Genomic DNA, 56937 nt, shown 5'->3' on the forward strand with positions numbered 1-56937 from the left:
ATGCAGAGAAAACGATTATGGGAGACATGGGTGTGGTACCATTATTCCAAAAATCAGAAGCGCATTTACGTGCTGAAAAAGTCAAAGATGTCGCAGTTCATCCTGCTGGCGCAACGTATGACTACAAATGGGCATACATTTCAGAATAACCTGACAAAAGATCGATAGCAAACAAAAAAGGACCTTTGCCATGGAATAAAAGGCAACGGTCCTCTTGCTATCTTGTCTTAGACCAAGTAAAATAGTAGAAAGCCTAAAGACAGAATCAGTAAGATGCCCCCAGTTTTTAGCCAGAAAGAGCGATGTGCATCGCCAATGACTGAAAGCGGGATAAACTCTTTCGGTTCATTTTTCTTTTTAAAACGAAACGCGTTTTTCATTGAGCGCTGAAAGTTATCGAAAAAGCCAGAGGACATAATCCATAAAGCAATGCCGATAATTAAAAAGAAAAGCGAAACGATAAAGAAGGTATCTGATAATGAGGAGGTAGTGATAGGTTCTTTACTTATTAATAAGTAAAGAAAAATGCCGATACTGGAAATAACGGCTGTAATAATTGGCCATTTAAAAGTTTTCATGTGTTCACCCTATCTATTATTGTGGTCTATCTAGTCATTACTTTAACGAAAATAACTGAGGAAGTCAAAAAAATCTCGGAGGTGTCATTATTGAATAGTTTTGGAAAATATTTTCTTAAACGGATCTTTTTCATGATTATCACTTTGTGGTTAATCGCAACGATTACGTTTTTCTTAATGCAATTATTACCAGGTACGCCTTATACCAACCAAGAAAAACTTAGTCCAGAAACAATCGCTATGTTGAATAAACAATCTGGCTTAGATAAACCAGTGATTGTTCAATACGGAATTTACTTAAAGAACCTGGTAACGGGAGACTTTGGTATTTCATTCCAATTTAAAAACCAACCTGTTGCTAAGTTATTAGCTGGTCGAATTGGGCCGTCCCTTCAACTGGGAGGACAAGCGATTATCTTTGGTACGTTAGTCGGTATTTTATTGGGGATTATCGCAGCGATGCGTCAAAATACTTGGGTAGATACGTTGGCAACATTGTTAGCCATTTTAGGTCGTTCTATTCCAAACTTTGTTTTCGCGGTATTATTACAATACATTTTTGCAATGAAATTAAGAATCTTACCAATTGCTATGTGGAATGGTTTTGCCTACACAATTTTACCAACTATTGCCTTGGCAATGAGTCCAATGGCCGATTCGGCTAGGTTTATTCGAACCGAGATGGTAGAGGTCTTGCATAGTGATTATGTCGAATTAGCCAAAGCAAAAGGCTTGAGTCGCTGGCAAGTTGCATTCCGCCACGGGTTAAGAAACAGTTTAATTCCATTGATTACCTTATTAGGACCTTTAGCCGTTGGTTTAATGACAGGTTCTTTAGTAGTAGAAAATATTTTTGCCATCCCTGGAATTGGGGAACAGTTTGTAAAATCAATTATGACAAACGACTATCCAACAATTATGGCAGTAACTATTTTGTATTCAACAATGTTAGTTGTTGTAATTCTGATTGTTGACTTACTTTATGGTTTAATTGATCCAAGAATTCGCGTATCAGGAGGTGCAAAAGGCTAATGGAAACAGTCAATAAAAATAATCTACCACAAGCGATTAAAGATATTCCGGCAGATGAGTTTCAGCCTCTAAACACTTCAACTCTAAAAGAAAGAGAGCGTATTGCCACACCGTCTTTAAGTTTCTTACAAGACTCATGGCGTCGTTTGAAAAAGAATAAAGCTGCAGTTATCTCAATGAGTTTCTTAGCAGTTATTATCTTTATCTCTATTATTACCATTTGGGTTTCACCACATAACCCAACGAAACAAAATGTTTCTTACATTAACTTACCACCACGAATTCCTGGCTTGGAAAGCGTGAATGGTTTAAATGGTAAAACAACAGTTGCTGGTCAATTAGTTGATAAATATGCACAAGCAAACGTTCCAGATAACGTAAACTTTTATCTAGGAACAGATGGTTTAGGTCGTGATGTCCTAAGTCGTTTATTTATGGGAACACGTATTTCCTTATTAATTGCGTTTATCGCGGCAATTCTAGATATTACGATTGGGGTAACGTATGGACTGATTTCCGGGTTAGTCGGCGGTCGTGTCGATACAGTAATGCAACGTATTTTAGAAGTTCTTTCTGGTATTCCTAACTTAGTTGTTATGATCTTGATGCTAACAGTCTTTGATCCAGGGATTGTTTCGATTGTTTTGGCCATGGTTATTACAAACTGGATATCAATGGCCAGGATTGTGCGAGCCCAGACCATGAAACTAAAAGACCAAGAGTTTGTCATGGCAGCAGAAACATTGGGCGAATCTCGTTGGAAAATTGCTATTAAACATATTTTACCGAATATCTCAAGTGTCATTATTGTCCAAATGATGTTCAGTATCCCATCGGCAATTTTCTTTGAAGCGTTCCTAAGTTTTATTGGGTTAGGCTTACGTCCACCAACCGCATCTTTAGGAACCTTGTTAAACGAAGGATACAAAACTTTCCGTTTCCTTCCATATTTAATGTGGATTCCAGCGGCAACACTTTCAGTTATCATGATTTGTTTCAACTTGTTAGCTGATGGTTTACGTGACGCATTTGATCCTAAGATGAAAGAGTAAGAGTGGTGAATGACTATGGAAAAAGTATTAGAAGTTAAAGACTTAAGAATCTCCTTTGATACATTTGCAGGTAAAGTCAACGCCATTCGTGGTGTGAGTTTTGATCTTTATAAAGGTGAAACGTTAGCCATCGTAGGTGAATCAGGGAGTGGTAAATCTGTTACAACCCGCAGTATTATGCGTTTGTTGAGCAGTAATGCCAATATTGATAACGGGGAAATTTTGTTTAAAGGACAAGATATTGTTCATAAAACAGAAAAACAAATGCAAGCCATTCGTGGTAAAGAAATCGCAATGATTTTCCAAGATCCGATGACTTCATTAGACCCAACGATGCCAATTGGCAAACAAGTGGCGGAATCATTAATCAAACATAATAAAGTCTCAAAAAAAGAAGGCTTAGCGCAAGCATTAGAATTACTAAAATTAGTGGGCATTCCTAATGCTGAAAAACGTTTGAAAAACTATCCGCACCAATTTTCTGGTGGACAACGTCAACGGATTGTCATTGCAATTGCTTTAATTTGTTATCCAGAAGTTCTAATTGCAGATGAACCAACTACAGCGTTGGATGTAACCATCCAAGCACAAATTTTAGAGTTATTAAAAGATTTACAAGAAAAAATTAGCACTTCGATTATTTTCATTACCCATGATTTAGGGGTAGTAGCAAACGTGGCTGACCGTGTCGCTGTCATGTACGGTGGACGTCTGGTTGAAGTGGGAACAGCAGAAGAAATTTTCTATAATCCACAACATCCATATACTTGGGGACTTTTAGGGTCAATGCCAACGATGGAAGGAACAGAAGACAAACTTTATGCGATTCCAGGTTCACCTCCAGATTTATTAGATCCACCAACTGGAGATGCCTTCTATCCACGGAATGAGTTTGCTTTAAAAATTGATACAGAAAAAGAACCACCTTATTTTGAAGTATCACCAACCCACAAAGCAGCAACGTGGTTATTAGCACCACAAGCACCAAAAGTTACGCCTCCAGCAGAGATTGTTCGTCGTTGGGCAATTTATGCAGAGCGTCAAAAAAATCCAGGAGGTAGTAATTAATGGCAGAAGAGAAAAAAGTCCTATTAGAAGTCACTGGTTTGAAACAGTATTTCAATGTTGGTCGTAAAGACGAAGTAAAAGCCATTGATGACATTAGTTTTCATATTTATGAAGGCGAAACCTTTGGATTAGTTGGCGAATCAGGAAGTGGAAAATCAACAACTGGTCGCAGTGTCATTCGTTTATATGATCCAACTGCTGGTGAAATTCTTTTCGATGGAAAAGACATTAGCAAAATTAAATCAAAAGCGGACATGCAAGCATTCCGTCGCGATGTTCAAATGATCTTCCAAGATCCATATGCTTCATTGAATCCAAGAATGAAAGTCAATGATATTATTGCTGAAGGAATCGATGTCAATGGATTAGCTAAAACACCAAAAGAGCGGGAAGAAAAAGTCAATGAACTTTTAAAAACGGTGGGATTAAATCCAAGTCACAGTACGCGTTATCCTCATGAGTTTTCTGGTGGGCAACGTCAACGGATCGGGATTGCTCGTGCTTTAGCGGTTAATCCACGTTTCATTATCTGTGATGAGCCAATTTCGGCTTTGGATGTGTCGATTCAAGCCCAAGTAGTAAACTTATTACAAGATTTACAAAAAGAACAAGGCTTAACTTACTTGTTTATCGCACATGACTTATCGATGGTAAAACATATCAGTGACCGAATTGGCGTAATGCACAGTGGGAAATTATTGGAAATGGGCACAAGTGATGATGTCTATAATTTCGGCGTTCATCCTTATACAGAAAGTTTGCTTTCTGCGATTCCATTACCAGATCCAGACTATGAACGCACACGTAAACGGATCGTTTACCAGCCTGCAGCGGCAGATGGGAAAGATCGTGAGCTCCGTGAAATTCTCAATGGACACTATGTTTATTGTGCTGAAGACGAAGTTGCAATGTACCGTGAAAAAATTGAAGAGAAGAAAAGAAAAGCTGGTTTATAACCAGCTTCTTTTCTAACTATCTTGGTAGGGTGGTTATGAGATGAAGGCTCTGAAAGCTTATAAATACAGACTTTATCCAACCTCAAAACAAGAAGAGTTTATTCAAAAAACATTTTCTTGTGTTCGCTTGGTGTATAATTTAATGTTACAAGACCGGATTGATATCTACAAAGAGATGCGAAAAAATCCTCAACAAACGTTTAAAATGCCAACGCCAGCTAAATATAAGAAACAATACCCTGTCCTCAGAGAAGTTGATAGTTTAGCCTTGGCAAATGCACAAGTTTATTTGGATCGAGCCTTTAAAAATTTTTATCGGGAAAAAGGGATGGGCTTTCCAAAAAAGAAAAAGAAAGAAACGGTGCATTCCTACACTACGAACAATCAACATGGCACGGTCAAAATTTTGGATAATCGTTATTTGAAAGTACCTAAATTGAAATCTTTAATTAAAATGAAGGTACACCGCCAACCGCTGGGGGAGATAAAATCTGTAACTATTTCTATGAGTGCGAGTCACAATTATTATGTTTCCATTTTGTGTGAAGCGCCGATTGAAACGAAAACAAAGCAACAAAAAATGGTGGGAATTTGTAGCAGTAGGGAAAAATTTGCGCTGCTTTCGAATGGTGAAAGCTTCGAAAAAAGCTATTGTTCAAAGCATTTAAAGCAAAAACTACGTCAAGAAGAACGAAAATTAAACAAGCGTAAAATGATTGCTTTGGAAAAAGGTGTCGATCTTTCACAAGCAAAAAATTATCAAAAACAAAAAATAAAAGTCGCAAAAATTCGCGAAAAAATAGCCAACCAACGAACGGATATTTTAAACAAAATTACAACGGAATTGGTTTCAAGTTACGATGTTATTTGTATTGAAAAAGCCCATCACAGTAATGAGCGGCCGCCAAAACATGATCGTTCTGAACTGGCTTGGTCTTTATTTTTAGCTAAACTGTTGTATAAAGCACAATGGTATGGCAAAGAACTCATTTGTATTGAGTCAGAGGAGATAGAAACAGAGTTGTCTTTTTCTGAAAGTACAGAAAATTCAGAGTATCTTAGAAGCCAAAAAATCTTAGAACGTGGCTTGTCTAAACGAGAAACCTTATAAATAGAAGAACTGTAGGGACTACAGGGATCGCCTAGGGGATAGAAAATGTACACCATGTGTTGAACCATTTGTTTCTAGGAAGTCACATTGGGACAGTCCACTAATTATTAATGATCAAAATACGAATTCAAACGAATCTAGTGCTAGATTCGTTTTTTTTGAGGAAATATATTGACAACTAGGATAAACTAAGGTAAACTAGTGAAGTTGAGAAATGAAAGCAGAAGCACCCGCTTCTCGCCTTAGTTGAGTATATCGCTGGGCTAGATAAAGTATTCCTTATTTTTTAAGTAAGGCAGACTGTTGGCGGGTTCTGGATAGGAACCTGTTTTTTTATTGCATTTAGCAAACAAAGCAGACTTCCGTTAGGATTTTCTCTTAAAAATTTTGGAGGTGAATGACCATAGCAAAGGATATGATGGTTAACGACGGCATTCGTGCACGCGAGTTACGTTTGATCGGACAAGATGGTGAACAATTAGGTGTAAAAACCAAAGCAGAAGCATTACAAATCGCTGAATCTGCAAACTTGGATTTAGTACTTGTAGCGCCAGGAGCGAAACCACCAGTTGCGCGAATTATGGATTATGGAAAATTCCGTTTCGAACAACAAAAGAAAGAGCGTGAAGCTCGCAAGAAACAAAAAGTGATCAACGTCAAAGAAGTTCGTTTAAGTCCAACAATTGACGTAAATGACTTCAATACAAAACTTCGTAATGCGCGTAAGTTCTTAGAAAAAGGAGACAAAGTGAAAGCTTCTATCCGTTTCAAAGGCCGTGCCATTACCCATAAAGAGATTGGTCAGAAAGTTCTTGATCGCTTAGCTGAAGAAACTGCGGACATCGCCACAGTGGAACAAAAAGCGAAAATGGACGGACGCAGCATGTTTCTAACGCTGGCACCGAAAAACGACAAGTAAACGAAGAGACCGAGCATTCGGACTTTTGGTAATTTCTACAAGAAGGATATTCGACAGTTGTGACTGTTAGAGTCTTTCACTTGAAGCAAAGATTTTGAGGAGGAAAATTAGTCATGCCAAAACAAAAAACACACCGCGGATTAGCAAAACGTGTAAAACGTACTGGTGGAGGCGGCTTAAAACGTGGCCGTGCCTTTACATCTCACCGTTTCCACGGTAAAACTAAAAAACAACGCCGTCAATTGCGTAAAGCAAGCATGGTTGCAAAAGGCGATTACAAACGTATCCGCCAACAATTAGCAAGAATGAAATAAAACAACTCGGTGACTTTTAGATTACCGTCAAGAGAAACAAGATATTAGGAGGAATTCAACATGGCACGTGTTAAAGGTGGAACAGTAACCCGTAAACGTCGTAAAAAAGTCCTTAAGTTAGCGAAAGGCTACTACGGATCAAAACATACTTTATTTAAATCAGCAAAAGAACAAGTAATGAACTCTTATTACTATGCATTCAGAGACCGTCGTCAAAAGAAACGTGACTTCCGTAAATTATGGATTGCACGTATCAACGCGGCAGCTCGCATGAATGGCTTAAGCTATTCTAAATTAATGCACGGTTTGAAATTGGCAGAGATTGATATCAACCGCAAAATGTTAGCTGACTTAGCCGTTAACGATGCAGCAGCATTTACAGCGTTAGCTGAACAAGCAAAAGACGCTTTAAGCAAATAAGCTTAAATAATCTTTCACACCCTACTCAATGAGTAGGGTGTTTTTTTTAATAACTCCGTTGGTAACTTTCATCTATAAATGAAAAAACTTGTGAGAGCGGAATTTCTTCAGAAAGACTTAACCAATGCTCTTTATTCATATGATAGGCAGGAAAATAGCCAGGTTGGTTCTTTAATAAGGCAATCAATTCAGGCGCAAGTTTAACGGTTAAAATAGTGAGCTGCTTATTCTCGGTAGCGCCGAGCAGTTGTGCATCCAGTGGCATAATTAAAGCAAACCATTTTGCATTTCTAGGATGACGAAAGACGAGATAGTCTGGATGTTTTTTAAAAGGAAAATCGGGCGTTATCTGATAACGTTCTTGGATATAGGCGCTAATAGTTTCTTGAAAAGTCATAGGTTTCTTCCTTTCGTTAAGGCTAGGCATATCTATTTACATCATAGCAAAAATTACATAAAATTACTTCGTTCAAAGGAATGGGAGGAGGGAGCAGATGACATTAATTTCAACAATTTTAGTAACCTTGGTGGCTGTAGAATTTTTCTACATTATGTATTTAGAAACGATTGTACCAACATCTGAGACAACAAGCCGTGTTTTTAAAATGGATAGGCAAGAGTTACAAAGAAAATCAGTGACTACATTGTTTAAAAATCAAGGAATCTATAATGGACTAATCGGTGCAGGACTTATTTATAGTGTCTATTTTGCGCAAGCAACGATGGAGATGACAAAATTTTTATTGATTTATATTATTTTAGTGGCGGCGTACGGTAGCTTAACTAGTGATAAAAAAATCATTTTAACACAAGGCGGTTTAGCTATCGTGGCTTTGATTAGTTTACTTGTTTAGCCATCAGAGTTAATAGAGAGAGACAGTCAAATCGACAGAAAAAACACGGTTGATTTGACTATTTTTTATGGAATTGAGAGAGACAAAATGTGGTATACTTTGTTTATTAGATAGGGAGGAATTAAAAATGCTGAACCAAAAAGAAGTAAAAAAAACCGATTATCCTCAATTAATTTCTCTATGGCGTTCTTCAGTAGAAGCTACCCATTTGTTTTTGAGTCAGGCAGATATTGATAAAATCGAAGTGGTTTTACCTGATTATTTTCAACAAGTTCAATTAAGTATGTGGTTAAATGAAGAACAGAAATGTGTGGGCTTTAGTGGAACAAATCAACAAACGTTGGAAATGTTATTTATTGACCCAGTCTATTTTCGTAAAGGCTATGGTGGAGAAATTATCAAAAAGTTAATAGAGCAAGAATCAATTATCTTTGTTGATGCTAATAAACAAAATGAAGGGGCTGTGAAGTTCTATCAATCTCAAGGGTTTCAAGTAATTGGTGAATCAAAGGAAGATCCTCAAGGAAATCCGTTTCCTATTTTACATATGAAACGGATATAGAAAAGAAGGGAGAAGCCATGCGAGTAATCGTTACAGAATACCAACCAGCCTGGGTGGAACAGTTTGAAGAAGAAGCCAAAGCGTTGAAACAGATTCTAAAGGAAAATTGTCTTAAAATTGAACATATCGGTAGTACCTCTGTGCCTAATTTAGCAGCCAAACCAATTATTGATTTTTTGGTCATTGTTGAAGAAATTGAAAAAGTAGACCTGTTACAAGGGGAATTTGAAAGAATCGGTTATGAATATATGGGGGAATTTGGACTATCAGGACGTCGTTATTTACGAAAAGGCCCGATAAAAAGAACACATCATGTGCATATTTATCAGTTTGACAATACGCAAGAAATTTTGCGCCATCTTGCTTTTCGAAATTATTTACGAGAAAATCCGGCAATTGCTACAACCTATGGTACATTAAAAAAGCAATTGGCCCAAGCACACCCCGATAGCATTGATAAATATATGGATGGCAAAGATGCGTTCATTAAGAAAATAGAAAAAGAAGCGTTGAAGAAATATTGGGAAAAATAAAAAAAGTTGCTAAAGCTAGCAACTTTTTTTTGGTTCTTTTTTGAAAAAATGATAAAGAAGACCACTTAAAAGAACACCTAGAATAATTCCAATCGCTAAATTATGCGTATAGACGATCACACCCACTGTCACGAGTAAAATAACAATTTCAGTAATTTCAAAAGTTCGGAAAAGCTGCAAACTTTCCCAATCAAAGGTGTCGACTGCCACTGTCATCATGATCCCAATCAATGCAGCTGTAGGAATGGCTACCATCACGGATTTAAAAACAAAAATGAATAGAAGGAGGGTAATACCTGAAATCAAAGTAGAAAGCCGTTTTCGTCCTCCAGATTTAACATTAATGACCGCTTGCCCGATCATCGCACAGCCAGCTTGGCCACCAAAAAAGCCGGTAATTATATTAGCGAATCCTTGCGCCTTAACTTCTCGTTGGCTATCACTTTGGCTCGCTGTCATTTTGTCCACAATGGGGATCGTCAATAAAGATTCAATTAACCCGACCATTGCTAAGGCAACAGAGCTAGGTAAAATAATCCACAACGTTTCTAAGTTGACGGGTACATTAGGCCAACGGATCGCTGGATGAAACTGACTCATTTCACCAAGATCACCTACCGTTTGCAAATGACCTTTTAAAAAATAGGACAGGATAGTCATGAATAAAATAACAATTAAAGCAGGAGGCACAATTGTAATAAACTTAGGTAATAGATAAATAAGTAAGATACTACAGATAATCATACCGTAGGACCACAGTGTTTGATGAGGCAATTGTTGTACTTGCGCCATGAAAATTAAAATGGCTAACGCATTGACGAATCCGTACATCACTGTCTTGGGAATAAAGCGCATTAATTTATGGATACCTAAATAACCTAAAATAAATTGTAGAAAGCCTGTTAAAATAGTCGCAGCAAGCATGTATGACAAACCGTGTGCTTGAATTAAGCCTGCAAGGACTAAGGCCATTGAACCAGCAGACGCCGAGACCATTGCCGGACGGCCGCCCGTAAAAGTAATCACAAGTAAAGTAACAGCTGAAGCAAACACTGCAGAAAGCGGGTGAACACCAGCAATAATCGCAAACCCGATTACTTCTGGTAAAATGGCGACAGAAGAAACGAGACCCGCAAATAGATCATTTCGTTCATTGCCTAACCATTCGCTTTTTTTAATACTAAATAACATCGAAAAACTCCTTTAAGTTAATAAAACCTTATTCATAATAGCATGAATAAGCTGAAATGAGCGTGGGACAAAAATCACTTTGGATTTTTGCTCCACGCTCAAAAACTGATAAACGGCGGGAACAAAAGCAACTCCTTCGGAAATAAGCCGGAATTCTCCAAAAATTACAGAACAATTTTCGGAAATTCCTTCTTATTTCTCGGAGTTAAACGCTTCTGTCCCGACCTCATTAGAACTGTAACAGTGCCAACAACAAAATGGCTAGGACGACTTGAACAGTTCCTACTGATAAACCATAGATTAAGAAACGTTTGCCTTCTTGGAAAAACTTTTTAAAATCGAGTCGTAACCCGATTGCTGCCAAGGCAGTAATTTCAAACCAAGAACTAAAGAAATGAGCAGTCTCACTGATCACGACGGGGAAATGAATCAAACTATTAAAGACACAGGCAATGAAAAAGCCAACTACATACCAAGGTAGGGCGCTGCTTTTTTTGGTGACTTTTACCAACTCAGCTTCTGATTCTGCCGTCTTACTTTGCTTGAAACGTCCAAATAAATAGACAACTGCTACGAGTAGGACAATTCGCATAATTTTAAAGAGCATCGCAAGTTGAACTGCGTTCTCATTGACCATATTGGCACTGGCGACAACCTGACCAACTGATTGTAAAGTCCCTCCGATTAGTGCGCTACGAGCCAACAAATTGGTACCATAGAGAATCCCACTTAAAATGGGTAAGGTCAACATTAAAACGGTTCCTAATAAGTTTACTAAAGTAATGATTTGGCCTTTTTCTTCCTCATCTGCTTGAATTGCTGGAGCAATCGAAGCAATAGCAGAAGACCCACAAACGGCATTACCACCAGCCATCAATAAAGACATATTATCAGAAAAAGCCAGTTTTTTACCGATCAAATAGGCAAAAATAATGGTCAGCGACATTTGAATGAGAATAAATGCGACACCTTGTAAGCCAATTTGGGCAATCGTTTGAAAGGTCACGGTGGTTCCCAATAAAACAACAGAAAATTCTAGTAATTTACTTTCGGCTACTTTGGTTCCGCGATTTAAATTGGCACCGCGAACAAAGGTATTTCCCAAAAAGATTCCTAGTAAAATAGCTATCGTTGCGGCGCCTAAGCTAGGTAACCAGATGGCAAGAAACTTGCTAAGGCAGGCGACAAGGAAAGCTGTTAGCAAGCCGGGAAGAATTTGGAATAAAGATTGGATATAATCATTTTCTGAATTTTTCATTGAAAAAATCTCTCTTTCTTGTTCATTACTTCCAGTATAACGAAATTTTTTACATTTGAGAAATAAATAGTTAAAATAATATTTATAATAGAAAGTTATCGAAAGGATACTTATGTTTAAATTATTAAAGACTTTTCAAATTGTGTATGAGCAAATGAACTTTTCCAAAGCAGCTACCTGCCTATATATCTCACAACCAGCCGTTTCTAATCAAATCAAACAATTAGAAGAAGAATTAGGCTGTTCATTGTTTTTAAGAAATGGTCGACAAGATGTAGTCCCTACTAGGCAAGCGGAAGTCTTGTATAATCGTTTGCTAAATTTAGCTGATGATTGGCAAGAAACATTAACAGCTCTTCATCAGGCGAGATTACCTAAAGAAACTTGCCGAATTGCTGCGTCTAATACTTTTGCAGTTTATTATTTGCCGCAACTGATGCAGCATTTACAGACACAGTATGCAACGATCAATTTTGTTTTAGAAATGAACAATTCAGAAGAAGTAGTGGAAAAAGTTGAGAAACATCAAGTTGATTTTGGCTTTATCGAAAAACCATTAATTACGAAAGGCGCCTCTCGTGAAGAAATTATTCAGGATCAATTGGTTTTAGCTGGGGACCCTGCCAATCAGAATTGGTTGGTACGTGAAAAGGATTCTGGGGTCTTTCATTATACCCAACAGTATTTAGAAGAAAGTAATCAAAGCCCAACCCTCATGACGGTTAAAAATAATGAAATGATTGTTAAAATGTTGGAATTGGGCATGGGGCAATCGTTGCTTTCAAGAAAGGCGATTACTGAAAAAATTCCTTTCCAAACGTTAGGTGAAAAGTATTGGCGTTCCTTTTATTTTTTGACACGGGGACATTTAAAATCCTCCTTGCTTCAAGAAGTAAAACAAGCAATTTATCGATTCTATCAGACGGAAATGAATAAATACTAAAACGTTCTCTTTGTTTATTTATCAATCTTTGACTACACTAAAGAAAACGAAGGAGGGAACCACAATGCCTAAATTTTCACCTTGTTTATGGTTTGACACACAAGCGGAAGAAGCTGCTAACTTCTATACAACAATCTTTGAAAAAGGTGCGATTCTAAGTAAAACGAACTACGTTAATGAGGAGCACCAACCTCAAGGAACATCATTAATGACCATTGAATTTACCTTGGCGAACCAAACAATCATTGGTTTAAATGGCGGACCAGAATTTTCCTTTACGCCAGCTAGTTCATTTTTTGTTGAATGTAAAACATTATCACAAACAGAAACGTTGTGGAAAAATTTAACAGCAGATGGACAGATATTGATGCCTTTTGGGGAATATCCTTTTAGTCCTTTATATGGTTGGGTAGTGGACAAATTTGGTGTCTCTTGGCAAGTGTCTTTTTCAGGAAAAGAACAAACAATTGTACCAACCTTTATGTTTGCTAATGAAAAATATGGCGAAGCAGCCAAAGCTCTATCAGAATGGTTGGCGATTTTCGGTCCAGGCGAAATAATTGAAAAAGTTGAATATGAAGATGGGAACATTGCGCAAGCACTTTTCACATTACAGGAGCAACCGTTTCGAGTAATGGATGCACGAGATAAACATGATTTTGATTTTACCATGGCCTTCTCCATTTATATTGATTGTGAAAATCAGGAGGAAATAGATCGGCTATGGCAACAAGTGACTGCTAAAGGGAAAGAATGGCCGTGTGGCTGGATGGAAGATCAATTTGGGGTCAGTTGGCAAACAGGCAATCCTGAACTGAAACGTTATTTATCTGACTCAAATCCAGCTAGAGCAAATGAAGTGACCAAAAAATTGTACCAAATGAAAAAAATAGATTTAAACCAGTTAAAAGAAGTGTATGACAAATATAATCATTAGAAAAACTGAGGTTGTCTGATCGACTACACTTCGTTACGTTGGTATCAATTCCAATACATGGAACATACTAGAGTTGAAGGGCTTGTCTTTTAAGGATTGAGACCTTCAACTCTTAAAAAAGGCTCGATTCTTGCGAATTCCAAAGAGGCTACTTCTATTTTGTTGTTTATCTTAAGGGTTAGGACTCTGCCGATTTTTTTATAAGATTATGCTATAATTAAGAGTAGTAAATTATTGAAGGAAAAATGAAAAGTCCAAAATAGGAAGTGGTAAAATGATTGAGTTAATTGTGTTGTTAACAGTTTTTACTTATGGAACGAACTTTGTTTTATATCTTATTTTGAAAAATAAAAAGTCCATGCCAATTGTCGAAAAAGCTTCTATTGTATTAGGAATTAATATGTCTGTGTTATTATTAGATGGTATTTTTGCTTTCGTTGGCAAATTCATCATGTTATCAGAATGGGAATTATTAGCGCCTATTTTTGAAATAGTGTAAAAATCATCATAAAGTCCTATATCCAAAAAGAATGAAGTTTGTTAGGATAAGAAAGATGAAAATTTAGAAATAAAAGAGGTGGGATTGCATGGCTAAAATCATGATTGTCGAAGATGAAACAACCATTCGAGAATTAATTAGCGAGGAATTACAAAAATGGCAATTTGAAACGATTGGAACAACCGATTTTAATGATGTATTGGATGATTTTCAAGAGGAGAATCCTCAATTAGTCTTGATGGATATTAATTTACCTGTGTACGACGGGTACTATTGGTGTCAAAAAATTCGTGAAGTTTCTAAAGTACCAATTATTTTTATTTCGAGTCGTAGTACCAATATGGATATGATTATGGCGATGAACATGGGCGCGGATGATTTTGTTACAAAACCGTTCCAGATAGATGTTTTAATTGCTAAAATCAATGCTTTGTTGCGCCGCTCTTATAACTATTCCGATACGGATAGTGAAGTGCTTTCACATAATGGCATTACTTTAAATGTGGACAATGGACGAATGGAAATCAAAGGCGAAATGATCGATTTAAGTAAAAATGAATACCGATTACTGTATCTTTTAATGAAAAAGCACGGAAAAATTTTAACACGTGAAAAACTATTGCGCGCTTTATGGGACGATGAACGTTTTGTGGATGACAATACGTTGACGGTAAATATCAATCGTTTACGAAAAAAAATTGAGCAAGCAGGGATTGCTGGCTATATTGAAACCAAAGTGGGCGTCGGTTATATGGTGCCCTAGATAGGAGTAGACAATGACCATTCTAAAGTATTTAAAAGATCGCTGGTTATTACTAATTGGTTGGTTATTTTTTCTGTTCTTAACTTGTTTTATTTTATGGTTGGCTCCTAATGTCCGCTTAGATTGGACAGTGGTTGGCTATATCTTTTTACTGCAAAGTGTTTTTTTATCGCTATTTTTAACAATTGATTATTATTTAAAACGTAAGTGGTGGCTTTCGTTGGCAACGGAAAAAGAGCCGCCTTCTTTACAAGAATATTTGAATACAGCAGAAAAAGAAGAAGAACTACTTGTCCAAACGTATATTAACGGTTTATTGCAAGAGCACCAACAAACCATGCAGCAAGCAATTAACAACCAACAGGACCAAAAAGATTACATTGACTCTTGGGTTCATGAAATCAAAGTCCCCCTAGCGGCTATCACGTTACTGGTACAATCTGTCGAAGATGATATTCCAGAGAAAAAATATTATCTATTGGAAAATGAGTTAGGTAAAATTGATGAATATGTCGAGCAAGTCCTATATTATGCTAGACTGGACAGCTTTTCTCGAGATTATTTACTCCAAGAATATTCTTTAAAAGAAATTGTGCAATCTGTTGTTCGTACGCAAGCAAATTATTTTATCCAAAAAAGATTGCAATTCTCAATTGAAGGGGAAGATGAAGCGGTTTTAACCGACCGAAAATGGGTCATTTTTATTTTCCGCCAATTATTAAGTAATGCAGTCAAGTATACGCCAGAAGGCGGCACGATTACGGTTCTAATTTCCAAAAATAAACAAGGTATTTATTTATCTTTAAAAGATTCTGGGATTGGCATTCCGATGCAAGATCAACGACGCATTTTCGATAAAGGATTTACTGGTGAAAACGGGCGGAAAAGTGAACAGCATTCGACTGGTCTTGGCCTGTATTTGGCCCATAGCTTAGCGAAAAAGTTAGGTCATGATTTAACAGTCGAATCGATAGAAGGGCAAGGTACGACGATGACATTGTTTTTCCCTTCCCTCAGTTATTATAATGAAGTGAAATAAAAAGTAGGTCTATCAGCAAACTAAAGAGGTGATAGGCCTTTTTTTATTTATTAAAACTTTCTTGCTAACTTCTCTTACTCTTCTTAGTTGTTTAGAAAACGTTTTTATTGTTAGAATGAAATGAAATAAATTTGTTAGGAGAATATTATGAGTTTACTTATCGCTTTAGTGCCCATGATTGCGTGGGGCAGTATTGGTTTAGTCAGCGGTAAAATTGGTGGAAGCGCCAATCAACAAACGTTAGGTATGACAATCGGCGCATTACTATTTTCAATTGTTGTCTTTTTTGTCATCCAGCCTACGTTGACGACAGCCACATTAATTGTTGGATTTATATCTGGTTTATTCTGGAGTTTGGGACAGAATCAACAATTTCATAGCATGAAATATATGGGCGTTTCAGTTGGCTTACCAATTTCAACTGGGATGCAGTTAGTTGTTAATACCGTTGCAGGGGCTGTTTTTTTCCATGAATGGACAAAAACAAAAGACTTTGTTGTGGGCTTTATCGCTTTGGCCTTTTTAGTTTTTGGGGTGTATTTAACAGCTCGACAAGATGATGATAGTCAACCGAAAACCTCAAACAGTATGTTAGATTTTAATAAAGGGATTCGGGCGTTGATTTTCTCAACAGTTGGGTATGGTGTCTATACCATCATTATTAATGCCACTGGTTTAGATCCGTGGGGAATTATTTTGCCACAAAGTATTGGTATGTTAGTGGGGGCTAGTTTCTTTGCCTTCAAAAAAGTCACAGTTGATCGTTTTGTTTGGATGAATATGACGACGGGTCTGCTTTGGGGCTTAGGAAATATTTGTATGTTATTAACCATGCGTGAAATTGGCTTAGCTATTAGCTTCTCTTTATCACAAATGGGGATTATTATTTCGACTCTTGGGGGCATCTTCCTTTTAGGCGAAAGAAAATCAAAAAAAGAAATGTTTTATGTTATTTTTGGTTGCATTTTTGTTATTCTAGGTGGTATTCTTTTAGGGTATATGAAAGCGTAAATAGTTTATTTACGCTTATTTTTTTTACGGGGGTAAACACATGTCTATTTTTAGAAAAAAAGAAATCACTGTGCCTGTCAATGACAGTGGTGGTATGAAAAAAAATCTTAAGACGATGGACTTAATTTTTCTAGGAATTGGGGCTGTAGTAGGAACAGGGATTTTTGTTGTGACAGGTGTCGCAGCGGAACGCTATGCAGGTCCAGGGCTCGTCTTATCATTTCTGGTAGCAGCAGCCGCGATTATTTTATCTGGTTTATGCTATGCAGAATTTGCATCACGTATTCCGGTCATTGGTGGGCCGTATGCCTACATGTATGTGGTCTTTGGAGAAATTGTGGCTTGGATGACTGGTTGGATGATTATTTGTGAGTTTTTCTTGGCGGTTTCATCCGTTGCTTCAGGTTGGTCAGGCTATGTTCATGGCTTTTTGGATAGCTTAGGTTTTTCTTTGCCGCAAGCGTTAAGTGGCGCTTATAATCCAACAAATGGTACATATATTGATTTGATTGCCATGTTGGTCGTTGTAGCCGTAACTTTTTGGGTATCTTTAGAAGCGAAAACAGCGTTACGTTTAAATAACTTAATGGTTTTCGTGAAGTTTGGGATTATTTTATTATTTGTTCTCGTGGGAATCTTTTATGTGAAACCAACGAACTGGCAACCATTTATTCCTTATGGTTTTTCAGGCGTTTTCAGTGGTGCTGCTTTAGTTTTCTTTGCCTTTCTAGGGTTTGATGCGGTTAGCATGGCCGCGGAGGAAGTGAAGAATCCGAAAAAAGATATTCCAAAAGGGATTATTGGTTCCATTATTATTTCAACATTGTTATATATTGTTGTTACGTTAGTTTTAACTGGGATTGTTCCATTTACGGATTTAGGGGTCAAGGATCCGGTGGCTTTTGCGATGCGCTTCATTAATCATGGCGCAATCGCGACAATCATTTCAGTTGGTGCTATTTTAACCTTATTAACAGTGACGATTGCGATGATGTACAGTTTAGCCCGTGTGATTTATGCGATTAGTAAAGATGGATTATTGCCGCAGTTTATGAGCAAAATCGATGAGAAGCGGCACACACCTAAGAATGCAACCTATGTAGCTGGATTTTTAGCAATGGTTTTTGCTGGGATTGTTCCAATGGAGATGTTGGCTGAACTTACAAATATCGTGACACTCTTTTATCTGATGTTTCTCGCTTTAGGAATTATCAAATTACGGACAATGAAAGGAGAACCGCAAGCAGGTGAATTTAAAGTACCACTTGTGCCGGTTCTACCATTAATTTCAATCGTGGTTTGCGCGGCTTTGATGTTCCAATTGTCTTTAGCTACTTGGCAAGTATTTGGCATAGCCGTAGTGATTGGTTTGGCTATTTATTTCTTTTATGGACGACACCATAGTATCGTTCGTTTCGAGACAAAAGAATAAAAATGAACGAAAAAAGAGAGGAATACTTGTCAAATAGACAGGTGTTTCTCTCTTTTCTTTCTGGCATTTTCTTCATTTTCAAGAGAAAACCGACAAGAAATATAGTTTAATAATGTCTAATTATGGTATACTGTTTAGGAGTAAATCCTGAGGGTTTAGGAAAATGACTAAAGGAGGTTTTTTCTGTATGTCACAGAAAGAAACATTTTATATTACCACCCCAATTTATTACCCAAGTGGGAAGTTACATATTGGGAATTCATATACAACAATCGCCTGCGATGCAATGGCCCGTTACAAGCGTTTAATGGGTTTTGATGTATTTTATTTAACAGGTGTGGATGAACACGGCCAAAAAATTGAAAAAAAAGCTGCTGAGTTGAATGTGACACCAAAAGAGTACGTTGATAAAATGGCAGCAGATGTTCAAAAATTATGGAAAACATTAGATATCAGCTATGATAAATTTATTCGGACAACGGATGATTATCACATGGCAGCCGTGCAACAAATTTTTGATCGTTTAGTAGAACAAGGAGATATCTACCTTGGAGAGTATGAAGGTTGGTATTCAGTTTCTGATGAAGAATTTTTCACTGAAACACAATTAGCTGAAGTATATCGTGACGACGAAGGCAATGTCATTGGTGGGAAAGCACCAAGTGGTCACGAAGTCGAATTAGTTAAAGAAGAATCCTATTTCTTCCGCATGAGTAAATATGCGGATCGCTTGGTACAATATTACGAAGAACATCCAGAATTTATTCAACCAGAATCTCGTAAAAATGAGATGCTAAATAACTTTATCAAACCAGGATTAGAAGATTTAGCCGTTTCAAGAACGACTTTCTCTTGGGGAATTCCATTAAAAAATGATCCAAAACATGTGGTTTACGTATGGATTGATGCGTTATCAAACTATATTACAGCACTAGGTTATGGTTCAGAAGATGATTCATTATTCCAAAAATATTGGCCTGCGAACGTGCAAATGGTTGGGAAAGAAATCGTGCGTTTCCATACGATTTATTGGCCAATTATGTTAATGGCCTTGGATTTACCATTACCGAAAAAAGTCTTTGGACATGGTTGGTTATTGATGAAAGACGGAAAAATGTCTAAATCTAAAGGAAATGTTGTTTACCCTGAAATGTTAGTAGAACGCTACGGTCTAGATGCGTTACGTTATTATTTATTACGAGCAATTCCATTTGGTAGTGACGGCGTCTTTACACCAGAAGATTTCGTTTCTCGCTTAAATTATGATTTAGCTAATGACTTAGGAAACTTGTTGAATCGAACAATTGCGATGATTAATAAATATTGTGATGGCAAAGTACCAGCCTATGCTTCAAAAGTTACCCCATTTGATAGTGAACTATCGACAACTGCGGCTAATGTTATTGGAAAATATCATGAAGCAATGGAAAAAATGGAATTTAATACGGCCATTGCAGAAATTTGGACGCTAGTTTCTCGTGCCAATAAATATATTGATGAAACAGCGCCTTGGGTATTGGCTAAAGAAGAAGAGAAACGCAATGAATTAGAAAGTGTCATGATCCATTTAGCGGAAAGCTTACGAATTGTGGCAATCTTATTGCAACCAGTCATGACAGAAACACCAGGGAAAATTTTCGAACAATTAGGCTTAGATCCAGAAACAATGAACATGGAAAATATTCATTTTGGTGAGTTCCCAACAGACGTAACAGTAACAAGTAAAGGAACACCTATTTTCCCACGTTTAGAAATTGAAACAGAAGTAACGTATATTCAAAAGAAAATGTCCCAAAGCGAAAGTGCTACAGAAGAGGATATTAAATGGAATCCAGAAGAAACAACGTTGGTTTCAACGAAAGAAAAACAAATTAAGTACGATGATTTCGATAAAGTGGAATTAAAAGTTGCCGAAGTTATTGACTGTAAAAAAGTCAAAGGAGCAGATAAATTATTGCAATTCCGTTTAGATGCTGGAGATGAAAACCATCGTCAAATTCTTTCAGGTATTGCTGAATTTTATCCAGATCCAGCTGCGCTAATTGGCAAAAAAGTAGTCATTGTGGCTAACTTAAAACCAAGAAAAATGCGTGGTCAAATTAGCCAAGGAATGATTCTTTCAGCTGAATCACCAGAAGGGAAACTTCAAATTGTTGAAGCACCAAAAGAAATGCCAAATGGTGCAGGAATTGCATAAAAGCATAAGTAGTAAAGATAAAAGGTGAATTGTAACCTTTTATCTTTACTACTTTTTTTGTATACTAGAAGAAAAGTGATTTGATGTGGGGGAAGTTTGAGGGCTTATCATACTTATGAATTTTTAAAAAGACGTAAAAATGATCCAAAATGGAGAAAGGCCTATACATCTGCTAGGAATAAACGTATTATTGGTACTTTAGTTACGATAAATATAATTATTTGGGGCTTTGTTTTGTGGAAAAAAATAGAAAGTGGCGATATAGAAGTAAATAATATTATCGACGTCCTAAAATCGAAAATCAACGAATTTTTAAATTAAAAGAATCGAAGAAAAGCCTAGAAAAAATCATTTGCGATTTTTCCTAGGCTTTTCTATTTTAGAGTTTCACTTTTTTAGGTATTCGTTTTTTACCAAAACGGCCTTTCGTTAGGCGACTTGGTAAAATGATCAGTAAGAGTGAAAAAGGGACACTGATAATTTGCCACGTGAGTAAACGGCCTAAGCTATTATTTTTATAGAGCCACTCTAATATAAAATGCAGCCCTAAAATACTTAACAAAGCCAAGCCTGTCAGGAAATAAGGCGTTGATACCCAGTTGGTCGTTTTCAAGAGACTAAAACCTAAAGGAACTAGATAAAAGTAAGCACTTGTTAAAGTAATACGCCAACTTTTCATAACGGTGCCTAAATTAATTATAAAAAAAAGTAAAGATAGGACTAAAGCGAAAGGTGGAAACAAAGCCACTAACGCCGAATAGATGGTTCCCCAGACGAGCATTAAGGGACCTTTAACAATAGCGGCAATAAGTGTAAACAAGCCAATTAGGAGTAACTGCTGTGTCAGTGAGCCAAAGGTTAGCAAGCCAAATAAAATAAGCAGTAGCCAGTGCCAAATGGTTTGGTTTTGTTGTTTTCGCTCAATAGTTACATTTTTTTGGATAGAAGTTTTTAAAAAATTTTCTAAATCAGGTGATTGTTTCACCTTCTCACGCTCCTCTCAACTTAAGAGACAACAAACGAGTAGGTCTGCTAATTAAAAAGCAGTGCCTACTCGTCTATTATAAGTGGTTTTTCTAAAAATAAAATCCGCCTTAAGTCTCAGTTACTGGGCTGCCAAGTAAGGTGTAAACCATTCAGAAAGTGTGCCAGTATAAGGTAAAACGACCCGTTTCATTCCACGAGAAATAGCAGTATACAGGATTTTTTTATCTCGTTTATTGTCGGAATAACGATTAACATTTGGGTTATGAAGAATTACATTATCAAATTCTAGACCTTTTGCCATATCAATTGATAAAACTTGCAGTGACGGATGCTCTTCCAATGAAAGAGAAGCACAGAGTTCTTTTGTTAATTGTTCTTTTTCTGCAAAAGTTTTAGTAATAATGGCGGTGCTTTCTTTCGAATCAAAGGTTGTAATGGAAGTGACGATTGCTTTAAGATAGTCAGACGCAGAGTCACAAGGAATAAATGTCGGCTTTTCTCCATCATGCCGGATGGGCACAATGGTTAATTGCTCTGGTTGAGTGCCTAATGTTTGGAAGAGTCGTGTAATTTCTTTACTTGAACGATAGCTGTTTAATAATTGATAGGTTCCAACAGAACGGCTGGTTTCGTTAACCAATAAATCATGGGCTTCAGAAAATTCAATGGCTGTATTAAAAATGGCTTGATTTTCATCACCAGCTAAAGTAAAACTAGCTTTAGGGAAAAGTGTCAGCAGTAATAATAATTGGGCTTCTGTATAATCTTGGACTTCATCGACTAGGATAAAAGCCATTTGCTGGTTGGCGAGATTTTCAATAAATGCATGTTTCACCAAAATAAGGGCCACAATTTCATCGGCTGTGAAAACAGCTGTCTCTTTTTGATACGATTTTTCAGTGAATAAAGAATAAAACGTTTCAAAAAAGGCCCATTGATCTAGCCAAGCATCATTTTTGATAGCGGCAGTGATGGAGCGATATTTTTTCTTCAAACGTTTTAAAGCAAAATCAGCCAGATGTTTTTCATTATCTTCGGTAATCACTGTGCCAAAATAACGAACTTGTTCAGCTTCTGTTAAATCTTGGAATTGATCCAACATTTTTTTAGAATGGGCTTGTTTTAATAGATAACGTGTCCAAAGACTGGTTAATTTTTCTTTTGTGGCTGAAATTCGTTGGCGAATACTCAAATCAGCTGGTGTTTCTTGATAAAGTTTAAAAATTGTTTCTGAAGTAAATAAGGTCTGCTTTTTAAAAGTTAAAGGACGGAAAAAATGTGGCTGCACAACCGCTTTTTCAGGATTGCTTAAAAGAGACGTTGCAAATTCTTTTGAACGAATAACGTGCTCTTGCTCCGTTGCCTCAGAGCGAGTAATGCGTTCGAAATAGTCCGTTTCTTCTTCCATTGGCCATGCTTCTTTGGTAGTGAAGCGCAAAAATTGTAAAAGAGTCAAATTCAAGGGATTTCGTTCGCCTAAATTCGGTAAAACTTGAGAAATATAATCAATAAATGTTGAATTTGGTGAAAGTAATAAAATATTATCCGCTGTAATTTCTGCTCGATGTTGATAAAGTAAATAAGCAATCCGTTGCATAATCGCAGACGTTTTCCCACTACCAGCAATCCCGTTGACTAGTAGGAGTGGCTGCGTTTCGTCACGAATTATTTGATTTTGTTCTTGTTGAATGGTTGTCGTAATGTCCTTCATATAAGGAGAAGCATCTTCTTCTAAAGAATGCAATAACACATCATCTTGAATCGCAATGGTTGTGTCAAAATAGTTGATTAATTGATCTTTTTCAATAATTAACTGTCTTTTCAAATCAAGTTGTACAGGAATGGTTTGTTGATGTGCCATGTAGGCTGTTTTTCCTAAAACATTGTCATAAAATAACGAAGCAATCGGTGAGCGCCAATCGTGAATGCGCGTTTCTTCTTCTAAAGAAGTAAAATCGTTTACGCCAATATAAAAGTTTTCTGGCTCTTCAGGGCTGTCTTCAAAAGTCACGCCAATTTTGCCAAAATAAGGAACTTGTAATAGGCGTTTCACTTTGTCTAAATTTTTAGCCGTTGCTTCATTTTTTAAGTTCCATTGATCAATTTCGCGGTTCTTCATTTCCAACATGGCAAACGTTTCTAGATTATCGGCATAACTATCAAAATTCAGCTTAGAATCGCGACCAAATTCTTCTAGCATATGTTTGCCATCTTTCATTGTGTTCGCCAATTGCTCTTCGTAAACTTTTTTAGCCGCTTGCAGCTCATGATAAACCGTTGTTAAATGCTGTTGTTCATAAATTTTTTCATCGGTCATGGAGATTCCTCCTTTTAATAACATGACTGAATAGTATACGTTACTTTTAGCATAAATGCAAGCGCTGTTTATGAGGAAATGGCGAATCTTGTCGCCTAGTCATTCAGATTTTTCAAGAAATATGATAAAGTAGAGAGGAGATAAAGGAGGCAATCATAATGATTTTTGATACACATACACATTTGAATGCAGAACAATTTAATGATGATATTCCAGAAACGATTGCACATGCCCAAAAATTGGGTGTTACAGAGATGGCCGTGGTCGGTTTTGATGAACCAACGATTGAAAAATCTCTTTTACTTAGTCAGGAATATGCCAATATTTATAGTATCATTGGTTGGCATCCAACAGAAGCGGGTAGCTATACGCCAGAGGTTGAACGACGATTACAAGAACAATTAACGTTGCCAAAAATTGTCGCATTAGGTGAAATCGGTCTTGATTATTACTGGATGGAGGATCCTAAAGAGGTGCAAGAAAAAGTCTTTCGCCGTCAAATTGCGATTGCTCGGGAAATGAATTTACCGTTTAGTGTGCATACGAGAGAGGCATTAGAAGATACCTATCGAATTTTAAAAGATGAAAAAATTTCAGATATTGGTGGAATCATGCATAGTTTCAGTGGTGATGCCGAGTGGATGAAGAAATTTTTAGATTTAGGTCTGCATATTTCTTTTAGTGGCGTCGTAACGTTTAAAAAGGCGTTGGATGTTCAAGAAGCGGCGATGGCGGTACCACTCGAACGAATGTTGGTGGAAACAGATGCACCCTATTTAGCTCCCGTTCCTTATCGTGGTAAACGGAATGAACCCGGCTATACACGATACGTAGTGGAAAAAATTGCTGAATTACGACAACTAACCTTTGAAGAAGTGGCAGAACAAACGAGAGTCAACGCTCATCGCTTGTTTCGGATAGATAAATGAAAGAAAAAATGAAAGTTGCAGAAATCATTGTCGTTGAAGGAAAAGACGACACACGCCGCATTCAAGAGGTAGTTGCAGCGGATACGATTGAAACGATTGGCTCTGCTATCAATGATGAAATTTTGACACAAATTGAACACGCACAAGAAACGAGAGGCGTGATTATTTTTACAGATCCAGACTATTCGGGCGAAAAAATTCGTAAAACAATAATGGAAGTCGTCCCTGATGCAAAGCATGCTTTTTTATCAAGAAAAGTTGCAGTTCCTAAAAAAAATGGTGGTAGCCTAGGGGTTGAACATGCTAGTGATGAAGCAATTATTGAAGCCTTAAAAAAAGTCGTAACACCTGTTCAAGCTGGTGAAGACTATCAAGAAATTCCTAGACAAACACTAGTTGAATATGGTTTAATAGCGGGAGCAAATGCCAAAAAATACCGTGAATTATTAGGTGATGACCTAAGAATTGGCTATACAAATAGCAAACAGTTAGTCAAACGGTTAAGCATGTTTCGGATTACAGAAGCAGAATTGAAAGAAAGCATGACACGTATTTTAAAAGAACTTGCAAACGAAGAATAACTACATGGAGGAACAAGCGTGACGGACTATAAAGAAATTGCCACACCATCCAGAACCAAAGAAATACTAAAAAAACATGGATTTTCATTTAAAAAGAGTTTAGGTCAAAATTTTTTGACAGAGCCTAATATTTTAAGAAAAATTGTAGAAACAGCGGGAATCAATCAGCAGACAAATGTTGTCGAAGTCGGGCCTGGAATTGGTGCATTAACAGAGCAATTAGCGATGAACGCGGCACAAGTTGTGGCTTTTGAGATTGATGATCGCTTGATTCCTGTCTTAGCAGATACCTTAAGTCGCTATGATAATGTAACAGTGGTGCATCAGGATGTTTTAAAAGCTGATTTGGTCGAGACAACCAACCAAGTTTTTCAAGAGAAGTATCCGATCAAAGTGGTGGCTAACCTACCTTACTATATTACTACGCCAATTATGATGCATTTTTTAGAATCTTCTTTAGATGTAGCCGAAATGGTTGTGATGATGCAAAAAGAGGTCGCTGATCGAATTGCTGCTAAACCAGGAACGAAAGCTTATGGCTCATTATCAATTGCTGTTCAATATTTTATGGAAGCAAGTGTCGCCTTTATTGTGCCAAAAACGGTTTTTGTGCCGCAGCCCAATGTTGACTCGGCGATTATTAAATTGACGCGCCGTGCTACACCAGCAGTGACAGTGACCAATGAAAAAGAATTTTTCAAATTAACCAAAGCCAGTTTCCAATTAAGACGTAAAACATTGTGGAATAACTTAACGCATTTTTATGGGAAAGATGAACAAACGGTGGCTTGGCTAAAAGAGAGCCTAGCTGAAGCAGAAATTGATCCTTCTAGACGTGGTGAAACATTGTCTTTAGAAGAATTCGCTCGTTTAAGTAATGCTTTAGAAAAAAATAAACCAGTATAAAAAAGAACTTTCTGTTATTTATGAGAAATAACAGAAAGTTCTTTTATGTGTCTTGACACATTGCGGCTGTTCAGCTACACTTGAGAAAAACAAAAGGTGTCATGACACCTTTAGGAGGCAGTTTTAATGAAAACAAACTCAGTAAAACGTTTAACAATTTCAGCACTTTTAATTGCAATGGGGATTATCATTCCAATGGTTATGCCAAGAATTACCATTGGTCCAGCCAGTTTTACATTAGCAAGTCACGTCCCAGTTTTTATTGCCATGTTTATTTCTCCAGTGGTAGCAATTGCGGTTAGTCTAGGAACAGGTTTTGGTTTTTTCTTATCCGCAACACCGATTATTGCTTTGCGGGCCTTATCTCATTTGATTTTTGCAGTCATTGGCGCAGTGATTTTACAAAAGCATCCAGAAATTTTAATCAATAAAGAGGGGAAATTCACTTTATTAAATGGGAAATTACAGTTGTTTAACGTGGGAATTGGAGTGATTCATTCCGCTGCCGAGCTAGTGGTTGTTTCTGTATTTTACACAATGGGCAACTTGCCAGGAACCTATTATACAGCCGGCTTCATGTATTCTATTTTTCTTTTGATGGGCGTTGGTGGATTAATTCATAGTTTGGTGGATTTCAGTATTGCCTACTTTTTAGCAAGTACCTTAAGTAAACATGTAGATATTCCAACTTTTACAGAAGCGAAACAACCCAAAGTGATAAAGAAGAAGGTTAAATTAGCATAAAGAGAAACAATCGAGGCATCCGTCATTGTGACGGATGCCTCGAGATTTTTTTATTTAATGACTTCTTCTGTTTGAGGGTCGAAGAAATGTCCTTTGTTAATATCAAAAGCTAAGTCAATCATTTCACCAGGATGGTGGAAGTCACGTGCATCTACTTTTGAGATAAACTCTGTATCACCAATTTTTGTATAAAGCATGGATTCAGCCCCTAATAATTCAGAAACAACGACTTCAGATTTAATCACCGCATCTTTCATTGCTGTTAAAGCCACTTGTTCGCTATGAATATCTTCTGGACGAATACCGAAAATTAATTCTTTGCCTTCATAACCATGTTCAACAAGCTCTTTGTTTCTTCCTTCAGGAATTGCTAGTTTTAAGCCATGTTGGTTAGAAATAACCCCATTGTTTAAGGTAACTTTGAAGAAATTCATGGCAGGTGAGCCGATGAACCCAGCTACGAACATATTTTTAGGTGTATTGTAAACTTCTTTTGGTGAACCAATTTGTTGAATAAAGCCATCTTTCATAATTACGATTCGGTCAGCCATGGTCATCGCTTCGGTTTGGTCATGTGTCACATAAATTGTCGTAGTTTCTAAACGTTGGTGTAGTTTAGCGATTTCAGCACGCATGGCTACACGTAATTTTGCATCCAAGTTTGATAAAGGTTCATCCATTAAAAAGACTTTGGCATCACGGACAATTGCCCGGCCAAGTGCAACACGTTGGCGTTGTCCACCAGAAAGCGCCGCAGGTTTACGTTGTAAGTACTCTGTTAAGCCCAGAATATCCGCAGCATTTTCCACCCGTTTTTTAATTTCAGCTTTATCATATTTTCTTAGTTTTAAACCAAAAGCCATGTTATCAAAAACAGTCATATGCGGGTAAAGCGCATAGTTTTGGAAAACCATGGCAATATCACGATCTTTTGGTGCAACGTCATTCATGACTTTGTCCCCAATTGATAATTCACCTTCAGTAATATCTTCTAAGCCAGCAATCATTCGCAATGTTGTTGATTTACCGCAACCAGAAGGTCCGACAAAGACGATAAATTCACGGTCTGTAATTTCTAAGTTAAAATCTGTAACAGAATAATGTTCTGCATTGTCATATTTTTTATACACATTTCTAAGCGCCATTTCCACCATTTGATACGTCACTCTTTTCTTTTTGATTTGTTACTCATAGTTTAAATGAAAACGCTATCTTTCAGCAAGGGAGAGTTGCACAAGAAAAAGAAGACTTTTTCGTCAAGGTGACAAAGGACAAACACTCTCAGCGGATTTATCGCTAAACTTTTGTTATAATATAACAAAGACAGGAGTTGGATAACATGAAAATCGCTTTAATCGCTCATGATCGTAAAAAAACATTAATGATCAAACTAGCAACCGCTTATAAACATATTTTAGAAAAACATGAATTGTATGCAACGGGAACGACAGGCATGAAAGTGATGGAAGCAACTGGCTTACCCGTGCATTGCTTTAAATCGGGGCCATTAGGTGGGGATCAACAGATTGGCGCAATGATATCAGAAGACAACATTGATTTAGTTATTTTTTTAAGAGATCCTCTTTCCGCACAACCGCATGAACCAGACGTGACGGCTTTGATTCGTCTAAGTGATGTCTATGAAATTCCTTTAGCGACCAATATCGGCAGTGCTGAAATTCTTTTGAGAGGTGTCGAGGCGGGGTTTGCAGACTTCCGTGAGGTTATCCATGAAGGGGATCGTCGACCGTTAGCTTTTTAGAGAACCTTAATGGTTATTTTGACTATTTTGTGGTATATTTTATGAGGACTTTTGTCCAAATAAAATAACAGAGTAGGAGACAAAGCGTTAAGTGCTAAAAGGATGGGATGTTGCCTTTTGGACGAAGAACATAAACAGTGTGTTGCTAGAAAGCAAAGGTTCTTACTTTGCTTATCATCAGAACAACACGTTCAGCTTTTTAATGTTCGCGGTTTTGTTTTCGCATTCGCTGCATGGTTCGTCATGTAGCAGCTCTTAGAGGAGATGCTAAAAATGACAAAGAAAAAATTTGGCACAAAATCCATTGCGTTAATGGGCGTACTCATTGCGGTGGTCGTTGTCTTTTCACGCTTTTTTGCGTATGAAACAACGTTTTTAAAAATCAGTTTCACGTTTATTCCAGAATCATTGATTGGGATGATTTTCGGACCTTTTTGGGCTGGAATCGGCACGGCGGTGGCTGATGTGGTAGGAATGCTGCTTTTTCCAAAGGCAGGCTATTTTCCTGGGTTTACTTTAAATGCCTTTTTGGCTGGTGCTATTTATGGTTATTTCTATTATAAGAAAGAAATGACATGGCAACGAGTGATTTTGGCGACATTGTTGGTCACCGTTTTAATTAATATCATTTTAACTCCTTTGTGGTTAAGTTTAATGTATGGCGTCAATCTAGCAAATTTTGCTTGGTGGGTACCACGCTTAATTAAAACAGTTATTTTCTTTCCTATTCAAGTAATTGCCACTTATTATTTAGGCAATAAAATTCCCTTTAAACGTTTATTTGGGAAGCCATTATCTGAATTAGATCAATAAATTTAAAATTAAAAGAGTCACTTTTCATCATCCCAGAAAAGTGACTCTTTTTTATTGTGCTTTTTGATTAAACTGCGCTTCGTAAAGGTCACGATAATAACCCTGTTCTTTTTGCAATAATTCGTCATGGGTGCCAATTTCAACCACTTGACCATTGTCCATAACTAGAATTTTTTCAGCACTTTTGATTGTTGCTAAGCGATGGGCAATAACAAAACTGGTCCGGCCAGTCATCATTTGTAAAAAAGCATCCTGAATTTTTTGCTCAGTCAATGTATCAACTGAACTGGTCGCTTCATCTAAAATAAGCATCGGCGGATTACTAATCATCGTGCGTGCAATAGTCATTAATTGTCGTTGTCCTTCAGAAATTTTAACGCCTTGGGAACCAATCTCGGTATCTAGTCCTTGAGGTAAACGCATGACGAAATCAAAAATATGGGCTTTTTTCATGGCTTCTATAATTTCTTCGTCAGAGGCTTCAGGATTCCCGTATGTTAAATTTTCCCGAATGGAACTATCGAATAGCCAAGTATCTTGGAGAACCATACCAAAACTTTTTCGTAAGCTGTCCCGAGTAATTTGAGTAATGTCGTGAGTATCAACCGTAATTTGGCCACGGTCGACCTCGTAAAAGCGCATTAACAAATTCACTAATGTTGATTTACCCGCACCAGTTCGCCCAACAATGGCAATTGTTTCTCCTGGTTCAGCAATTAAATTAAAGTTTTCGATTAAAGGTCGCGTCGGCGTGTAAGAAAAATCAACGTCTTTAAATTCAACACGGCCTCGCGCTTCTTTCAAAATAATTGCGTTCGGGGCATCAGGACGTTCAACTGGTTGATCCATCATATCAAAGGTACGTTCCAATCCAGCTAAGGCTGCTTGGATTTGGTTGGTGATTCCTGAGAGTTCAATAAAAGGTTTAGAAAATTGACTAGAGTAAATGGTGAAACTGGAAATAACACCAACTGTGACTAAAGGATTGCCACTTAAAACTAACAAGCCACCGACTAATCCAATCGATAAATAAGATAAATGGTCGATAAATCGAGAAAGTGGGTTGGTTAAGGAGGAAGAAAACTGAGCCTTCTGTCCTTTTTCATACAACGTTTGATTCAATGCTTCAAATGTTTCTTGCGTAGCTTGTTCTTGTTGAAAGGCTTTAACAATTTTTTGGTTGCCAACCATTTCTGAAACGAAGCCGGAAATTTCACCAACAATCGTTTGTTGTGCAGCAAAGTTTTTTTGTGAAGCTTTTGCAACAAGCCAGTTTACAATAAAAATAATCGGCGTACTGATAAGAACCACTAATGTGAGCAGGGGACTTAGCCGAATCATAAAGAGCAAAGCAACAACGACGGTGGCCATGCCAGAAAATAATTGGTTGAAGACAGCCGAGCAAGCCATTGAAATATTGTCAATATCGTTGGTAAAGCGACTGACGATATTTCCGTGTGATGTTTGGTCATAATAACTTAACGGTAATTGATTTAAATGGGCAAAGGCATCTTTTCTCAGCTGTGTGGTCGATAAATAAGACACGCGATTACCGAGACGTTGAATCAGCCATTGACTTAGAACGGTTACGAGTAAAATCCCTGCTAATAAACCTAAAATTTTGATGAGTTGCGCAGCATTGACTTGTCCTTTACCAACCATTGTATCAACGGATTTACCTATATAATAAGTCATGAGGACAGTCGAAAAACCACTGAGAATTCCTAGGATTAAGGCGCCGATAATTTCTTTTGGATAGCGTAGTAAATACGGCTTAAAACGTGAGAAGGCACCAAAATGAATTTTTTTAGTTTGCATGGGTATCCTCCTCCTGTGACGCAACGATTTCTTGATACTCTTTAGAAGAAGTAAGTAATTCTTCGTGGGTGCCAAGGCCAGCGACTTTTCCACTATCTAGGACTAAAATTTGATTCGCCGTAGCAATCGAACTCACGCGTTGTGAAATTAAAATAACGGTTGTCTCTGCTCGCTCTTTTTGTAAAGCACGGCGCAGATTCAAATCTGTTTGATAGTCGAGGGCACTCAAGGAATCATCTAAAATAAGTAAATGCGGTTTCCTAATCAAGGCACGGGCAATGGTCAACCGTTGTCTTTGTCCACCAGAAAAGTTTTTTCCGCCTTCGTTAACAGGCGTGTCTAACCCTTGGTCTAATTGTTCAACAAATTCTTTACATTGGGCGATAGCTAATGCTTCCCAACAGTCTTCATCAGTTGCATTTGGTTTGCCCCATTGTAAGTTTTCTCGAATAGTCCCTGTAAATAAGACGGCAGTTTGTGGGACACTTGCCACTTGTTGGCGTAAAGTAAAGAGCGGCCAATCGCGCACATTTATACCATTAATAAAAAGGTTTCCTGCACTCACATCATAAAATCTGGGAATGAGTTGGGTTAAGGTACTTTTCCCGCTGCCGGTAGGTCCTGTGATGCCGAGAATTGAGCCTTTAGGAATCGTAAAATTGATATTTTCCAAAGCCAAACCGGCCTCTGGTTCATAGCGAAAATCTACATGGTCAAAGGTAATATCACCAAATTGTGGAGATGTTTTTGCTGATTCTGGTGTATCTGTTAACTGGCTTTCTACAGTTAAAACCTCATTGACACGGTTTGCGGAAGCGGCAGCTCGCGTAAAAATTACCACGAGATTAGAAGCAACAATTAAAGCGAGCATCATTTGATTCATATAATTGATCAATGCTAAAACTTCCCCTTGTTGCAGGGAACCGAAAGAAACTTTTAAGCCACTAAAATAAAGTAAAAATAAAATTCCAACATTCATAATCAAAGTGGTTAAAGGCGTTAATAAAGCAGAGACATTCGATACACGAATGTAAATATCGCCTAAATCATCTGAAGCTTTATCAACATGTCGTTGCTCTGTTTCCTTTCTAGCAAACGCACGGATCACACGGACACCGCTTAAATTTTGACTAATTTGACGGTTTAACCGATCCAAATATTCTTGGACTTTTTGATATAAAGGCACAGTCACTTTAATGATAATAAAGAGAATAAGGCTAAAAATTGGTAAAAGTAATAGGAAAAGAAAACCCATCTGCACGTCAATGTAAAAAGCCATGACCACAGAACCGATACTTAAAAAAGGTGTCCGAATGACCAACCGAATAAACATCGCTAAAGCCAATTGAAGCTGGTTGATATCGTTTGTGATCCGGGTGATGAGGGTATCTGTACCAAAACTATTCAATTCTTTGTGTGAAAGCTGATTAATTTTCTTCATTAATTGATTTCTTAGCTCCGTCCCAAAACCTTGCGAAGCGACTGAAGCATAATATTGACAAATCATGACAAAAAATAAACCAACTAACGACATAACAAGCATCCAGAGGGCCATTTCTATGACAGTCTGTCGGTCGTTTTGACGAATACCGACATCGACTAAGTGAGCCATGAATAAGGGCAAGACTAACTCGAAACAAGCTTCTAAAAATTTGAAGACTGGACCGAGGATAATTTGTTTTCGATAATTTTTTGCGTATTTCAATAAACCAAACATAAGATTCCTCCCTTTGCTGCTCTCATTGTAGCCTAATCTTTCAATGAAAGAAAGTTGTTCGCTACATTTTCTCAACTTCTGTTAAAATAGAAGAAAAGCGCAAAGAAGTGGAGTGTGACAGAAACGTGGAAAAAATGAGTCAGGTTATTTTGTTATTTTTTATTTATTCCTTTATCGGCTGGTTATGGGAAACGGTGTATTGTTCATTAAAAGCCAAAAAATTTGTTTATCGAGGATTTTTGGTAGGGCCTTATTGTCCTATTTATGGATTTGGGGTCTTAAGCGTTCTCTATTTTGTGGAACCCTTTGAGAACAATCTCTTGGTATTGTATGTCGGATCGGCTGTTTTAGTGACGATTTTAGAATATTTCACTAGTTATGGCTTGGAAAAATTGTTCCATGCCTCTTGGTGGGATTATCATGATGTACCTTTTAATTTAAACGGTCGCGTGGCTTTACCGGTTTCTCTTTTTTGGGGATTGGGGTGTGTCTTGATTGTCAAAGTTATTCAACCAGAAATCGCCAAAGTTGTCAGTTTTTTACAAGCAATCTTTGGCAACTACTTAGCACTTTGCATAGTGATTGTAATGGGGCTTGACTTAATTTATACGTTGCTGAACATGCAAGGTTTCAAAAAACTTATTACCGAGATGGGCCAAACGTTGGAAACGAACCAACAAGAATTTAAGCAACGGTTGAACACAAAAATGGAAATCGCTACAGCTGATTGGCAGAAGTTAAAAGAACGAACCAAAAAAGAGCATTTCCAAAATCGGTTAAATTTCCAACAACGTCGTTTTATTAACAATTACCCAAAACTAACTTTAAAAAACATTAAAAATTCCAAAGAAGTTCGGCATCTCTTAGAAGATTTGAAGAAAAAGGGCCAATAATTAACAAAAAATATTACAAAATATTTCAATCAATGGTCTAATGAGATGAAAAAAAGAAAAATCGTCAAAAGCTAGTTTTTAAGGCGTCTTAAGAAATTCTTAAAGAATTGAGATAGAAATGGACTAATGAATAAACGCAGGATAAAAAAAGAGTTGCATTTAAATTGTAACAAATTGTAACATGATTGAAATAAAACAAGCCCTCCTGACTAGTATAATGAGTAGGTGTTTTAGATAAGTTAGGAAAGGTGTTGGATTTAGTGAAGGTTAAAAAGTTGATACCATTTTTAACAACAATGATGCTTATCAATTTTGGACTTCCAGTCGCTGCGGCAGCAGAATCACTTGATTCGTTGCAAGAAAAAGAAGCGCAAGCGAAACAATCTGGGGAGTTAATTAGTAAAGAAATCAATTCAGCCTTAGACGATGTAAATGCTAAATATGCGGAAATCGAACGTTTAAAAACGCAAATTTCAAAAGCGGAAGATACGTTGAAAACTTCGAAAGAGGAAATAGAAAAAACAGAAAAAAATATTTCTCGTCGTAAAGAAGCTGTTGGCGATCGTATGAAGGATATTCAATTAAATGGTGACCAACGTACTTGGCAAGCCTTATTAGATGCAGAAAATTTATCAGATTTCTTTAATCGGGCCTATGCCATGACCGTTTTACAAAACTTTGAACGGGAAAAGATTGAAAGCTTAACTAGCGAAAAAGAAAAGTTAGCTGCATTACAAGAAAAAGTTGAAAATACGCAAACAACTTTAAAACAAAATGAAGAGAAATTACAAGTTGAAGCTTCTTCAATGAATAATAAAGTCTCTGAGTTAAAAGAAAAAATGGCGAATAATGAAGAATTATTGGCTCAAATTTCGACAGACAAACAGAAAGAGCAACAACGCTTAGTCAGCGAAAAAGCAGCAGCTGAGGCACAGAAAAAACGTGCGGCAGAAACTGCCAAAGCAGAAGCAGCGAAGAAACAAGCAGCTGCCGACAAACAAGCGCAAGCAGATGCGGCGGCTAAACTAGAAGCCGAAGCTGCTGAAGAGTCAAGCAGTCAAGCATCAAGCTCTTCTACAAGTACGGAAAGCAGTAGCACTGAATCTTCAAGTTCAGCTAGTTCATCCGAATCGTCATCAACGCCAGAATCATCGACAGGCGAATCATCAACTGGCTCTGGTCGTGTGCTTCAGATGGAATCAACTGCTTATTCTTGGCGCGAAGCTGGTGCAAGTAATCTAAGTGCTACTGGTATTGACTTAAGTAAAGAAAGCAATGTAGTTGCAGTCGATCCAAGTGTAATTCCTCTAGGTTCATTAGTGAAAGTCTCTGGTTATGGCTTTGCTATTGCTGGAGATACAGGTGGCGCTATTCAAGGAAATATTATTGATGTTCATTTTGATTCAATAGACCAATGTACTGCTTGGGGACGACGTCAGGTTACAGTAGAAATTCAATAATAAATTTGTTATACTAAAGACAAGATAAAAGGAATTGGCTAAGTCAGTAATGATAGTAGCCAGTTCTTTTTTAGTTAAATGTAAAGGAGAATTACAATGATTCGCTCGGCAACAAAAGAAGACGGTCAAGCGATTGCTCGGCTGGTCTTAGTTATTTTAAAAGATATGGAGTTACCAATTTTAGAAGAAGTCTCAGAAGAACAAATGATTGACCTATTAGCAGAGGCAACGGCGTATCCAACCTATCGCTATGGCTATCAACGAATTTTAGTTTATGAACATGCAGGTGAAGTTGCAGGGATTGCTGTCGGCTATCCTGCGGAAGATGAAAAGATTATTGATGAACCTTTAAGAGAAGTCTTTAAAAAACATGGCTTAGCAGAAGATGTTCGGCTATTTATTGAAGAAGAAACCTTGCCTAATGAATGGTATTTAGACACGATCTCTGTGGATGAACGTTTCCGTGGAATGGGAATTGGTTCTAAGTTATTAGATGCTTTACCTGAAGTAGCCAAAGCTAGCGGGAAGCAAGCCTTGGGTCTAAATGTTGATTTTGACAATCCAGGGGCGAGAAAGTTATACGCAAGCAAAGGCTTTAAAGATGTCACAACAATGACTATTAGTGGTCACTTATACAATCATATGCAAAAAGAAGTGTAAAAATAACGAAGCTAAAGTCAATCACTTTAGCTTCGTTATTTTTCATTAATCCGTTAAAGGATCAAAATCTAATCCAAAATCATCGGAAGTTTTTTGTTTTTTCTTATTATATAACCAGTAGTCAAGGACAGCTGCTATACAGATGCACAACGGTGCGTCCTCATCATTGGCAACAGTTAAAACAAAATAGTCGCCTGTACAAAGCATGGTTTTATCCATTGACATGATTTTTTTATGGACTTGATAAATTGAATATTGGTGCGCTTTGATATCCCCAACAACTGCCCAGTGAAGGCCTTGAACATAATAGAAATCAGCATTCAAATTGAACAGTTTTCGTAGAGTACCCACTTTTTCAAAACGCTGATATAACTCAAATCGTGTACCAAAAGTCCAAGAAACTTGTTTAATACTGGCTAAAATTTCTCCGTTCATTGCATATAAAGAAAGCGCATCTCCTCGTGTGCCCCAGCGCCCCACCAATAGAAAAAGTGAACGGCCTGCTTGGTCTTTCACGATGGTTCGCGTAACTTTTCCTAACTGTTGTTCTTGAATAAAAAATTCAGACACGACACGATCTCCTTTCTATATATAAATGAGTGCTGTAACTGGTAGTGCTTATTACAAATCTTCTCTTATTGCACGCAGGATGGCTTCGCCAACACCATTTTCTAAATTAGTGGCTGTTTCATATTTAGCGTATTCTTTTAATTCCAGTTCGGCATTGCCCATTGCAAAACTTACCCCAGCCCATTGAATCATGCTGACGTCATTTAAATTATCACCAATAGTCATGACTTGTTCAGCGGGAATCCCACGTTCTTTAGCGACGCGCGCAACCGCAATCCCTTTTTGTGCTAGGCGGTGGTTAATTTCAATATTATTAAGCGCAGAAGAGGTAACAACCAAATCATCTAGTTCTTCTACTTCCATCCCAGCAGGACCTAATACTTTCGGCCCATCCATACTGAAGCCAATAATTTTAAGGACTTCAATCGAATCATCTTTTAAAATGTCGTCTAAACGATCAACATAGGTAATATGCAATAAAGATAGGTGTGCTGAAGCCATGGCGATCGCCACTTTATAAGTTAAATGGGGCATGGATTCTGCAATATGAGCGGCAAAGTTTTCAATTCTTTTTTCTTGATGTTCAGAAAAAATACCTTTATTTGTAGAGATTTCATAGTAAACATTGTGTTGACTCAAAATAGTTAGTACTTCTGTTACTGTTTCTTTTTCGATCCCAGCCGTGAAAAGTGAGTGTCCATCTTTGTCGAACACTTGGGCGCCGTTTAAAGTAATCATGGCACAGTCAATTCCAGCTTCTTCTAACGCGGGTTTCGCTTCGGTATATGCGCGGCCAGTAGCAACCATAAATTCGATTCCTAAACGTTCCGCTTCGCGAATTGCTGAAGCGTTATCATTTGTGATGCTCATTTTTGCATCTAAAAGTGTTCCATCCATATCTGAAGCAATTAATTTAATCATCGATTCTCTACACCTCATTATCTATTTAAAGCTTACCTATAGTTTACCACGTTTTTCCAAGAGAAAGTACCCAGAAATTTCTTGTCAGGTTTGGAGAAATTCGTTATGCTTAGAGAGCGAAGGAGTGAGCATTATGAAAGAAATTATTCACAATAGTTGGCAAACCGTTTTATCTGCTGAATTTGAAAAACCATATTATCAAGAATTGCGGGAATTTTTGAAAAAAGAATATCAGACACAAACGATTTATCCAGATATGTATCATTTATTTTCAGCGTTAGAACTAACCCCTTTTGAAGAAGTAAAAGTAGTAATTTTGGGACAAGACCCATATCATGGACCCAATCAAGCACACGGATTAAGTTTCTCTGTCCAGCCAGGTGTGAAAGTGCCGCCATCTCTTGTGAATATTTACAAAGAATTACAAGCTGATTTAGGGTACCAACCCGTCAACCATGGCTTTTTAGAAAGCTGGGCCAAACAAGGCGTGTTGTTATTAAATACTGTGTTGACCGTTCGGGCAGGTCAAGCCTATTCCCATCGAGGTAAAGGGTGGGAGCAACTGACAGATGTCATTATCGAAAAGTTGAATGAGCGTGAAAAACCCGTTGTTTTCATTTTATGGGGACGTCCAGCTCAAGAAAAAATTAAAATGATTGATACGACTCGGCATGTGATTATCAAATCGCCACATCCAAGTCCATTGTCAGCGCATCGTGGTTTTTTTGGCTCACGTCCGTTTTCTCAAGCGAATGCCGCTCTAGAACGTTTAGGGGAAACGCCGATTGATTGGCAACTTCCTGAAACAGTGTAATGTAACAGCGCAAGCTGTTATAGTGTAGAAGAGTTAGTTTGTGAAAAGTTTATCGGATTATTGGTTTTTTTGACTAATACAGCTAGAAAAAACTGTTATTTTCTTTGAGAATAGTGTATGATGGATTTTGTAAATATAAAACTGGAGGGTTTATCGTGGAATTATTCGATAGCTTAAAATTTAAAGTCGTACGCCGTAATATCAAAATTGTTTTCCCTGAAGCAACAGATCCTAGAATCTTAGGTGCTGCTGCCCGCTTAAAATCTGATGAATTAGTAGAACCAATCTTAATTGGTGATCCAACAGATATTGCAAATGCTGCTATGGCTCGTGGAATCAACACATCAAACTTTATTATTATCAACCCAAATGATTATGAAAAATGGGATGAAATGGTCGAAGCATTTGTTGAACGCCGTAATGGAAAAGCTACTAAAGAAGATGCTGAAAAAATCTTAAAAGATGTCAACTATTTCGGTACTATGTTAACTTACATGGGTATTGCTGATGGTATGGTTAGTGGTGCTATCCACTCAACAGGTGATACAGTTCGTCCTGCGTTACAAATCATTAAAACAAAACCAGGCGTAAGCCGTACAAGTGGTGCCTTCTTAATGATTCGTGGTCGTGACCAAGAAAGATATTTATTCTCAGACTGCGCGATTAACGTGAACCCAACTGCACAAGAATTAGCTGAAATTGCTGTTGATAGTGCCAAAACAGCTGAATTATTTGACATTGAACCAAAAGTTTCATTGTTAAGTTTTTCAACAAAAGGTTCTGCAAAAGCACCAGAAGTAACAAAAGTTGCTGAAGCTACAAAAATTGCGCAAGAATTAGCACCTGAATATGCGATTGATGGTGAATTACAATTTGATGCTTCTTACGTATCTTCTGTCGCACAATTAAAAGCGCCCAACTCAAAAGTGGCTGGAGAAGCAACAGTCTTTGTATTCCCAGATTTACAATCAGGAAATATTGGCTACAAAATTGCTCAACGTTTAGGTAACTTTGAAGCAATTGGCCCAATCTTACAAGGATTGAACAAACCAGTTTCTGATTTATCACGTGGTGCAAACGAAGAAGATGTTTATAAATTATCAATCATTACAGCTGCTCAAACATTAATGAACGACTAATTAACTATGTCGAAGCATGATAAATAAGCAAAGTAGAAGTTGAGGTTCCCAGGACACTTGGGCCTCAACTTTATTTTTTTGAAGCTGCCACTAGTCAACTTATTGAATTTTCGGTATACTTTCATACATAGATTCTTGCAGATGGGAGGCAAAAAAATGAATATTGTCCTGAACAATCCATTGGAAACAGAAGCAATTGCTAAAATCATTGGACAAAAGGCACAAGCTGGTGATGTAATTGTCCTGACTGGTGATTTAGGGGCCGGTAAGACGACAATGACGAAAGGGATTGCTTTAGGATTAGGCATTTCCCAAATGATTAAAAGTCCCACCTATACGATTATCCGCGAATATCCACAAGGACGACTTCCGTTATACCATATGGATGTTTACCGTGTTGAAGAGGGTGCGGATGAATTAGGGTTAGATGAGTATTTTGAAGGAGATGGGCTATCCGTTGTAGAATGGGGCAGCTTGATTGAAGAAGAATTGCCAGAAGATTATTTAGAAATTATTTTAAATAAAGATTCTCAAGAAGCTGACAAGAGAGTTCTTGAATTCCGCGGAACTGGTCCATTGGCAGAAGAAAGAATAGCAGAGATTCTGAAAACGTGGGAGGCTCGCGAATATGACTGAACAAACATTTTCTATTCGAGAAGCAGTGCCTACTGATGCGGATCAATTACTATCTGTGATGTCAAAAATTGGGAGTGAAACGCCCTATTTGGTAATGGATGAGCGAGGAATGGCCATGTCGACAACAGAATTGGCTGAAAATCTAGCAACACTCTATGAATCGCCAAATAATGTTTTATTGGTGGCATTAGCGGGAGAAGCGATCATTGGGACCGCATCTGTGTCTGCTTCTTCTAAAAAGCGGATGGAGCATATTGGTGAAATTGGCATTAGTATTTTAAAACAGTACTGGGGCTATGGACTGGGCAGTATCTTGATGGAAGAACTTATTCGCTGGGCGCATGAAAGTCATGTTATTCGTCGCTTGGAATTAACGGTACAGGATCGTAATCAACGAGCGATTCATGTCTATAAAAAATTAGGTTTTGAAACAGAGGCAATTATGCCTCGGGGCGCCAAAACAGACCAAGGTGAATTTTTAGATGTTCATTTAATGCGTTTGCTGATTGATTAATTATTGGTTAATAATTTTAATTTCTTAAATAATCGAACGATAATTGCATGAAAAAACAAAATTTTCGCAATTATCGTTTGTTTCATATTTATTTTTCTGATATTTTTGTTATAATTATAGAAGAATTTAACGAAAAAATGAAAATTTATTTTGGGAAGGAATGTAAGAAATGGCGAAGGCAACGAAGATGAATGTTAACTATCGAGAGTCGATCTTGGATCGTGCGTATCGTTTAGAGCTAATAAAAAAAGATGAGTATGCAAAACATCAAGAAAAATTATCATTATTAAATGAAAAATTGTCTGACGGGGAACCAGCTCAATTTGATGCAAAAGAAGAAACGTTTTGGAAAAAAATTTCGCAAAAAGTTATTTTATAAAAGTAATACATACGAATAAGAGCGTACACATAGAAAGAAGCGTAAGCAGTGTTAAACTGCTTACGCTTCTTTTTTAATGAATAGGAATAACTGTTTCACGCTTAATTAATTTGTGAGGAATAACGAGACGGACACCATTCGTCAATTCTTCATGGATTAATTCATATAATTTTTTCATCGCCATTCGCCCTAATTCTGACGTGTCGATGTCAATACTTGTTAGATAAGGATGTGTCAATGTTGAAAAGATTGAGTTGTTAAAACTAATAATGGATAACGTTTCAGGAACTTGATAACCATAGATTTGCGCAAGTTGCATCGTCCGCAAAGCAAAGATATCATCAATCACCACCAACGCCGTGGCATTATTTTGATGAAGAATATCATCGAAAGCCATGTAATCTTCAGGTTTTTCTAACGCAACGCTTGGTAAAACAGTTAATCCTTGCATCATCATTGCTTTTTGATAACCAAAGTAACGTTCAAAGTACAAACTTTCATGCGTTGTATTGGTCACAAATAAAATATTTTTATGGCCGTTTTCAATTAAAAATTCCGTCGCTTGTTTCCCTAATAATTGATTATCATTATCCACGTAAACTATTTCCGTTTCATGTTGGTAAGGTTGACCAATTAAAGTAAAGGGAATGTTGTTTTCATATAAGTAATCAATGACGGGGTCCTTACTATCTGAATACACAAGAATAAAACCGTCCACTTGTTTTTGAAGATGCATTCTTTTAACGTTTTCCAATAGTACATCAAAACTTTTGGCAGTTGCAATAGCAGTAGTCATATCATAAAGACGGGCTTCCTCGTTGATGGCTTCCATAATTTCTAAATAAAATGGATTCCCTAACCGTTCTTTCGAATCTAAAGGAGGTAAAATTACGCCAATGGCACTTGAAATTCGTTTACCCAAATTCCGTGCCGTCATATTTGGCACATAGCCTAAGTCATCCATGACTTTTCGCACTTTCTTTTTTGTCGATTCAGAAATACTTGGATGATCGTTAATGACACGCGAAACGGTTGAAGTTGCAACCCCCGCTTTCTTAGCGACATCTTTTACTGTAATTGCCATTTTTGCCACGCCTTTCTTAGTAATTATAGAAGGTTAAATTGATAAACCGTTTGGTAGGTTTGCTTTTTATTAGCTGGTAATAAAATAGAGCCCCACTGAGGATGATGAACAATGTCTGGATACTCTTGTGGTTCAATTGCTAAGCCATAGTTTGAATGCATCGCTTGTCCATTAATAGAAAATGGAGCCTCAAAACCAGTCGTAGAAAATAATACCATACTTTGGTTCGTTGTTGCTATCGTCATTTTTCTTCCAGAAGTAGGTTCTTGTAAGCATAATTGTGGCTGTCTTAAGTCAGAGCCAACTAAGGGGAAAACATCATCTAACCCGGTTGGATAGCGTTGGAGGATTGTTTCGATAGGTGTCAGTTCATTAAAACGTATGGATAGTTCAGAAGCTGGTAAAATCCGTCCAGTAGGCAGCTTATTATCGTCTAATTCTAACATACCTTGACAGTTCAAAGATAGCAAATGTGACAGAATGTCTAACTTTCCATCGCCAGATAAATTAAAGTAGGCGTGGTTTGTAGGATTAAAAAGTGTTTCCTGTTTACTCCGTCCAGTACTGATCATTCGTAAATGATTATCCTCTAGCTGATAAGTGATGGTGGCCTCAATTGGTCCAGGATAGCCAGAAATGGTGTCGGTTAAATGAAAAGCAACGCCAATGATATCCTTTTTTTCAAAGGGCTCGACTGTCCAATATTGAAAAGACCACCCCTTTGAGCCACCATGGATATGATGACCGTCGCTATTTTGTTCTAATATTCCATTTTGCCAATGGCCATTACGAATACGTCCAGCAACTGGTCCAACAGTGGCGCCAAAAAAGCTTTGATCCTTTAATACATCTTGATACGAATCATACGATAAAAGGATATTTTCCCAATGATTATTTTTGTTTGGCATCAAAAGTTGATGGAGGCGCGCGCCATAATTGAGAAGAACGACTTCTAAAAAGTCGTTCTTCAAAGTAATTTTTTTTAAGTTTGTGTTTGGAATATCGGTTACGGTGATACGATTAACCTTCATGATCAAGCCACACTTTTTTTAAGTAATCAAACGTTAAAGCGCTCGTCTCTGGCACGATGGGCAACCCTTCGCCTAACTCTTCTTTGCGGCCAACGCCAACAGGTTGCGCTCCACTAGCAAGAATCGCTTGAATCCCAGCTTTGGCATCTTCAATGCCAAGACATTCTGCTGGTGTCAAATCAATTTCTTTCGCAGCTAAAATGAAAATATCTGGAGCGGGTTTGCCTGCCTGAACGTCTGCTGGATTAGCAATGGCATCAAAAAGGGGCGTCAATTGCATTTTTTCTAAAAGAAAAGGCCCATTTTTACTTGCAGAAGCCAAGGCGATTTTAATATTGGCTTCACGTAATTCCGTTAATAAAGAAAGAATTCCTGGATAGACATCTTCAGGCGTAATTGCTTGGATCATTTCCAAGTAATAATCGTTTTTCCGTTGCGCTAACTGGGCAAATTCTTCAGAAGAAAACGTGCCTTCTTTTTTTCCGTATTTTAACAGTAACTGCAGAGAATCTTCACGGCTTACACCTTTCAATTGTTCGTTGAAAACACGGTCAATGGAAATTCCAATTTCGTTCCCTAATTTTTTCCAAGCGTGGTAATGAAATTCTGCTGTATCAGTAATAACGCCATCTAAATCAAACAAAACGCCTTTAAACATGAACTTCTTCCTTTCTAATCGGTAAAACTAATCGATCTTTTAACGTGTATTTTTGATCGTAAACAGTTAATGGAATTGCAGGGCCGTCGAGTAAAGTGAAGGCCACTTGGTCTGCTGCAACTTCAACAAATAGTAAACGATTCCGATAATTAATGTGGAATGAGTAGGCTGTCCAAGTCGCTGGTAAAAAGGGTGCAAATTTTAGTTGTTGATGGTCCGTTTTCATTTGGGCAAAACCTTGCACAATCGCTAGCCAACTACCAGTCATTGAGGTAATGTGTAAGCCATCTTCTGTATCATTATTGTAATTATCTAAGTCAAGGCGCGCTGTTCGTTGATACATTTCCACTGCTTTTTCTTCCATGCCTAATTCAGCAGCTAACACAGCATGAATGCTTGGTGAAAGGGAAGATTCATGGACAGTCATTGGTTCGTAAAAGTTAAAGTTCCGGCGTTTTTCTTCTAAAGAAAAGGCGTCATTGAAGAAATAAATTCCTTGAAGAACATCGGCTTGTTTAATGAAACAAGACCGCAAAATTTTATCCCATGACCAATGTTGATTTAAAGGCAGCTCACTAAGTGGTAAATCAGAAACAGGCATTAAATCTTTATCTAAGAAAGTGTCATGTTGTACAAAAATGCCTAATTCGTTATCCACTGGGAAGTACATATTTTCTACAATGTCTGCCCATTTAGCTAATTCGTCGTCTGCAATTTTGAGCGTTGTTTCTTCTTGGAATTTTAAATAAGACTCACGGGTGTAACGTAGAACCCACGCAGCGATGGTATTGGTATACCAGTTATTGTTGATATTATTTTCATATTCATTTGGCCCCGTTACGCCATGAATCATATATTGTTTATGACGTTGTGAGAAGTGGACCCGATCTGCCCAAAAACGAGCGATTGCCACAAGCACTTCTAGACCAGCATCTTTTAGATAATCTTCGTCTCCTGTATAGTTGACATAATTATAAATCGCATAAGCAATCGCACCATTTCTGTGAATCTCTTCAAAAGTGATTTCCCACTCATTATGACATTCGACACCAGTAAAAGTAACCATTGGGTAAAGCGCACCCTTTAACCCTTGTTGTTGGGCATTATGAATGGCTTGAGGCAATTGATTGTGGCGATATTTCAGTAGATTTTTAGTAACTTCGGGCTTAGCCAACGCCAAGTAAAGTGGGACAGCATATGCTTCAGTATCCCAATATGTGGCACCACCATATTTTTCGCCCGTAAAGCCTTTTGGTCCGATATTTAAACGATCGTCTTCGCCATAGTAGGTTGAGAAAAGTTGGAAAAGATTAAAACGAATGCCTTGTTGGGCTTCATCATCTCCTTCAATAACAACATCAGCTAATTGCCAACGTTTTGCCCAAGCGGCAGCTTGCCCAGCTTTTGCTTCAGGGTACAAGGTGGTCATTTCTGAAAATAATTCGTTTACTCGTGTGATTTGTTGCGTTTCTGGCACATCACGACTGGTAACGACAAGCACTTCTTTTGTGATAGCGGTCGTTTCGCCTTCGTTTAAAGACACCGTCAATTCTGCGGTTAAAGCCAAGGGCTGTTGTGTATATGTAGGCACAACAGAGGCTCCATCGATGAAATGGCGCATGCCTGCAGTCACTGTAAAACGCTCTATTTCAAAGTTGTTAGGAATGGTCTTAGTTGTAACAAAGCCAAGTGTTTCTTGTGTTTCAATAGCTCTTTCTTCCCAAAAATGTTCTTCATAATTGCTGTCTTCATTTTGAACATCGCCATCCAATTTTGAGTGAAGAGTGATTGTGCCTGTACCTTCCAGCATTTCAATTGTTAAGTGGATGTAAGCCGCTTCTTTTTTTTCTAAGCTTAAAAAACGTTCAAAAGAGAAGCGCACTTTGTTCTTCGGTGTTTGGATGGTGAATTGCCGAGAAAGGACCCCATTTTGCATGTCTAATTCTAAAGAAAAATCTTCGTAAGGTGTAGTGGCTAAATCAATTGTTTGTCCATCAATTTGTAAGTCCATTGCGATGAAATTAATTGCGTTAATCACTTTACCAAAATATTCAGGATAACCATTTTTCCACCAACCAACACGTGTTTTGTCTGGATACCAAACACCGGCTAAATAGGTTCCTTGATGGTGGTCGCCAGAATAGTGTTCTTCAAAATTTCCCCGCATCCCCATATAGCCATTGCCAATGCTCGTTAATGATTCTTGTAAACGTAAATTTTCTTTATCTAAGTGTGTAGTACGGATTTTCCAAGGATCAATTTGGAATAAACGTTTGATTTGTTTCATGAGAATCCCCCTCAGTGATTTTATTGATAGGTCTATCATAAACGCAACCGATTGCATTAGTCAATAGTCAATGCTTAAAAAGTGTAATCTTATGAATAAAAGCTGAAACAAAGGTAGGTTAGAAGGAGCTTTATTTGCTTTATTAAAAGACAAAATAAAAAAGGATTAAGTAGTAGGGAGTTGTTTTCCACAATATTTTTGAAATTAAAGCATTTACAAAAAGGAAACAGGAGTATATAATGGCAACATAACGAAACCGATTGCGTAAGGAGTGGCAGGAATGAAAAAAATGTTTAGTTTTGAGTTTTGGCAAAAATTCGGGAAAGCTTTAATGGTCGTTGTGGCAGTAATGCCCGCAGCGGGTTTAATGATTAGTATTGGGAAATCGCTTCCCTTAATCGATCCTAATTTAGGCTTGTTAGTAACAACAGGCGGAGTTCTGGAGAGTATCGGTTGGGCAATTATTGGCAACTTACATTTACTATTTGCGTTAGCAATAGGTGGCAGTTGGGCCAAAGATCGTGCAGGTGGAGCATTTGCAGCGGGGATTTCTTTTGTTTTAATCAACCGTATTACTGGAGCCATTTTTGGTGTAACAAATGAAATGTTGGCAGATGAACAAGCTTTCACGCATACCTTATTTGGCACCAAGATTATGGTGAAGGGATTCTTTACAAGTGTCTTAGAAGCCCCGGCATTAAATATGGGTGTTTTTGTAGGGATTATTGCTGGTTTTGTCGGTGCGATGGCTTACAACAAGTATTACAATTATCGGAAATTACCAGATGCGCTATCATTTTTTAATGGTAAACGGTTTGTCCCATTTGTCGTTATTTTATGGTCAACAATTGTCTCAATTGCATTAGCACTTATTTGGCCAAATATTCAAGCGGGAATTAATAATTTTGGGTTATGGATTGCGCAATCTCAAGATAGTGCACCTATTTTAGCGCCATTCTTATATGGAACGTTGGAACGTTTATTATTACCTTTTGGGTTACATCATATGTTGACGATTCCAATCAACTATACACAATTAGGTGGAACGTATGAAATTTTATCTGGCGCACAAGCTGGAACCCAAGTCTTTGGTCAAGATCCTTTATGGTTGGCTTGGGCAACAGACTTAGTGAATCTTAAAGGCGCTGGTGATATGAGCAAGTATCAGTTTGTCTTAGAAAATTGGACACCAGCTCGATTCAAAGTAGGCCAAATGATTGGTTCTTCAGGGATTTTAATGGGGATGGCTTTGGCGATGTATCGTAATGTCGATGCAGATAAAAAAGCTAAATATAAATCAATGTATTTTTCTGCTGCTTTAGCTGTTTTCTTAACTGGTGTGACAGAGCCGTTAGAATTCATGTTTATGTTTGCTGCAGTGCCGCTTTATGTAATTTATGCGGTGATCCAAGGTGCTGCTTTTGCAATGGCTGATATTTTACCATTGCGTGTGCATTCGTTTGGAAATATTGAATTGTTAACAAGAACACCGCTAGCAATAAAAGCTGGTTTAGGTGGCGATTTAATCAATTTTGTTTTAATGGTCATCATTTTTGGTGTTGTCACTTATTTCTTAGCGAATTTCTTAATTAAAAAATTTAATTACGCAACACCTGGAAGAAATGGAAACTACGACAATGATAACGGCGAAGAAATCGCATCTGGCGCGGCTGATTCAGGTGTCGTCGATCAGCAAATCGCGCAAATTGTCTACTTACTTGGTGGTAAACAAAATATCAAAGAAGTTGATGCGTGTATGACACGCTTACGTGTCAGTGTAAAGGATCGAGAAAAAGTTGGTTCGGAAGAGGCGTGGAAACGGGCAGGTGCAATGGGCTTGATTGTGAAAGATAATGGCGTTCAAGCCGTTTATGGACCAAAAGCCGATGTTTTAAAATCCGATATTGAAGATTTATTAGCTTCCGGCGTTGACATTCCAGAACCGGTTATAGCAGAAAGTACAGCAGGAACGCCAACGACGAATTTCTTAGGTAAGAAAAAAGATTTTGTGGCTGTAGCAACAGGGGAAGTTATTCCAATGGCGCAAGTCAATGATCCTGTCTTTTCACAAAAAATGATGGGGGATGGATTTGCAGTTAAGCCTCTAGAAGGAGAGGTGGTGGCACCAATTTCGGGGAAAGTCCTAAGTGTTTTCCCAAGCAAACATGCGATTGGGCTACAAACAGAAGAAGGCATCGAAGTACTTGTCCATATGGGGATTGATACAGTTGAAATGGCAACTCCTGCTTTTGAATCTTTTGTTAAAGAAGGACAATCATTGAAAGCTGGGACGAAACTAGCTAAAATGAACTTGGATGTGATTGAACAAGCTGGCAAAGAAACAACGATTATTGTCGCCTTTACAAACAGCGACAAAGTGGAACAAGTAGTTATTAACCAACTAGGAACCACCACTGCGGGAACTGTGATCGGACAGATTGAAATTTAAATGATTAGGTATGAGGTCGGGACAGAACCGTTTAACTCCGAGAAATAAGAAGGAATTTCCGGAAATTGCTTTTTAATTTTTGGATAATTTCGGCTTATTTCCGAAGGAGTTGGTTCTGTTCCCGCCGTTTATCAGGTTTTGCGCGTGAAGCAAAAATCCAAAGTGATTTTTGTCCCACTCACAGACCTAATAACATGTAAGAGAAGGGGAAAAGATGAATCTTTTAACAATCAATACTCATAGCTGGTTAGAAGAAGAACCGTTAAAAAAATTAGAGGAGATTGCCAAGGTGATTTTATCTTCTGAAAGTGAAATAATTGCCTTACAAGAAGTGAATCAGAAAGTCGCTTCCAAGAAAGTGCCGTTAGAACAGTTAACTACTTTTTGTCCCGTAGCGACCCAAACACCGGTCCATGAAGATAATTTTGCATATCTAATCGTTCAATATCTAGCTGAAAAAGGCCAACACTATTATTGGAGTTGGGAAATGAGCCACATTGGTTACGCTATTTATGAAGAAGGGAACGCACTACTTTCGAAATGTCCGTTGACTAGTGAAGCTCTCCTTATTTCAGAAAGCCAAGAACCAACGAATTATCGAACAAGAAAAATCTTAGTAGCGGAGACAGAGAGTTCAAAAGGTACGCTTACTGTTGTCTCTGGTCACTTTTCTTGGTGGGAAACACCCTGTACAGGTTTTGCCTATGAATGGCTACAATTAGAGAAATACTTAGCGATGGGGCAACAACCGTTAGTCATTTTAGGCGATTTAAACAACCCAGCTGGTACAACTGGCTATCAATTAGTGGAAAATAGTTACTTGCCGATTCAAGATGCATTTGTTGTAGCGGAAGAGACAAGCGGTGAAGCGACAGTAGAGAAAAAAATAGATGGCTGGGAAGAAAATGAAGCAGCCTTGCGGATTGACTACGCATTTGTTCCAAAACAGTGGCACGTACGAAAATATGAAGTAATTTTTGATGGTAGGAAAACACCGATAGTCAGTGATCATTTTGGCTTACTCATTCAACTAAAATAAGAAAAAGCGCTGAATTTTCAGCGCTTTTTCTTATTTATTCGCTCATGTAATTATTCTTATCAGTCTTGTTTGGCTAATTCTTGATCCCGAAGGATGGTGGCCTCAATCCCTTTGATGACTGTTGAAATAAACGCATTGTTTTCTAATTCGACAATCCCAGCAACCGTGGTTCCACCAGGAGAACTGACTTGGTCGATTAAAGTCCAAGGATTCTCTGTGCTATTTGCCAAAGTTTGAGCGCTGCCTAGTACAGCTTGTGTGGCAATTTCTAAGGCCAACTCTTTGTTCATACCATTTTTAACGGCTGCTCGGGCAATCGAATCAATAAATAAGAAAGCATACGCAGGAGTGCTACCTGCAATAGCAGTAAAAATCGAAAAATACTGTTCCTCTAATTCCCAGGCTTGGCCAACTGCTCGAAACAACGATAAAACAGTCTGGATGTCTTCAGGGGATGCAAAAGCGTTGCCACAAACAGCTGCTGCACCTGCGCCAATCAATGCATTCATATTGGGCATCACACGAACGAGACGGAGCGGTTGGGTAGTCTCAAACAGTTGATACAATTCTGCAATAGTCGTACCTGCTGCAATGGAAACAATTAACGGTTGCTTGTCTAAAATTGCTTCTTTTGCTTCAAGTAAAGCTGCTTGAACGAATTGCGGTTTCACCGCTAAAATAACTAAGTCAGCTACTGCAATGGCTTCTTGTGGTGAAGCAACCGCGTGTGCACCAATTTCTTGTGCGAAAGCGGCGGTTTTTTCGACTTGAATATCATAAAAATAAAGGTTTTCTGCGGCAATAAATTGCTTTTTTAGCGCACCTTTGGCAATAGCGGATGCCATATTTCCAGCACCGATAAAACTAATTTTCATAAAAAATTCCTCCTAAAAACTGTTGAATCTCTTTTTTCGTGTTACCATGTATCTAGTATAGAAGGAAACGCCAAAGAAAAAAATAGAGGGAGTAAAGTAAAAAGTGTTGGATTATGAGGTGATTAATTGGCAAGCAAAGAAGAGCAATATGCAGCATTTTATCAGTTTTTAGAGACCTTAGATTGTTATTTAACCACTACCAATGCTCTTGAGAATGAAGTAGCGCAATTTAAGGAAAATCCGCATCGAGAAATTGCGGGCTTTATGCTGGCATCTTCGGAAACAATTGACGTTCCGAAAGGATTTATTCGGATGCTCTATTGTTTAGAGCAAGATGGCAATGCTTATTTGGATCAACAAAGGTGTTCGGTTTCGGCTGGCCAAGTCATGATTGTCAATGAGGCCACCTCTGTTAGCTATCAGGGGCAAGGAATGTCTATGATTATATTTTATTTTAAAAAGCACTATTTTCTTGATACGCTCTTAAACCAGCTGGCGGAAGAACCAGTCATGTATCGTTTTTTTACAGAAATTGCTAGCAGTGAATTTGAAAACATTCCTCGATATTTCGTTTTTGCTAGCCAACCAAATTCGGATGTTCACGTCTATTCGCTATTATTACTGAAACAAATTGTGAAAATGGCCTATTTTAATAATAAAGTGACCAAAGCGGCCTTTGTTTTGCTGGTGGTGGAACTAGGTCAACTGCCTAGAGAAGCTTTAAAGATGCAAGATAATTATTTGTCGAATCATCAACGTGTTGAGGTGATTTTAGCGTATATTGAGCAACAGATTGCACATGTCACTTTAGCAGAAGTCGCCGCTAAATTTCATTTTCATCCGAATTACTTATCGAATTTTTTAAAAGACAAAACAAACAAAACGTTTACGGAAATTGTCTTAGCCTACCGAATCCAATTGGCGAAAAACTACTTGAAGCAAACAGATTTATCGATTCAAACGATTGTTGAACGAATCGGCTATCAAGACAAAGCCTTTTTTTATAAACGTTTTAAAGAAGAAATGGGCATGACCCCAAAACAATATCGACAGAAAGAAGGAATGGCAGATGTACGAAGAAGTCTTTGAAGAATTTCAGTTAACTGTAGTAGAATTACCAATCGAATTTGTTGATGATTTGCCTGTCTATCGCGGACACTTAAAAGAATTAACGTTTCTTTCAGCGGAAGCCTCTTCACGAAAAAAACTTTACCAACAGCTTTTACAGGCTTATTTGTTGTATAGAGAAGAGAATCAAGCAGTTGTTGAAGAGGAAGAAATAACCTCCTCATTACTGTCTAGAGAGCAGTTATTAAAATACTATGATGGTGAAACGTTCGATGGGTTTCAGTTGCCATCAAATGAATAAGAAAGCAGGGAAACAGATGGATACAATGGCAAAAATTAATCAATTTCGTGATGAAAGAAATTGGCGCCCCCACCATAATGAAAAAGATTTGGCGCTCTCAATTTGTTTAGAAGCAGCAGAATTGTTAGAACTTTTTCAATGGAAAACAGCAGAAGAAGGCATCAAACAAGAAGAACGAATCAAAGAAGAATTGGCTGATGTTCTCATTTACTCCTACATGATGGCTGATAATTTAGGGTTTGATTTGGACGAAATTATCGAAGAAAAGTTGAAGAAAAATGCGTTGAAATATCCAGTGCCACACTAAGAAGCTTGTATTTTGATTACACGCCCCAAAGTTTAGAAAAATATCAGTTTGGGGCGTATCAAAATTGATGCTTTTTTAGTTTCAACTAGTTGTATTTTATTTGATTTAATCTATTGTCTCGAATAAGTAGATGAATCCTATCTGCGAAGTGGGTGTCGTTTATACTCCTAGTCTTAGCCAACGTTTATTATTTACCCTTGCAATAGCCAGCGCGATGACTGTTAGAACTATAATATACAAGATAATTAATAAATTGTGGTCAAAACTAATTGAGTTTTCTGAGCCTTCTAAAAAATTCTGGACGTTTAGATATAATTCGTTTGAAGCATCAAATATTGCAAAAAAACGTAAAAATCCACCAATTGCAACAAAAAGTACTGTTGTAATCCAATAGAGTATGCTAAAACCGATAGATAAAAGAACGTTAGCAGATAAAAAACTGATCAACGCAACAATTAAAATATACTGAATTGAAATCATCGATAATAAAAAAAACATTTGCAGAATTACAGAAAAATCCATAAAAATAAAGGAAACGATAAATAACAGAACTAGAATACTGCCTAGGGTCTCTACCGTAAGTGTCAAAACTTTTTTTATATAAAAAGTAAGGCTATTGGTATTCATCATACGATAAAATAAAATTGTTTTTCCTGAGTACTCTTTATTAATAAAGAAAGATACTAGAAACGAAAACATTAGAAAGCCAAATTGTGTAAATACAGTATATGTACTAAATAAGTATTCTCGGTAACTTAACCTAGTTACTTTATCGATGCCAATAGGTAGAATCCATCCCATTGCAAAGATTGCAACGATAATTGCAATTAAAATAATCATTATTTTGTTGGAAATCGTTTTTTTTAATTCCAAAATTTCACCCCTCAATATACTTCTGAATAACTTCAGTTTGATTAGTAAAACGAATCATTTTGAAATCTTCAATTAAGTAATAGTTGCCTTTTAAATTTTTTAAATCTGATAAATTGTGTGTGATGTTTAGAATAATTTTTTTAGGATGATTTTTTATATATGCAAGTAGAAATAGATAGATTTCATTAATTGTCTGTTTATCTAAGGCGTTGGTAATTTCATCTAATACAATAATTGATTTATCTTCCAGAAAAAAAGAAAGTAATTTTAGTTTTTGTTTTTGTCCATCACTTAATTGTCCAATTAAGGAAGTTTTAGAAATATTTGTAGCGTGCAAAGAATGAGCCAAGTGTGCGACTGAATCTAAACCAAATCTTTTCTCTAGAAGAATAAATAATTCGCAGACTTTTAAATCATTAGGGACATTAGAAAAGCTTGAAATAATCGTAACATTTTTACTTATTTCAGAAGGGATTAAACCACTCCGGTTTAACAATAAATCCTTAGCAAATTGTGATTTCCCTACACCGTTTTTCCCTAAGATATGATTAATCACCCCTTTTCTAAATGAAACTTTTGTATGTTCTAAAAGTAATTTATTATTTATTTTCAATGTGTAATCATTTAGTTCTAACAACTTAGTCACCTCACACAAACCAACTAATGACTGTTTCAATGACCAATAACAAACTAATTGCTTGTATTAGCTTTACAATCAAGTGATTTTTTCTTTTATTTTCTAATTCATCTACACTGAATAACGTGTTTAAAACTTTATAACCATCAGAGTTTAACACAGGAACTAGATTCCATAACAACGCATATGAAAAAAAAATGAATGAACTGTCGAGTATTTTATTTTTCAAAAATAAGAGATTGATGACCTGAATAAAGTTAATGGTTAGATAATTTCATTTTGATTACCTTTTAGTAAATTAAAGATTATAAAATTCTAATTTTAAGAAGGTATACTAATCGTATCAACTGTTTTGGTAAATGTAAAGGAGATTTTTAGAAAATAACAAGAGAAAGATCACGGGAATATTCAAATAAAATAGAAATGTATGAATAGAAACTTTTTCATTGACTTTCACATGGTGTCAAGGTTTATGATAAGAATATCAATTGAATGAAAAGGAGACTCTATGTATCAAATTGGGCAATTTGCCAAGTTAATGGATATTTCCCCACGGATGCTGCGTCATTATGAAAAAGCAGGAATTTTTGTTCCAAATGAAATTGATAAAAAAACAGGATATCGCTATTATAGCGCACATCAAATTCCTTTATTGAAACAAATTTTACTGTTAAGAGATTCAGGGTTTAAAGTTGAAGAGATGGCAGAAACTTTGAGAAAACTTAAGGATGCTTCTTTTTTGGAAACTATTTTGTTAAGAAAACGAGATCAATCGCGACATTTAATTCAAATGGAGGAGCAAAAGATTAAAAAAATTAATCAACAGTTAGTAGCTTTGAAGGAGGAAAAACAAATGATTAAAGGGACAGAAATCGATTTTATTGTTAGTGATAGCCTTAAGGCGCTTGCCTTATATAAAAAGGTGTTTGAAATAGAGGTAGTAGAAGCAACTGAGTACCCTGTCGGAATGAATGAAGCGGTTTTTCAACTTTATGGCACGAGGTTTCACATGTTAGATGCCAATGAAGAATATGGTTTAAAATCACCAACCCAAGAACATCCCAATACTATCTGGTTTAATATAACAGTAGAAAATATTGAAGAGACACATCAACTGGCAATGGAAAACGGTTGTCAAGAAGTACAGCCTATTACTGAAATGATGGAAGGAGCGCTCAAAAATTCATTGTTTATTGATCCGTATGGGTACATGTGGATGCTCCACCAAATCTATCAAGAGTTGAGTTTTGATGAGCGGATTGAGATTTTAGAAAACGAGCTGTAAAAATCAATATTCTTGTGTTTGTTTAACTAGTTATCTGAAAAGAACGTAACGTTTGTCAACTAAGCGTTACGTTCTTTTTTATGCGTGTTAGCAGAAATTAGTTAAAAAGATAGAGATTTGAACGTCTATATTCGGTATACTAACTATTAAGAAAATAAATTTTTAATACAAAAAAATTTATTTAGCTCTGTGGAAAATCAGAGCTAGAACATTCGGTAGGAGTGGAAGGGAGAAAAAATCAGTGTATGGGAAAAATAAAGTAGGGATAGAATTACAAATTAGCGTGGGGGAGTATCGAAAAATAAAAGTAAAAAGTATTGTAATGAAGAATTTAGTTTATCTAGCTGTTCTTTTAATAGGGATCTATTTGGGAATGAGTTTCTTAAAACGATTTGAAAGGACTTATTCAGCTCCAACAGACGATGTCGTAGTAAAAATTAATCAAAATCATCTTTTTGTTTCAGATAATGCACAAATTTTGAACGAAGAAGTCATTAATAATGTACAAAAAATTAATCAAGAACTTAGTAAGACGGAAACGAAACCACAACTAATGGTTATCACAGTTGAGCAAGTTCCTGAAAATGAAACGATTGAAAGTTTTACTAATCAAATAGGTAATAAATTAGGTATCGGAAATAAACTTTATAATAATGGAGTGATTTACTTAGTATCTGTGAAAGACAGGCAAGCAAGACTTGAAGTAGGCTATGGGCTTGAAGAGATAATCCCAGATAGTTTAACCGATGAAATAACAGATAGTACCGTGAAAGATTTTTATAAATTAAAGGATTTTAATGCAGGAATACATATTGTCACCACTCGAATTAATGAACTACTTACTACTGATACTATGTCTAAAACGACCTCGCTACCTAAGATTAGTTTTTTGCAGAAAATTTGGTTATATTTATTAGGAATAGGAAGGTCGTTAAAGCCCTGGCTAATTATAGTTTTTATTATTGTTATGTTGTATTTTTTATGGGAATTACGTAATGCGGGAAAAGAACTTAGTGCCCGCTTGGCTCTAGTTGACATGGCAAATCGCTACAAGGAAGATGTAGCTATGTTTTATAATGGCGGTATTTCCTCTAAGGCAATTGTTTTAGGAGAAAAATCAGTTGAATTTAAAGCTGCCAAGGCGCGTTTGGAGAAAAATATTTTATATCCTGAAAATTCGAAAAAAGAGATAATAATTCCCGCATACTATGATATGGATTTTGCCTTTGGCGAGGTGACACCAAAGAAATTTATTTATAATTATGTTGCACAGTGGAAAGATTTAAGAAGCTCTTCTATGTGTGCTTGTTTTTGGAAGGTGAATCAACCATGGATCTACTTACCGCGTTTTTGGATAGGTGAAGTATATTGGGAAAAAGTTCCAGAAACGAAACTGCCTGCGTGTCGGATTAGTGGAATTAATGATAACTTAATACCTGCTTACCTAAAAATTATTTTGTTTCCTCTTTCGATTTTATTAAAACATCCTTTTTTGGTATCCGTGACTCTGATTATTTATGTTCAAGTTAGTTTATCAGAGCAGTCGTTTCCTTCGACAGTTTTCACACTAATCACAGAGATTCTGACATTTTTAGAAGACGAAGACTCTTTAGTACCCATGGTTAGTCTGGTCTATTTTTTGATTCCGGTCTTTTTCTTATTTGGTTATATAAAATCAATAGGTGTTGGCTTACAAAATAGATTGCACCTGGATTCTATGATCCGTAGGTTTTTAAAAGATATCCAGCAAGTAAGTTCAGAAAAATCAAAATCATTAAAACAATTAGCAAACGATTTAGACAACCAGCAATATA

Annotated in this window: 59 protein-coding genes, 1 pseudogene, 1 riboswitch and 1 other annotated feature (2 of these 62 cut by a window edge); of the genes and pseudogenes, 42 read left to right on the plus strand and 18 right to left on the minus strand. The window is 37.1% G+C overall.

The features are described from left to right. Positions 1-149: the end of an oligopeptide ABC transporter substrate-binding protein Opp1A gene (gene opp1A, locus IGL42_RS03225; protein ID WP_002381303.1), read on the plus strand. It extends 1522 nt beyond the left edge of the window; only the last 149 of its 1671 coding nucleotides appear in the window; the start codon falls outside the window, past its left edge; the stop codon is at positions 147-149. Between the two features lie 78 nt (positions 150-227). Here the strand turns inward: opp1A and IGL42_RS03230 are convergent, their stop codons facing one another. Next, positions 228-578 (minus strand): DUF3899 domain-containing protein, encoded by a 351-nt coding sequence (locus tag IGL42_RS03230; RefSeq protein ID WP_002355784.1) that lies wholly within the window; start codon positions 576-578, stop codon positions 228-230. A gap of 90 nt (positions 579-668) precedes the next feature. On the opposite strand from IGL42_RS03230, the gene opp1B reads away from it, so the two are divergent. The 8 genes from opp1B to rplT all read left to right on the plus strand — a co-directional run bounded on the left by opp1B (position 669) and on the right by rplT (position 7450). Then, a complete protein-coding gene (gene opp1B / locus IGL42_RS03235) occupies positions 669-1610 on the plus strand; it encodes an oligopeptide ABC transporter permease Opp1B (protein ID WP_002381304.1) in 942 nt (313 codons plus the stop codon). Next, entirely contained in the window at positions 1610-2662 is a 1053-nt protein-coding gene (opp1C, locus tag IGL42_RS03240) for an oligopeptide ABC transporter permease Opp1C (protein ID WP_002355787.1), read from the plus strand. The genes opp1B and opp1C overlap by 1 nt, the downstream gene beginning before the upstream one ends. Before the next feature lie 9 nt (positions 2663-2671). Next, positions 2672-3730, plus strand: coding sequence for an oligopeptide ABC transporter ATP-binding protein Opp1D (opp1D, locus tag IGL42_RS03245; protein WP_002355794.1), 1059 nt, complete (start codon positions 2672-2674; stop codon positions 3728-3730). Next, positions 3730-4686, plus strand: a complete 957-nt coding sequence (gene opp1F, locus IGL42_RS03250) for an oligopeptide ABC transporter ATP-binding protein Opp1F (protein ID WP_002355795.1) — start codon at positions 3730-3732, stop codon at positions 4684-4686. The genes opp1D and opp1F overlap by 1 nt, the downstream gene beginning before the upstream one ends. Positions 4687-4726: 40 nt before the next feature. Beyond that, positions 4727-5797 (plus strand): RNA-guided endonuclease TnpB family protein, encoded by a 1071-nt coding sequence (locus IGL42_RS03255; protein ID WP_002355796.1) that lies wholly within the window; start codon positions 4727-4729, stop codon positions 5795-5797. 212 nt (positions 5798-6009) lie between these two features. After that, positions 6010-6140: a sequence feature (ribosomal protein L20 leader region), on the plus strand. 54 nt (positions 6141-6194) lie between these two features. Further along, on the plus strand, positions 6195-6716 hold the full coding sequence (gene infC / locus IGL42_RS03260; protein WP_002355797.1) for a translation initiation factor IF-3: 522 nt from the start codon (positions 6195-6197) through the stop codon (positions 6714-6716). Between the two features lie 113 nt (positions 6717-6829). Continuing rightward, positions 6830-7030, plus strand: coding sequence for a 50S ribosomal protein L35 (gene rpmI, locus IGL42_RS03265; protein ID WP_002355798.1), 201 nt, complete (start codon positions 6830-6832; stop codon positions 7028-7030). 60 nt (positions 7031-7090) lie between these two features. After that, positions 7091-7450, plus strand: coding sequence for a 50S ribosomal protein L20 (gene rplT / locus IGL42_RS03270; protein WP_002355799.1), 360 nt, complete (start codon positions 7091-7093; stop codon positions 7448-7450). A 46-nt stretch (positions 7451-7496) separates the two neighbouring features. Here the strand turns inward: rplT and IGL42_RS03275 are convergent, their stop codons facing one another. After that, positions 7497-7877, minus strand: a complete 381-nt coding sequence (locus IGL42_RS03275) for an MmcQ/YjbR family DNA-binding protein (RefSeq protein WP_002385048.1) — start codon at positions 7875-7877, stop codon at positions 7497-7499. Positions 7878-7944: 67 nt separating this feature from the next. On the opposite strand from IGL42_RS03275, the gene IGL42_RS03280 reads away from it, so the two are divergent. From IGL42_RS03280 to IGL42_RS03290, 3 genes are all read left to right on the plus strand, one after another. Continuing rightward, the gene (locus tag IGL42_RS03280) at positions 7945-8304 is read left to right on the plus strand and encodes a DUF1304 domain-containing protein (RefSeq protein ID WP_002361363.1); all 360 of its coding nucleotides are present in this window, start codon (positions 7945-7947) and stop codon (positions 8302-8304) included. A gap of 67 nt (positions 8305-8371) precedes the next feature. Next, positions 8372-8866, plus strand: coding sequence for a GNAT family N-acetyltransferase (locus IGL42_RS03285; protein WP_002370719.1), 495 nt, complete (start codon positions 8372-8374; stop codon positions 8864-8866). Positions 8867-8883: 17 nt separating this feature from the next. Further along, a complete protein-coding gene (locus tag IGL42_RS03290) occupies positions 8884-9399 on the plus strand; it encodes a GrpB family protein (RefSeq protein WP_010710754.1) in 516 nt (171 codons plus the stop codon). Between the two features lie 15 nt (positions 9400-9414). Here the strand turns inward: IGL42_RS03290 and IGL42_RS03295 are convergent, their stop codons facing one another. Continuing rightward, the gene (locus tag IGL42_RS03295) at positions 9415-10590 is read right to left on the minus strand and encodes a SulP family inorganic anion transporter (RefSeq protein WP_002380126.1); all 1176 of its coding nucleotides are present in this window, start codon (positions 10588-10590) and stop codon (positions 9415-9417) included. Between the two features lie 229 nt (positions 10591-10819). Beyond that, complete coding sequence (locus IGL42_RS03300; RefSeq protein WP_002361367.1) at positions 10820-11848, minus strand: YeiH family protein; 1029 nt, start codon at positions 11846-11848, stop codon at positions 10820-10822. A gap of 112 nt (positions 11849-11960) precedes the next feature. On the opposite strand from IGL42_RS03300, the gene IGL42_RS03305 reads away from it, so the two are divergent. The 8 genes from IGL42_RS03305 (at position 11961) to metG (ending at position 20669) form a co-directional block, all read left to right on the plus strand. Further along, positions 11961-12791, plus strand: coding sequence for a LysR family transcriptional regulator (locus IGL42_RS03305; RefSeq protein WP_002358839.1), 831 nt, complete (start codon positions 11961-11963; stop codon positions 12789-12791). A 64-nt stretch (positions 12792-12855) separates the two neighbouring features. Further along, positions 12856-13728: a VOC family protein gene (locus tag IGL42_RS03310; protein ID WP_002355807.1), complete on the plus strand. Its 873-nt coding sequence runs from the start codon at positions 12856-12858 to the stop codon at positions 13726-13728. 274 nt (positions 13729-14002) lie between these two features. Next, complete coding sequence (locus IGL42_RS03315) at positions 14003-14227, plus strand: hypothetical protein (protein WP_002355808.1); 225 nt, start codon at positions 14003-14005, stop codon at positions 14225-14227. An 88-nt stretch (positions 14228-14315) separates the two neighbouring features. Then, entirely contained in the window at positions 14316-14990 is a 675-nt protein-coding gene (gene sapR / locus IGL42_RS03320) for a two-component system response regulator SapR (protein WP_002355809.1), read from the plus strand. Positions 14991-15003: 13 nt separating this feature from the next. Next, entirely contained in the window at positions 15004-16029 is a 1026-nt protein-coding gene (gene sapS, locus IGL42_RS03325) for a two-component system sensor histidine kinase SapS (RefSeq protein WP_002413570.1), read from the plus strand. 147 nt (positions 16030-16176) lie between these two features. Then, positions 16177-17040, plus strand: coding sequence for a GRP family sugar transporter (locus IGL42_RS03330; protein WP_002361372.1), 864 nt, complete (start codon positions 16177-16179; stop codon positions 17038-17040). A 40-nt stretch (positions 17041-17080) separates the two neighbouring features. Then, positions 17081-18472: an amino acid permease gene (locus IGL42_RS03335; RefSeq protein ID WP_002355812.1), complete on the plus strand. Its 1392-nt coding sequence runs from the start codon at positions 17081-17083 to the stop codon at positions 18470-18472. A 187-nt stretch (positions 18473-18659) separates the two neighbouring features. Continuing rightward, a complete protein-coding gene (gene metG / locus IGL42_RS03340; RefSeq protein WP_002355813.1) occupies positions 18660-20669 on the plus strand; it encodes a methionine--tRNA ligase in 2010 nt (669 codons plus the stop codon). 379 nt (positions 20670-21048) lie between these two features. Here metG and IGL42_RS03345 read toward each other — a convergent pair whose 3' ends face one another. After that, positions 21049-21654 (minus strand): hypothetical protein, encoded by a 606-nt coding sequence (locus IGL42_RS03345; RefSeq protein ID WP_002391492.1) that lies wholly within the window; start codon positions 21652-21654, stop codon positions 21049-21051. A gap of 120 nt (positions 21655-21774) precedes the next feature. Further along, a complete protein-coding gene (locus IGL42_RS03350) occupies positions 21775-23997 on the minus strand; it encodes a HelD family protein (protein WP_025191879.1) in 2223 nt (740 codons plus the stop codon). A 134-nt stretch (positions 23998-24131) separates the two neighbouring features. Between IGL42_RS03350 and IGL42_RS03355 the strand changes: the two genes are divergently transcribed. The 4 genes from IGL42_RS03355 to IGL42_RS03370 all read left to right on the plus strand — a co-directional run bounded on the left by IGL42_RS03355 (position 24132) and on the right by IGL42_RS03370 (position 27133). Continuing rightward, positions 24132-24902, plus strand: a complete 771-nt coding sequence (locus IGL42_RS03355) for a TatD family hydrolase (RefSeq protein WP_002355817.1) — start codon at positions 24132-24134, stop codon at positions 24900-24902. Further along, a complete protein-coding gene (rnmV, locus tag IGL42_RS03360) occupies positions 24899-25483 on the plus strand; it encodes a ribonuclease M5 (protein ID WP_002368172.1) in 585 nt (194 codons plus the stop codon). Before IGL42_RS03355 ends, rnmV begins: the two co-directional genes overlap by 4 nt. Before the next feature lie 18 nt (positions 25484-25501). Further along, positions 25502-26389, plus strand: coding sequence for a 16S rRNA (adenine(1518)-N(6)/adenine(1519)-N(6))-dimethyltransferase RsmA (gene rsmA, locus IGL42_RS03365; RefSeq protein WP_002358849.1), 888 nt, complete (start codon positions 25502-25504; stop codon positions 26387-26389). Positions 26390-26515: 126 nt separating this feature from the next. Next, positions 26516-27133 carry a hypothetical protein gene (locus tag IGL42_RS03370; protein ID WP_002355821.1) on the plus strand — a complete coding sequence of 206 codons (618 nt, stop codon included), beginning with the start codon at positions 26516-26518 and terminating at the stop codon, positions 27131-27133. Positions 27134-27183: 50 nt separating this feature from the next. Here the strand turns inward: IGL42_RS03370 and IGL42_RS03375 are convergent, their stop codons facing one another. Further along, positions 27184-28287, minus strand: a complete 1104-nt coding sequence (locus IGL42_RS03375; protein WP_002355822.1) for an ABC transporter ATP-binding protein — start codon at positions 28285-28287, stop codon at positions 27184-27186. 185 nt (positions 28288-28472) lie between these two features. On the opposite strand from IGL42_RS03375, the gene mgsA reads away from it, so the two are divergent. Continuing rightward, positions 28473-28895 (plus strand): methylglyoxal synthase, encoded by a 423-nt coding sequence (gene mgsA, locus IGL42_RS03380; protein WP_002355823.1) that lies wholly within the window; start codon positions 28473-28475, stop codon positions 28893-28895. Positions 28896-28961: 66 nt separating this feature from the next. Next, a riboswitch (THF riboswitch) is annotated at positions 28962-29129 on the plus strand. A 30-nt stretch (positions 29130-29159) separates the two neighbouring features. Next, positions 29160-29708 (plus strand): folate family ECF transporter S component, encoded by a 549-nt coding sequence (locus tag IGL42_RS03385; protein WP_002385065.1) that lies wholly within the window; start codon positions 29160-29162, stop codon positions 29706-29708. Between the two features lie 51 nt (positions 29709-29759). Here the strand turns inward: IGL42_RS03385 and IGL42_RS03390 are convergent, their stop codons facing one another. Together IGL42_RS03390 and IGL42_RS03395 are read right to left on the minus strand one after the other, a co-directional pair. After that, positions 29760-31526, minus strand: a complete 1767-nt coding sequence (locus IGL42_RS03390; protein WP_010710751.1) for an ABC transporter ATP-binding protein — start codon at positions 31524-31526, stop codon at positions 29760-29762. Then, entirely contained in the window at positions 31516-33243 is a 1728-nt protein-coding gene (locus IGL42_RS03395; RefSeq protein ID WP_002363303.1) for an ABC transporter ATP-binding protein, read from the minus strand. Before IGL42_RS03395 ends, IGL42_RS03390 begins: the two co-directional genes overlap by 11 nt. 125 nt (positions 33244-33368) lie before the next feature. Between IGL42_RS03395 and IGL42_RS03400 the strand changes: the two genes are divergently transcribed. The 3 genes from IGL42_RS03400 (at position 33369) to IGL42_RS03410 (ending at position 36256) form a co-directional block, all read left to right on the plus strand. After that, a complete protein-coding gene (locus IGL42_RS03400; protein ID WP_010710750.1) occupies positions 33369-34136 on the plus strand; it encodes a putative ABC transporter permease in 768 nt (255 codons plus the stop codon). 248 nt (positions 34137-34384) lie between these two features. Beyond that, positions 34385-35596 (plus strand): 3D domain-containing protein, encoded by a 1212-nt coding sequence (locus tag IGL42_RS03405; protein ID WP_025191878.1) that lies wholly within the window; start codon positions 34385-34387, stop codon positions 35594-35596. A 96-nt stretch (positions 35597-35692) separates the two neighbouring features. After that, on the plus strand, positions 35693-36256 hold the full coding sequence (locus tag IGL42_RS03410; RefSeq protein WP_002355832.1) for a GNAT family N-acetyltransferase: 564 nt from the start codon (positions 35693-35695) through the stop codon (positions 36254-36256). Positions 36257-36301: 45 nt separating this feature from the next. On the opposite strand, the gene IGL42_RS03415 is transcribed toward IGL42_RS03410, so the two are convergent. Further along, complete coding sequence (locus IGL42_RS03415) at positions 36302-36826, minus strand: LURP-one-related/scramblase family protein (RefSeq protein WP_002355833.1); 525 nt, start codon at positions 36824-36826, stop codon at positions 36302-36304. Positions 36827-36877: 51 nt separating this feature from the next. Continuing rightward, on the minus strand, positions 36878-37747 hold the full coding sequence (locus tag IGL42_RS03420) for a Cof-type HAD-IIB family hydrolase (protein WP_002383369.1): 870 nt from the start codon (positions 37745-37747) through the stop codon (positions 36878-36880). A 133-nt stretch (positions 37748-37880) separates the two neighbouring features. Between IGL42_RS03420 and IGL42_RS03425 the strand changes: the two genes are divergently transcribed. The 5 genes from IGL42_RS03425 (at position 37881) to IGL42_RS03445 (ending at position 41229) form a co-directional block, all read left to right on the plus strand. Beyond that, positions 37881-38561 carry a uracil-DNA glycosylase gene (locus IGL42_RS03425; protein ID WP_002378112.1) on the plus strand — a complete coding sequence of 227 codons (681 nt, stop codon included), beginning with the start codon at positions 37881-37883 and terminating at the stop codon, positions 38559-38561. Between the two features lie 155 nt (positions 38562-38716). Continuing rightward, positions 38717-39700: a phosphate acetyltransferase gene (gene pta, locus IGL42_RS03430; RefSeq protein WP_002355836.1), complete on the plus strand. Its 984-nt coding sequence runs from the start codon at positions 38717-38719 to the stop codon at positions 39698-39700. Positions 39701-39841: 141 nt separating this feature from the next. Continuing rightward, the gene (gene tsaE, locus IGL42_RS03435; protein WP_002387026.1) at positions 39842-40336 is read left to right on the plus strand and encodes a tRNA (adenosine(37)-N6)-threonylcarbamoyltransferase complex ATPase subunit type 1 TsaE; all 495 of its coding nucleotides are present in this window, start codon (positions 39842-39844) and stop codon (positions 40334-40336) included. Continuing rightward, positions 40329-40850 carry a GNAT family N-acetyltransferase gene (locus tag IGL42_RS03440; protein ID WP_002396468.1) on the plus strand — a complete coding sequence of 174 codons (522 nt, stop codon included), beginning with the start codon at positions 40329-40331 and terminating at the stop codon, positions 40848-40850. Before tsaE ends, IGL42_RS03440 begins: the two co-directional genes overlap by 8 nt. A gap of 169 nt (positions 40851-41019) precedes the next feature. Continuing rightward, positions 41020-41229 carry a hypothetical protein gene (locus IGL42_RS03445; protein WP_002355840.1) on the plus strand — a complete coding sequence of 70 codons (210 nt, stop codon included), beginning with the start codon at positions 41020-41022 and terminating at the stop codon, positions 41227-41229. A gap of 73 nt (positions 41230-41302) precedes the next feature. Here the strand turns inward: IGL42_RS03445 and bopD are convergent, their stop codons facing one another. The 4 genes from bopD to IGL42_RS03465 are packed head-to-tail and all read right to left on the minus strand — an operon-like array spanning position 41303 to position 46289. Continuing rightward, on the minus strand, positions 41303-42313 hold the full coding sequence (bopD, locus tag IGL42_RS03450) for a LacI family transcriptional regulator BopD (RefSeq protein WP_002358859.1): 1011 nt from the start codon (positions 42311-42313) through the stop codon (positions 41303-41305). A 23-nt stretch (positions 42314-42336) separates the two neighbouring features. After that, positions 42337-43344, minus strand: coding sequence for an aldose epimerase family protein (locus IGL42_RS03455; protein ID WP_002394337.1), 1008 nt, complete (start codon positions 43342-43344; stop codon positions 42337-42339). Continuing rightward, positions 43334-44002, minus strand: a complete 669-nt coding sequence (pgmB, locus tag IGL42_RS03460; RefSeq protein ID WP_002355844.1) for a beta-phosphoglucomutase — start codon at positions 44000-44002, stop codon at positions 43334-43336. Before pgmB ends, IGL42_RS03455 begins: the two co-directional genes overlap by 11 nt. Next, a complete protein-coding gene (locus tag IGL42_RS03465; RefSeq protein WP_002355845.1) occupies positions 43995-46289 on the minus strand; it encodes a glycoside hydrolase family 65 protein in 2295 nt (764 codons plus the stop codon). The genes pgmB and IGL42_RS03465 overlap by 8 nt, the downstream gene beginning before the upstream one ends. A 280-nt stretch (positions 46290-46569) precedes the next feature. Between IGL42_RS03465 and IGL42_RS03470 the strand changes: the two genes are divergently transcribed. Both IGL42_RS03470 and mapP read left to right on the plus strand, forming a co-directional pair. Beyond that, positions 46570-48738, plus strand: a complete 2169-nt coding sequence (locus IGL42_RS03470) for a PTS transporter subunit IIBC (protein ID WP_002378117.1) — start codon at positions 46570-46572, stop codon at positions 48736-48738. A 214-nt stretch (positions 48739-48952) separates the two neighbouring features. Then, entirely contained in the window at positions 48953-49777 is an 825-nt protein-coding gene (mapP, locus tag IGL42_RS03475; RefSeq protein ID WP_002355847.1) for a maltose 6'-phosphate phosphatase, read from the plus strand. A gap of 59 nt (positions 49778-49836) precedes the next feature. Here mapP and proC read toward each other — a convergent pair whose 3' ends face one another. After that, positions 49837-50652 (minus strand): pyrroline-5-carboxylate reductase, encoded by an 816-nt coding sequence (gene proC / locus IGL42_RS03480; protein ID WP_002355848.1) that lies wholly within the window; start codon positions 50650-50652, stop codon positions 49837-49839. A 126-nt stretch (positions 50653-50778) separates the two neighbouring features. Between proC and IGL42_RS03485 the strand changes: the two genes are divergently transcribed. From IGL42_RS03485 to IGL42_RS03495, 3 genes are read left to right on the plus strand one after another with little or no spacing between them, the layout of a single operon-like run. After that, positions 50779-51741 carry a helix-turn-helix domain-containing protein gene (locus IGL42_RS03485; protein WP_002355853.1) on the plus strand — a complete coding sequence of 321 codons (963 nt, stop codon included), beginning with the start codon at positions 50779-50781 and terminating at the stop codon, positions 51739-51741. After that, positions 51722-52021, plus strand: a complete 300-nt coding sequence (locus tag IGL42_RS03490; RefSeq protein ID WP_002355854.1) for a hypothetical protein — start codon at positions 51722-51724, stop codon at positions 52019-52021. The genes IGL42_RS03485 and IGL42_RS03490 overlap by 20 nt, the downstream gene beginning before the upstream one ends. Then, positions 52014-52328, plus strand: coding sequence for a nucleotide pyrophosphohydrolase (locus IGL42_RS03495; protein WP_025191877.1), 315 nt, complete (start codon positions 52014-52016; stop codon positions 52326-52328). The genes IGL42_RS03490 and IGL42_RS03495 overlap by 8 nt, the downstream gene beginning before the upstream one ends. A gap of 159 nt (positions 52329-52487) precedes the next feature. Here the strand turns inward: IGL42_RS03495 and IGL42_RS03500 are convergent, their stop codons facing one another. Together IGL42_RS03500 and IGL42_RS03505 are read right to left on the minus strand one after the other, a co-directional pair. Beyond that, positions 52488-53168, minus strand: coding sequence for a peptide ABC transporter permease (locus IGL42_RS03500; protein WP_002401553.1), 681 nt, complete (start codon positions 53166-53168; stop codon positions 52488-52490). A gap of 37 nt (positions 53169-53205) precedes the next feature. Then, positions 53206-53847 (minus strand): ATP-binding cassette domain-containing protein, encoded by a 642-nt coding sequence (locus tag IGL42_RS03505; RefSeq protein ID WP_002385078.1) that lies wholly within the window; start codon positions 53845-53847, stop codon positions 53206-53208. 499 nt (positions 53848-54346) lie between these two features. Here IGL42_RS03505 and IGL42_RS03510 point away from each other — a divergent pair. The 3 genes and pseudogenes from IGL42_RS03510 to IGL42_RS03520 all read left to right on the plus strand — a co-directional run. Continuing rightward, positions 54347-54547: pseudogene (locus tag IGL42_RS03510) on the plus strand (MerR family transcriptional regulator); the annotation flags it as partial. Between the two features lie 144 nt (positions 54548-54691). Beyond that, on the plus strand, positions 54692-55123 hold the full coding sequence (locus tag IGL42_RS03515) for a VOC family protein (RefSeq protein WP_002368197.1): 432 nt from the start codon (positions 54692-54694) through the stop codon (positions 55121-55123). A 241-nt stretch (positions 55124-55364) separates the two neighbouring features. Beyond that, a protein-coding gene (locus IGL42_RS03520; protein ID WP_104842631.1) for a TPM domain-containing protein crosses the window boundary here: on the plus strand, positions 55365-56937 show its 5' portion. Its footprint extends 320 nt past the window's final position; 1573 of the gene's 1893 nt are visible here — the first part of the coding sequence; its start codon is at positions 55365-55367; the stop codon falls past the right edge of the window.

The organism is Enterococcus sp. DIV0712, from assembly GCF_050554855.1.
In the GTDB taxonomy this organism is placed as follows: Bacteria; Bacillota; Bacilli; order Lactobacillales; family Enterococcaceae; genus Enterococcus; species Enterococcus faecalis.

Coding starts and splice junctions, on each gene's coding strand:
- opp1F (WP_002355795.1), top strand. CDS start 3,730: ATGGCAGAAGAGAAAAAAGTCCTATTAGAAGTCACTGGTTTGAAACAG.
- IGL42_RS03385 (WP_002385065.1), top strand. CDS start 29,160: ATGCTAAAAATGACAAAGAAAAAATTTGGCACAAAATCCATTGCGTTA.
- IGL42_RS03445 (WP_002355840.1), top strand. CDS start 41,020: ATGGCGAAGGCAACGAAGATGAATGTTAACTATCGAGAGTCGATCTTG.
- IGL42_RS03315 (WP_002355808.1), top strand. CDS start 14,003: ATGATTGAGTTAATTGTGTTGTTAACAGTTTTTACTTATGGAACGAAC.
- IGL42_RS03355 (WP_002355817.1), top strand. CDS start 24,132: ATGATTTTTGATACACATACACATTTGAATGCAGAACAATTTAATGAT.
- mapP (WP_002355847.1), top strand. CDS start 48,953: ATGAATCTTTTAACAATCAATACTCATAGCTGGTTAGAAGAAGAACCG.
- IGL42_RS03440 (WP_002396468.1), top strand. CDS start 40,329: ATGACTGAACAAACATTTTCTATTCGAGAAGCAGTGCCTACTGATGCG.
- IGL42_RS03230 (WP_002355784.1), bottom strand. CDS start 578: ATGAAAACTTTTAAATGGCCAATTATTACAGCCGTTATTTCCAGTATC.
- IGL42_RS03305 (WP_002358839.1), top strand. CDS start 11,961: ATGTTTAAATTATTAAAGACTTTTCAAATTGTGTATGAGCAAATGAAC.
- opp1C (WP_002355787.1), top strand. CDS start 1,610: ATGGAAACAGTCAATAAAAATAATCTACCACAAGCGATTAAAGATATT.
- IGL42_RS03455 (WP_002394337.1), bottom strand. CDS start 43,344: ATGAAGGTTAATCGTATCACCGTAACCGATATTCCAAACACAAACTTA.
- proC (WP_002355848.1), bottom strand. CDS start 50,652: ATGAAAATTAGTTTTATCGGTGCTGGAAATATGGCATCCGCTATTGCC.
- IGL42_RS03300 (WP_002361367.1), bottom strand. CDS start 11,848: ATGAAAAATTCAGAAAATGATTATATCCAATCTTTATTCCAAATTCTT.
- IGL42_RS03410 (WP_002355832.1), top strand. CDS start 35,693: ATGATTCGCTCGGCAACAAAAGAAGACGGTCAAGCGATTGCTCGGCTG.
- IGL42_RS03290 (WP_010710754.1), top strand. CDS start 8,884: ATGCGAGTAATCGTTACAGAATACCAACCAGCCTGGGTGGAACAGTTT.
- rplT (WP_002355799.1), top strand. CDS start 7,091: ATGGCACGTGTTAAAGGTGGAACAGTAACCCGTAAACGTCGTAAAAAA.
- sapS (WP_002413570.1), top strand. CDS start 15,004: ATGACCATTCTAAAGTATTTAAAAGATCGCTGGTTATTACTAATTGGT.
- IGL42_RS03495 (WP_025191877.1), top strand. CDS start 52,014: ATGAATAAGAAAGCAGGGAAACAGATGGATACAATGGCAAAAATTAAT.
- IGL42_RS03310 (WP_002355807.1), top strand. CDS start 12,856: ATGCCTAAATTTTCACCTTGTTTATGGTTTGACACACAAGCGGAAGAA.
- IGL42_RS03395 (WP_002363303.1), bottom strand. CDS start 33,243: ATGTTTGGTTTATTGAAATACGCAAAAAATTATCGAAAACAAATTATC.
- tsaE (WP_002387026.1), top strand. CDS start 39,842: ATGGGAGGCAAAAAAATGAATATTGTCCTGAACAATCCATTGGAAACA.
- mgsA (WP_002355823.1), top strand. CDS start 28,473: ATGAAAATCGCTTTAATCGCTCATGATCGTAAAAAAACATTAATGATC.
- IGL42_RS03470 (WP_002378117.1), top strand. CDS start 46,570: ATGAAAAAAATGTTTAGTTTTGAGTTTTGGCAAAAATTCGGGAAAGCT.
- metG (WP_002355813.1), top strand. CDS start 18,660: ATGTCACAGAAAGAAACATTTTATATTACCACCCCAATTTATTACCCA.
- IGL42_RS03465 (WP_002355845.1), bottom strand. CDS start 46,289: ATGAAACAAATCAAACGTTTATTCCAAATTGATCCTTGGAAAATCCGT.
- IGL42_RS03420 (WP_002383369.1), bottom strand. CDS start 37,747: ATGATTAAATTAATTGCTTCAGATATGGATGGAACACTTTTAGATGCA.
- IGL42_RS03255 (WP_002355796.1), top strand. CDS start 4,727: ATGAAGGCTCTGAAAGCTTATAAATACAGACTTTATCCAACCTCAAAA.
- IGL42_RS03390 (WP_010710751.1), bottom strand. CDS start 31,526: ATGCAAACTAAAAAAATTCATTTTGGTGCCTTCTCACGTTTTAAGCCG.
- IGL42_RS03335 (WP_002355812.1), top strand. CDS start 17,081: ATGTCTATTTTTAGAAAAAAAGAAATCACTGTGCCTGTCAATGACAGT.
- IGL42_RS03350 (WP_025191879.1), bottom strand. CDS start 23,997: ATGTTATTAAAAGGAGGAATCTCCATGACCGATGAAAAAATTTATGAA.
- IGL42_RS03515 (WP_002368197.1), top strand. CDS start 54,692: ATGATTAAAGGGACAGAAATCGATTTTATTGTTAGTGATAGCCTTAAG.
- IGL42_RS03425 (WP_002378112.1), top strand. CDS start 37,881: ATGAAAGAAATTATTCACAATAGTTGGCAAACCGTTTTATCTGCTGAA.
- IGL42_RS03285 (WP_002370719.1), top strand. CDS start 8,372: ATGGAATTGAGAGAGACAAAATGTGGTATACTTTGTTTATTAGATAGG.
- IGL42_RS03500 (WP_002401553.1), bottom strand. CDS start 53,168: ATGATTATTTTAATTGCAATTATCGTTGCAATCTTTGCAATGGGATGG.
- IGL42_RS03330 (WP_002361372.1), top strand. CDS start 16,177: ATGAGTTTACTTATCGCTTTAGTGCCCATGATTGCGTGGGGCAGTATT.
- bopD (WP_002358859.1), bottom strand. CDS start 42,313: ATGGCAATTACAGTAAAAGATGTCGCTAAGAAAGCGGGGGTTGCAACT.
- pgmB (WP_002355844.1), bottom strand. CDS start 44,002: ATGTTTAAAGGCGTTTTGTTTGATTTAGATGGCGTTATTACTGATACA.
- infC (WP_002355797.1), top strand. CDS start 6,195: ATGACCATAGCAAAGGATATGATGGTTAACGACGGCATTCGTGCACGC.
- opp1D (WP_002355794.1), top strand. CDS start 2,672: ATGACTATGGAAAAAGTATTAGAAGTTAAAGACTTAAGAATCTCCTTT.
- IGL42_RS03490 (WP_002355854.1), top strand. CDS start 51,722: ATGTACGAAGAAGTCTTTGAAGAATTTCAGTTAACTGTAGTAGAATTA.
- IGL42_RS03280 (WP_002361363.1), top strand. CDS start 7,945: ATGACATTAATTTCAACAATTTTAGTAACCTTGGTGGCTGTAGAATTT.
- IGL42_RS03375 (WP_002355822.1), bottom strand. CDS start 28,287: ATGGTGGAAATGGCGCTTAGAAATGTGTATAAAAAATATGACAATGCA.
- rnmV (WP_002368172.1), top strand. CDS start 24,899: ATGAAAGAAAAAATGAAAGTTGCAGAAATCATTGTCGTTGAAGGAAAA.
- sapR (WP_002355809.1), top strand. CDS start 14,316: ATGGCTAAAATCATGATTGTCGAAGATGAAACAACCATTCGAGAATTA.
- IGL42_RS03370 (WP_002355821.1), top strand. CDS start 26,516: ATGAAAACAAACTCAGTAAAACGTTTAACAATTTCAGCACTTTTAATT.
- rpmI (WP_002355798.1), top strand. CDS start 6,830: ATGCCAAAACAAAAAACACACCGCGGATTAGCAAAACGTGTAAAACGT.
- IGL42_RS03295 (WP_002380126.1), bottom strand. CDS start 10,590: ATGTTATTTAGTATTAAAAAAAGCGAATGGTTAGGCAATGAACGAAAT.
- IGL42_RS03275 (WP_002385048.1), bottom strand. CDS start 7,877: ATGCCTAGCCTTAACGAAAGGAAGAAACCTATGACTTTTCAAGAAACT.